The following is a 41,313-nucleotide window of genomic DNA, read 5'->3' on the forward strand; positions in this document are numbered from 1 at the left end:
GGGCGTTTTGACGCGGCATTGGTCGTCATGCCGCGCGCGCGCGCCTTGGCACGGGCGCGCTTGGCACAAGCCAGCCAGCTGTTGCCTGCCGGTGCCACGCTTTGGATTGATGGCCTCAAGACCGACGGGATCGATTCGATCCTGCGCGAGTTGCGTGCGCTGTTGCCGATTGACGAGGTGCATTCGCGCGCCCATGGCAAGATCTTTCGCGTGACGATCCCTGAGGGGCGCTGGTTCCCCGATGATTGGATCGCCGCCCCGACCGAGGTCGCCCCCGGCATGATTACAATGCCCGGCGTTTTTTCCGCAGATGGTCCCGATCCGGCATCTGTTGCCCTTGCCGCCCAATTGCCCGAGCGTATGCCAACGCGCGTGGTTGATCTTGGCGCAGGTTGGGGCTGGCTTTCGGCGCAAATTCTGGCGCGGCCCGGTGTCGAAACACTGCATCTGGTCGAGGCGGATGCCGATGCGCTTGATTGCGCACGCCGCAATATCACCGATCCGCGTGCGCAGTTTCACTGGGCCGATGCCTTGTCTTTCAAACTGGCCGAGCCGGTCAACGCGGTCGTCATGAACCCACCCTTTCATCAGGGTCGGCGCGCGGACCCGTCCTTGGGGGTGGGCTTTATTCAATCTGCCGCCCGGCTTTTGACGGGCGCGGGCAAACTGTGGATGGTCGCAAACCGTCATTTGCCCTACGAGGCCACGCTGCGCGCCTCGTTTGGCGATGTCTCCGAGGTTTGGGGGGATTCGCGCTTTAAAGTGCTGGTCGCCACGGGCTCGGGACGGGGAAGTGCAGCCGTAAAGGGACGCCGCAAGTGAACCTGTCGATCCAAGGCAAAACCGCTATCGTCACCGGCGCAGGCAAGGGAATTGGCCTGGCCGTCGCCCGCCATTTTCGCGAAGCGGGTGCCAATGTCGTCTTTGCCGACAGTGATGAAAGCGCACTAGAGGCCGAACTGGGTGCCGATCTGTATGGTCAGGGACAGGTTCGCGGTTTTGCCGGGGATCTTGGACAAAAGCTGACGCTTGCCAATCTGGTTTCCGCCACGATCGACAGCTATGAGCGTGTTGATATCTTGGTCAATGCGCATCGCAATGTGCAGTTTTGCGATCCGATGTCACCCGATGACGAATTGCTGGGCAATATGTTGCGCGACAATATGAGCTCTGCGCTGAAGCTGTCGCAGATGGTGGCCAAGCGCATGGCGGCCCAGTCCGAGCTAGACCCGCCGGCCGTACAGGCTGGCGCAATCGTCAACATCACCTCGCTGGCTGCTGATCGTCCCCAACCGCAGATGTTGGCCTATTCGATTGCAAGTGCGGCGCAGGCGCAGGCCTCGCGCTCTTTGGCGATGGCGCTTGCGCCCAAAAAGATCCGCGTGAATGCCATCGCTTTTGCCAGCATCATGTCGGATGTCTTGCAAACGGGCCTTCGTGCCGAACCCGGACTGCGCGAGCGGCTGATTGCGGCAACGCCGCTGGGGCGGATTGCTGGCGCGGATGAACTGGGCGCTGCGGCACAGTTTCTGGCCAGTGAGGCCTCGGGCTTTATCACCGGCCAGATCCTGCGTGTCGATGGTGGGCGCAGCCTTGCAGATGGGCTGACACCGTCCATTTTCTAAGATGATGGCCTAGCCAACTGAATTATCGGCCACTTTATCCCTTAGTGCTTTTCCTCGGGATAGGCGGCACGGCAGGCGGCGACCGAGGCATTGGCCTGTTTGGCCAATGCGTTTCGACGCGCAATCAGATTGTCGCGTTTGCGCGCTTCGGCCGCAGGGTCGATCGGTACGCGGTAGCGCTCGGTGTCGGTGACATCGCGCAGACAGGGACGCGCCACAATCACCCTTTCTCCATTTTTGTTGCGCATCACAGCCGGACAGTCATCCCATTCGGTCCTGACAACGTTGCGTTCCTGCCAGGCGTAGCCGCGCGCCAGATTGCCCTCGACCTCTGCCAGCAGGCGCGAGACCGCGCGAAACTCGGAAGTATTGCGTGAAATGCACTGCTCTTGCGGTGTTGCGCAGGCCGCCAGCACCAGTAACGGCAAGATCGCGATCGGCAGGTTGCGGGGCATGGGAGTGACCTATAATGGTTGGCGCTTGTTCAATGTCGCTCTATTGAGCAACCAATTCAAGATGCGTGGAGACGGACCGATGAGCATGATAGATGAGCGCCAAGAGGCGGCAGGCTGGTTTCATGAGCTGCGCGACCGCATCGTTGCAGCCTTTGAAGATCTTGAGGCACGTGCCACGGGCGAGGCACCTGCCGGGAAATTCGAGGTGACGCCGACCAGCCGGCCCAATAATGGTGGCGGTGGCGTGATGTCCGTCATGCGCGGCGGTCGCGTCTTTGAGAAGGTTGGCGTGAACTGGTCAGAGGTCCACGGCGTTCTCGCACCCGAAGCCCAGGCGGCAATGACCGCACGTGGCGTTCCGGGTGTGGCCGAGGATCCGCGGTTTTGGGCAAGTGGCATCAGCTTGGTTGCACATATGCAAAACCCCCATGCGCCCGCGGTTCATATGAATACGCGCATGTTCTGGACCCCCTCGGCCTGGTGGTTTGGTGGGGGCAGCGACTTGAACCCTTGCCTGGAATATGCCGAGGATACTGCGCATTTCCATCAGGTGCTGCGCGAGGCCTGTGATCCCCATGACCCGGATTACTATGCCCGTTTCAAGGGCTGGGCAGACGACTATTTCTTTATTCCCCATCGCGGTCGCGCGCGCGGGGTAGGCGGCATCTTTTATGACGATCTGAACACCGGCGATTGGGGCAAGGACTATGCCTTTACCCGCGCGGTCGGTGAGGCATTCTTGCCCGCATTTCTGCCGCTGGCCGAAGCGCGATCCAAGTCGGACTGGGATCAGCAAGATCGCGAGGCCCAGCTAGTTCACCGTGGTCTTTATGCGGAATATAACCTCGTCTATGATCGCGGAACGAAGTTCGGCCTGGCCACGGGCCATGATGCAAATGCCGTTTTGATGAGCCTGCCGCCCTTGGCGAAATGGATTTGAGGGTGCGGCAGGGGCGCGATTGCGCGACCCTTTGACGCAGTGCAGAAAGAATTTGGATGGGCGGCGCAAACCAATGCGCTGCCCATTTTGTTTTTCTATGCTGAAAGGGCTGTAAAGTGTGATAAGTTAAATGAATAAATAGACGTAGTTAATTGAATATAATCAAAATTATTGATTAATATTTTTCTGTCACGTCTTTCATTCACACGACGATCTCTGAATTTTCGATATATGAAACCTATCAAAAATTCATATTCAATCTATTTTACAATCAATCCCAGACGTCCTAGATGAGTGCCAACGCAATCAGAAAGGGATCCGATCATGGCTCTGATCAATACGAAAATTCGTCCGTTCAAGGCTCAGGCTTTCAAGCAGGGCAAATTCATTGAAGTGACGAACGCCGATCTTGAGGGCAAATGGGCGGTCTTCTTCTTCTATCCGGCTGACTTCACCTTTGTTTGCCCGACCGAACTGGGCGATGTAGCAGATCACTACGAAGAATTGCAGAAAATGGGCGTCGAAGTGTTCTCGGTTTCGACCGATACGCATTTCACCCACAAGGCCTGGCATGACAGCTCGGAGACGATTAACAAGATCCAATATGCAATGATCGGCGACCCGGTCGGCATCATCACGCGCAACTTTGACGCCATGCGTGAAGCCGAAGGTCTTGCGGATCGCGCGACCTTTATCGTCGATCCGGATGGCATCATCCAGGCGATGGAAATCACCGCCGAAGGCATTGGCCGTGACGCGACTGATCTGGTGCGCAAAATCAAAGCTGCACAATATGTCCGCGCGCATCCCGGTGAGGTTTGCCCGGCAAAATGGAAAGAAGGCGAAGAGACCCTGGCGCCTTCGCTGGATCTGGTCGGCAAGATCTGATCACACGACCCATTCGGGTATCTGAGTGATGAAGAATGGCTCTCCGGCACCGGCCGGGGGGCTTTATGCCTGCGACATTGTGAGGACGACATGCTTGACGCCAATCTGAAGACTCAGCTCAAGGCCTATCTGGAGCGGGTGACGCGCCCGGTCGAGATCACTGCTTTTGCAGATGATGGCGCCAAATCGCGCGAGATGCTGGCTCTGCTCGATCAGATCCGCGAGCTGTCTGACAAAATCACCGTGACGCGGGGCGATGATGCCACGCGGGTGCCGTCTTTTGCGCTGACCTCGCCGGGGGAAGATATCAGCCTGACCTTTGCTGGCCTGCCGATGGGGCATGAGTTTACCTCGTTGGTTCTGGCGCTGTTGCAGGTCGGGGGGTATCCGCCCAAGCTTGAACAGGCGGTTCTTGATCAGATCCGCGGCCTGGAGGGCACGTTCAAATTCGAGACCTATTTCTCGTTATCCTGTCAGAATTGCCCGGATGTGGTGCAGGCGCTGAACCTGATGGCGGTTCTCAATCCCGGGATTGAACATGTGGCGATCGATGGGGCGCTATTTCAGCCTGAAGTCGAGGCGCGTCAGATCATGTCAGTGCCCACGGTGTTTTTGAATGGTCAGCCATTTGCCTCGGGGCGCATGAGCGCAGAAGAGATCCTGGCCAAAATCGACACGGGGGCGGCCAATCGCAGCGCGGATGCGGTCAATGCGCAGGCGCCTTTTGATGTGCTGGTCATTGGCGGCGGTCCCGCAGGTGCGGCTGCAGCCGTTTATGCCGCCCGCAAGGGAATTCGCACCGGCGTTGTCGCCGAGCGTTTTGGCGGGCAGGTTCTAGATACGATGGCGATCGAGAACTTCATCTCGGTTCCCCATACCGAGGGGCCGAAGCTGGCGATGGCACTTGAGACCCATGTTCGGGAATATGATGTCGAGATCATGAACCTGCAGAGCGCAACCAAGCTTGAGCGGGTCGATGAGGGCTTTCGTGTCACCATGGCATCGGGCGCGGCCTTGACGGCGGGGGCGGTCATTTTGTCGACCGGCGCGCGCTGGCGCAAACTGGGCGTTCCGGGCGAGGAAGATTACCTGAACAAAGGCGTGGCCTTTTGCCCCCATTGTGATGGGCCTTTGTTCAAGGGCAAGAGAATTGCGGTCGTTGGCGGCGGCAACTCGGGCGTTGAGGCGGCGATTGATCTGGCCGGGCTGGTGGCCCATGTCACCTTGATCGAATATGATAGCCAGCTGCGTGCCGATGATGTTTTGCAGCGCAAATTGCGCAGCTTGAAAAACGTCACCATTCTCACTTCGGCCAGAACCACCGAGGTCAAGGGCGATGGCCGTCGTGTTACCGGGCTGGTCTATGAGGACCGCAGCAGCAATGACATCCGTGAGCTGACGCTGGAGGGGATCTTTGTCCAGATTGGCCTGATGCCCAATACCGATTGGCTGAAGGGGACGCTGGATCTAAGCCCGCGCGGCGAGATCAAGGTTGATGCCTATGGCGCGACCTCGCTGGCGGGCGTCTTTGCGGCAGGCGACTGCACGACGACGCCTTACAAGCAGATCGTGATCGCCATGGGCGAGGGTGCCAAGGCCTCGCTTGCGGCCTTTGATCACCTGATCCGCATCTCGGCACCCGAAGAAGAAGCGGCGTAACGGCCTATGAACCTGCGTGAGCTGGAATATCTTGTGGCCTTGGCGGATCAACGCAACTTCCGCCGTGCCGCCGAGATCTGCGGGGTCAGCCAGCCCACCTTGTCGACCCAGCTGCGCAAGCTGGAAGAAGAGCTGGGCGCGACCTTGATCGAGCGCGCGCCCCGCAATGTCATCTTGACCGCTGCCGGTCAGGAGGCCTTGGCGCGGGCCCGCCGCATTCTGGACGAGGTGGCCCAGATGCGCGACGAGGCCGCCCGTCACAGCCCCCATGGCTCGACCCGTCTGCGTCTGGGGGTATTTCCGACGCTTGGGCCATATTTGCTGCCCCATCTCGTGCCGCGGCTGGTTGCCGAATTCCCCGAGGTCGAGCTGTTGCTTTCCGAAGAGAAAAGTGAGGTTCTGATCAGGCGGTTGGTCGATGGCCAGATCGATGCCGCGTTGCTGGCGCTGCCTGTGCAAGATCCGCATTTGACCGGCCGCAACCTGTTCAAAGAGCCCTTTTTGCTGGCGGTGCCGCCGGGTCACAAGCTGGCGGGACAGGCGCAAGTTGGCGCCGAGGCGCTTTCGGATCAAAGCCTGATGTTGCTGGAAGAGGGCCATTGCCTGCGCGATCAGGCATTGGATGTCTGCAGGCTTTCAGGCGCGGTCGAGCGATCGGGATTTCAGGGGACCAGCCTTGAAACACTGCGCCAGATGGTGGTGGCAGGGGTGGGGATCACGCTCTTACCCGCACTTGCCGCAGGGTCTGGGCAGGCAAGCGGGCAAAATCCGGTTCTGGTGTCGTTCTCTGATCCGACCATTTGCCGCCACATCGGCATATTTTGGCGCAGGACCACCTCGATGACCCGCATGATGGAGGCTTTTGCCCAGCTGATCAGCGCGGTGGCCTGCGAAAGGCTAAGCGAAACCTTGGGCGATCGCGCGCGCTGAGCGCGCGCAGATCCGGGCCGCGTCGGTCAAAAGTTTCAGGTGACAGCTGCGCGGACCGAAAACCGCGGGTCTTGCCATTCCCCGGTTTCAAGGATCTCGGCCAGGGTTTCGACCGCGTTCCAGACGTCTTCATGGCTCAGATAAAGTGGCGTAAAGCCAAAACGCATCACGTCCGGGGCGCGAAAATCTCCGATAACCTGGCGTGCGATCAAGGCTTGCATGATCGGATAGGCATGTGGGTGTGACAAAGCGATCTGAGAGCCGCGCAAGGCGTGATCGCGCGGCGTTTCCAGCCTCAGGCCGCTTTGGCCGCAGCGCGCCTTGATGCGCGCGATGAAAAGATCGGTGAGGCTTAGGCTTTTGGCGCGAAGCATCGCCAGATCGACATTTTGCCAGACCGCCAATGCGCCTTTCAGCGCGCGCAGCGACAAGATCGCCTGCGAGCCGCATAGGAATTTTGCAATGCCCTTGCCCCCTTCATATTGCCGTTCAAAGGCAAAGGGGCGGGCATGGCCCCACCAGCCCGAAAGCGGCTGGCGCAGCGCATCCAGATGGCGGGTTGCGGCGTAGATAAAGCCCGCAGCGCCCGGCCCGCCATTGAGATATTTATAGGTGCAGCCAACCGCGAAATCGGCCTGTGCCTGATCCAGCAGGATCGGCAAAGCCCCGGCGCTGTGGCAGAGATCCCAAATCACCAGCGCCCCGGCAGCGTGGATGCGCCGCGTCAGTGCCGCCATGTCGCGCAATGCGCCGCTGCGATAATCGACATGGTTCAGCAAGACGACGGCAACATCATCGGACAAAAGGTCCTCGATCCTTTCGGCGTCGACCCCTTCAAGCGCAAGCTTCATGCCCGGCTGCGAGGCCACAAGCCCCTGTGCGATGTAAAGATCGGTCGGAAAGCTAGAGGCCTCGGCAAGGACGGTCTTGCGATCGGGCCGCAGCGAAATGGCCGCACTCAGCGTCTTGAAAATATTGACCGACGTGCTGTCGCTGACGACCGTCTGACCTGGGGCAGCACCGATCAGAGGGGCGATCATCTCGCCCAGTTCCATCGGCAGCTGGAACCAGCCTGCGTCATTCCAGCTGCGGATCAGATCCTGCGCCCATTCCTGATGCGCGGCTTGATCGATCGCCGCCAGCGCCGCCTTGGGGGCGGGGCCAAGTGAGTTGCCGTCGAAATAAATCAGGCCCTCGGGCAGGATGAACTCTTGGCGGAACCGCGCCAGCGGATCTTTCGCATCTAGGTTGCGGATATCGTCAAGCGTCAGCGTCGATGTCATGATGTTCAACTGCACTAGGGGCGGCCACCAGCGGCCGGAATGAACACAGCTTGCCCGTGATATAGGCCCTGTGTAAAGGCGCGCGGTCGCGGCTGCCTTCCCCCTCGACACCGACGGCCAATTCTGGGAAACCGCGTCGAACCCGGTCTTGGTTCCGGGCAAGGCAGGCACAACGGCGGAGCAAGACTATGGCAGCAATGAAACAGCAAGCGACCCTGAGCCGGGAAACGCCCATGGCTCAAGATCTGGCCCTCCTTTTCGAGCGCCACACCGCTGATATGCATGCCGATACCCCGCCAGAATCGATCCATATGATGCCCCGCGAGACCTTGGACGACCCCGCTATCGGCTTTTTCGTTCTGCGTGATGAAGGGCGCCCGGTCGCCATGGGGGCGGTCAAGCGGCTCTCTCCATCTCATGGTGAGATCAAATCGATGCATGTCCTGAGTGAAGATCGCGGTCGTGGCCTTTCGCGGCAAATGCTTGAGGGGCTGATCGCTTATGCCCGCGCTCAGGGCTTTGCCCGGCTGAGCCTTGAAACCGGCATCCAGCCGACCTTTATCGCCGCACGCAGGCTGTATGAGCGCGCGGGATTTATCGAATGCCCCCCGTTTGAGGGCTATGACGAAGATCCCAACAGCCTGTTCATGACCCTGTCTTTGGCCTAAGGCCGCGCCGCCCAGTTTTACGCCGCGCTGGCGCATGACATGCAATTTAAAGGCCTTGGGTTTCGATCCGTCCAGTCCGGCAAAGTCTTTGCTGGGGTGAGGGGCGAGCTGCCCGGTGCCATCATCTATCGCAGTGAGCTTTTCCTTGGCAGGGAAGGGCGTTGATGCCTCATCTCCCAAAAGCTGCTGTCGGCATCAGACTGGCAGGATATGGAAAACTTTTTTAGAACAGGGTGGCAGGGTCGGCCAAGCGGCGCGTAACGATCCCGGCTCTTAACTGCGAAGCTGGTCTTGCTTTTACCCTTTGCCGGGGTCAGGCCTTTCTCAGCGGGCTGTCGGCCAAGCCCACGTTATTGGCTATCGACAAAGCCCGGAAAATATGGGAATTCCCACCCGAGCTTCTGCATAATTGCCAGATAGCACGCCCTGTTTGACGCTTTGGCTTTGCTGATGAAAAGCAAAAGTAAACAACATGGTAGGAAAGAGGCAGGCCTTGTGCGCCTCTTTCTGGGTGGCTATCATCTGGTGCACGGCCCCGTAGCTCAACTGGATAGAGCACCTGACTTCTAATCAGGTTGTTGGGCGTTCGAGTCGTCCCGGGGTCGCCAATTCTTCTTTTCCAACTGTCCGCTAAGCATCGCGAGCCGGGGTGATCATCTGGCCCAGCTCAGGCGCGTATTCACCTTGGCAAAGTCTAACGCGGTTTCACTGTGTTGCGGATCGATGTGCGGGGGCTGGATATGAGCGTCGGCCTCGCCGCATCGGGCACGAAGGTTTCGTTTCGCACAAATCCAGTGCGCCGAAACACTGCCGCCCAACTGTCATCTGGCACCTTTAACACAAGTATTTGAGATGCGCTGAGAAGCAGCCCAACAAATCTGCGAACGCAAGATAGATGACTGGGATATGGCGAAAGGATGTCAGGGGGTGCTGACGCCTATCTATGATTGTTTTGATGATAGGTTTTTATTTAAATCAAACCGTTGCCTGATTTAAAGTGGCGGAGAGGGTGGGATTCGAACCCACGGAACCCTTGCAGGCTCAACGGTTTTCGAGACCGCCCCGTTCGACCACTCCGGCACCTCTCCGCGCTTTTCTTGGTGTGGTGAGGGGCATTTAGCTGGGTGGGGGTTGAAGCGCAAGAGGGGTTCAGCCAGAAAATCATGAAAAGCGAAAAGAAAGGGCCTCCCGCATGAAGAAAGTCGCAAAAGCCGTGCTGATATCGACGCTGCTCGCGCTTTCAGGGGGGATCGTCGTTGGCGCCGAAGAGATCACCCAGCCCGCTATTAGCCAAAGCGATCAGATCCTTGCGCTGGAAATTCGCCGACTTCTTTCTTTGGATGAGGTGGTCGAGGTCATGTCGCAAGAGGCGGTGATCAGCGCAGGCGATGGCGCCGAGGGGCTGACGCCCGAACAACAAGAAAGCTGGCGCCAAGGGATCGCGCGCATCAACCGCTCTGAGCATTTGCAGCAACTGATGCGCGACGGGCTGGAAAACGCGCTGATCGACCGTGATCCCACCCAATTGCGCAAGGCGCTGTTGTTTTACCAAAGCAACTTGGGCCGTCAGCTTGTCCAGCTCGAGCTGTCCGCGCGCAGGGCGATGGTTGATCCAGAGGGAAAAGAGGCCGCAATCGCCGCCGCTGCTGACGCCAACACCAACGGCACTGCACGGCTGGCGATGATTGATCGCCTGATGTCGGCCTCAAACGTGGTGGATATCAATGTCGCAGGCAGCCTGAATGCGATGATGGCTGTCAATCGTGGGTTTGCGGCCGCCCTGCAAGAAGATCTTGGACCGATCGATACAACCGCGGATGCTTGGCAAGAAGAGCCAGCGATTCGCGCAGATATTCAGGAATGGGTTCAGGCCTTGCTCTATCTGGCCTATAGCCCGCTCGACGATCGCAGTTTAGATGAGGTCATCCATTTTGTGGCCTCGGATGAGGGGCAAGAGCTGGCCGATGTGCTTAGTCTGGCCTTTGATGGAATGTTTACCCGAATCGCCTATGAAACCGGGATGATGTCGGGCGCTATTCAGCTGGGAGAAGAGCTATGATCTTGCTGGTGGGACCATTGGCCCATCCGGCCATGCTGCGTGCCTTGCAGGTCAAGGGCGATGTGCAAACCATTCCGGGACGCCTGTTGGGCGGCTCGCGGGCAGGGATTGATCTGGATGGCTGGCCAGTCATTCAGAACAAAAGCGACGGGGATGAAGGGGCCAGAATTCCTGCCGTTGCCACCGAATGGACGCCGCGCTTGCGCCGCTATGCAGAAATCACCGGACTTGAGCCTGCCTATCTGGGTGGCCAACAGCTGCTGGGCCTACAAGATCACGGCGCGGGCTCTGACGCATCCCAGCTGTTTTCAACTGATCAATGGCCCGCGGATTTTGCCGCAGCGATTGCGATCTGGGTGCTGGATCAGTTGGCCGGGCATACACCCGCGCAGATCCGGCAGCGTTGGCCACGGATTGGGGATTGGGTGGGTGCCCAACAGCGCGCGGCACAAAACACCGCCTCTCAGAAGGGGCAGGGCGCCGAACTTGGCCCCGAAGGTGACGAGCGTTTCGAAATCCTGTTGCGGCGCGAGGCCTATGCCAATTTCTTTGCCGTCGAAGAGCTAAGCCTGCGTCATCGCCTTTATGGGGGCGGTTGGTCCAAGCCATTGCTGCGCGCGGCCTTTGTCTCGGGCGATGCAACGGTTGTCTTGCCGTGGGATCCGATCCGTGACCGGGTCTTGCTGATCGATCAGTTCCGCGCAGGCCCGGCTGCGCGCGGTGACCATCAGCCCTGGCTTTTCGAGGCCGTGGCTGGGCGTATTGATCAGGATGAGGATCCGCAGGATGCTGCGCGACGCGAGGCGCGCGAAGAGGCGGGGGTCGAGCTGCGCGATCTGATCGCCGGGCCGCATCATTATCCCAGCTCTGGGGCCACTGCCGAATTCATCTATCTGTATATCGGCATTGCCGATCTGCCCGATGGCATCACGGGAATCGGCGGGCTTGAAGACGAGGATGAGGATATCCGCTCGCATCTGATCTCGCGCCAGGCTTTGCTGGAGATGGTGCGCAACGGCGAAATCCGTAACGGTCCGCTGCTGGTTCTGGCGCTGTGGCTGGACCGCGAAGCCGAGGGGTTAAGGTCTAAATACACGCCTGTATAAGTCGTGTATTTAGGCGCCCGCCCTTGCCGCGCGTTCTGGCTGGCGTATAAACGGTGCATCCGTTTTACGCGAAAGGCCCTGCTTATGCGAATTTGCCCTGATCTCGCTGCTTCCATCGGAAATACCCCGCTGATCAAATTGCGCCGCGCCTCGGAATTGACGGGCTGTACCATTCTGGGCAAGGCCGAGTTCATGAACCCGGGCCAGTCGATCAAGGATCGTGCGGCATTGTTCATCATTCGCGACGCGATCGCGCGTGGTGCACTGCAGCCGGGTGGCACGATCGTCGAGGGAACAGCAGGCAATACCGGCATTGGCCTTGCGCTGGTCGGGGCCTCGATGGGCTTTCGCTCGGTCATCGTGATCCCTGAAACGCAAAGCCAGGAAAAAAAGGATATGCTTCGCCTTGCCGGGGCAGAGCTTGTGCAGATCCCGGCGGCACCTTACCGCGATCCCAATAACTATGTGCGCTACTCGGGCCGTCTGGCCGAGGCTTTGGCCAAAACCGAACCGCATGGCGCGATCTGGGCCGATCAATTCGACAATACTGCCAACCGCCAGGCCCATCTCGAGACCACTGGCCCCGAGATCTGGGAGCAAACCGGTGGCAAGGTCGATGGCTTTATCTGCTCGGTCGGTTCGGGTGGAACGCTGGCAGGGGTCGCGATGGCGCTCCAGCCCAAAGGGGTGAAAATCGGTCTGGCCGATCCGGATGGCGCGGCGCTTTATTCCTATTACACGACCGGAAAGCTGGACAGCCCCGGCAGCTCGATCACCGAAGGCATCGGCCAGGGGCGCATCACGCGTAACCTTGAGGGCTTCACCCCGGATATGAGCTACCGCATCCCCGATGCCGAGGCGCTGACCGTCATTTTCGATCTTCTCGAGCATGAGGGCCTTTGCCTTGGCGGTTCCTCGGGGATCAACGTCGCGGGTGCCATGCGCATGGCGCGCGAAATGGGGCCAGGACATACGATCGTTACCGCGCTTTGCGATTCCGGTACACGCTATCAAAGCAAGCTGTTCAATCCCGAGTTCCTGCGCGCGCGCAATCTGCCGGTGCCCGAATGGCTTGACCGTCAGCCGGCTGATCTGCCCGCCGTCTTTGAAGACTAAGGATGATGATGCGTTTTCTTGTCGCGCTGACGCTTTCGATCTTTTTGGCCTTTACCCAGATCGGGGCGGCGCAGGATGCTGCGCAACCCGACTATCTGGCCTGGGAAAAGCTTGCGAGCCAAACCGAACAGATCCTGCAATCAGGTCAGGCCAATGCGGCCCGGCTTGAGGCGATCCGCGCCGAGGTGGTCAAATGGCGCGACCGCTTTCGAGGCGCCGAGGGCACCAATGCGACACGCATTTCTACGCTGAAGGATCAGATCGCGGCGCTGGGCCCGGTTCCGGGCGAGGGGCAAACGGAATCCGAGGATATTGCCGCGCGCCGCAAGGAATTGAACGCACAGCTATCCGAGCTGCAGGCACCCGGCCTGGCCGCAGTCGAGGCATTCGGTCGCGCCGACGGGATCGTGCAGCAGATCGACAAGGCGCAGCGAGACAACCAGACCAACGCGATTTTGCGATTGGCACCCACGCCGCTGAACCCGGCCAATTGGGCACCAGCGTTCCAAGATGGCTATAAGCTGGTGGCGGGGATTGCGGGCGAGTTTTTGTCGCGCTTTGAAGCCAAGGGCGGCTGGGCAGGGGCGCGCGACTGGGCGCCCAAGGTCATTTTTGTTCTGCTGGCCGCGCTTTTGCTGCTGACCAAAGGCCGACAGTGGATCGATTCACTGCCCTCGCGCCTGTCAGAGCGCGCAAGTGAGCGCACGCGCGCGACGCTGAATTTTGCCGTCTCATTGGGACAGATCGCGGTGCCGTTGATGGGGGTGATCCTTCTGGTCATCGCCATGCTGGTCTCGGATCTTTTCGGGCAATGGGGCAAGCCGCTTATCCTGACACTGCCCGGGGCGGGCCTTGCGCTATTTGGCGGGGTGTGGCTGACGCGGCGGCTGTTCTCGCCGGCCAGTTTTGGCAATACGCCATCCTCGCTGCCTTTGCCGGAAAGGGCTCAGGGGCAGGCGCGGGTCAGTGCCGCGCTTTTGTCTGCGGCCGTGGCGCTGCACCAGATCTTTGGTGCAGCCGTATTGCCGCTTTCGGGCTTTCTTAGCCGACCTGATCCGGCAGGGCGGATTCCGCTGCAGATTTCGGATGCATCGGCCGCAGTCTGGCATCTGCCCATCATTTTGCTGGGGGCATTGTTTCTGTTCCGCCTGTGCAATGTGTTGCGGCATCTGACCCAATACGACACTTCGGAAAATCCTGCTTATCGGCTGCGCATTCTGGCGACCTTCGGCTCGATCGGACGGCTGGTGGCGATTGCTGCGGTGGTGCTTGCGGCAATTGGATATGTCGCAGCCGCCAATGCCTTGCTTTGGCCGATGTCGATGACACTGGCCCTGGTGGGGCTGTTGATTCTGCTGCAAGATTTCATCGCCGATCTTTATGCAATGGCCAAAGGCGGGGGCACAGCCGCACGCGATTCACTGATGCCCGTTCTGGTCGGCTTTGCACTGGTGCTGGCCTCGGTGCCGCTATTTGCCCTGATCTGGGGCGCACGCAGCACCGAGCTAAGCGAGTTCTGGACCAAAATGCGCGATGGCATAGCCATTGGCGGCATTCGGCTGTCACCGACCGGAATTCTGGCCTTTCTGATCATCTTTACCATCGGCTATTCGGTCACGCGCTTTTTCCAAGGTGCCTTGCGCACGACAATCCTGCCCAAGACCAAAATCGACGCTGGCGGACAGAATGCGATCGTCTCGGGGCTGGGATATGTCGGTATCACGCTTGCGGTGATGATGGCTGTCAGCAGCGCGGGGATTGACCTGAGCTCACTCGCCTTTGTGGCTGGTGCCTTGTCGGTCGGTATCGGTTTTGGCCTGCAAAACATCGTCTCGAACTTTGTTTCGGGCATTATCTTGCTGGTCGAGCGCCCGATTACCGTCGGTGACTGGATCGAGGTCGGGGGCAAACAGGGCATCGTCAAAAGGATTTCGGTACGATCAACCCATATCCAGACCTTTGACCGCACCGAAGTCATCGTTCCGAACTCGGATTTCGTAAGCCAGTCCGTGACCAACTGGACGCGCAACAACCTGTCGGGCCGGGTGATCGTTCCGGTGGGCGTGGCCTATGGCACCGACACACGCAAGGTCGAGCGCGTCTTGCGCGAGATTGCCGAGGACCAGCCGACCGTGCTGATCACGCCGCCTCCTGCGATTATTTTCAAAGGGTTCGCGGCGGATAGCATGAGCTTTGAAATCAGGGCGATCGTGTCGGATGTGAACGGGGGAACGGGGGTGATCTCTGAGATCAATCACCAGATCGCGCGTCGCTTCGCCGAAGAGGACATCGAGATGCCCTTCCCACAGCGCGATCTGTGGCTACGCAATCCCGAAGTTTTGCACGAAAACCTGCCAAAGCCACGCCGCAGTGTCGTATCAGAGCCCGACCCGGGCCCACAGTAGCCCCCGATGGACCCAAGGACCATCGGATTGCGCCCCATGGATGACGATATCCCTCATCGTCCCGGACGCCAGGATGATGACGGTGATGGTGATGGCGACGACGATGGCGGTGATGGCCCCTCGGGCTATGGCGCACAGTTCGAACGAAACTAGCGCCTCACCCCTCAAGCCGTTCAAAAGCCCCGCCGTTGCGGGGCTTTTTTCTGTCCATGATCCCATTCACCTGAAGCCACAGGCGATCAGATCAATGTTGAGAGTTTTGCAATTGGCTTGCCAGCGTCGCGGGGCTTTGCGCGGCGGGGGCTGCGGGCTCGGTGCCCTGTGGCGGGATCTGGCTCGGGGCAGGGACGTAACCTTCGCCCAGATTATCATCGGCAAAGCCTTCGCGCGAAAGCAGGATCGCAACCGGGCGCAGCCAAGGAATATGGGCGCAAATGATCATGATCGCGGCCATGATCGGCACCGATAGAAACATCCCCGGAAGGCCCCAAACCGCGCCCCAGACTGCCAGCGACAGCACAATGCCAAAGGACGACATGCGCAGCGTCTGCCCCAGCAACATTGGGTCCAAAATATTGCCGATCAGGAAATGGACGCAAGTACAGGCAATGCCAATCACGACGGTTTCCGGAACTCCGCCCGTCTGGGCCAAGGCCAAAAGCACTGCGACCACCGTCGCAATGATCGAACCGATGGTCGGAATAAAGTTCAAGATAAAGGTGATCATGGCAATCGGCCCGGCCAGATCCAGACCCGCCACCCAGAAAATCACCCAGACCAGGCCAGCGGTCAATGCGCTGACCAGCGCCTTGATCACCAGATAGCGGTTCACACTGCGCATGATCGAGGAAATGATCGCGCGCACCTTATCGGCTTTCTCCGGATCTCCGGTCAGCCGTTCGATCTTGATGGGAAACCAGACCCGCTCGGTGAACATGAAGCCCACATAAAGCAAGATCATCACCACGCCTGAAAACAGGTTCGACGCCTGCGCAGCGACCTGCCGGATCCAGCCGGTAAAGTTAAAGCTCTGAATAAAGCTCTCGACCGCAGATTGGGCATTTGGCCCCATCCATTCGGTCAGCTCAGGCAGAAGGCTTTGGGCCTTTTCCGCATAAGCAATCGAGGTCGAGACGATCTCATTGACCTGGGCCGCGATCATCGTCGTGATCCACAACAGGCCAAATGCGATCACGACCAGCGCAAGTGTCGTTGCAAACCAGGTCGGAACCTTCAGCTTGGCAAAAGCATAAATCGCATCCGAGGTCAGCGAGAAGATGATGACCGCGATCGATAAAGTGATCAGCAGAAACTTGGCCTGCACCAGCAGGAAAAGCAAAAGGGCGAAGGCGACAATCCCTAGAAAACCTGTCTGCAACCGCTCGCGCAGCACCGATTCTCCTGAAACCACCCGTCGCCCTCGCTCTGATCCAAATACCTATGCGGCGTTACGCCTCGACCTCATCCTCGCCGTTTTCCGCGATCCGGGCAACCGAAACCACTTCCTCACCGGCGGCTGTGTTGAACACGCGTACCCCCCCGGCCGAGCGCGAGCGGAAGCTGATCCCCTCGACCGGGACACGGATCGATTGGCCAGTCGAGGTTGCCAGCATGATCTGATCGTCACGTTCGACCGGGAACGAGGCCACCAAAGGTCCGCCACGCATGGCTTTGTCCATGGCCATAACGCCTTGGCCACCGCGCCCGCGCACCGGATAATCGTGGCTGGACGAGATCTTGCCCTGACCACGCGCAGTGATCGTCAAAATCGCATCTTCAGCCGCCGACATTTCGGCATAGCGCTCTTGCGAGATTGCGGCTTCGGCGATGTTTTCCTCGTCTTCGTCGACCTCGGCACCATCATCCAGCGCACCTTCGACGGCGCGGCGCATTTTCAGATAGGCTGCGCGCTCGGCGGGATCTGCTTCAAAATGGCGGATGACCGACATTGAAACGACCTTGTCGCCATCAGACAGCCGGATGCCGCGCACGCCGGTGGAATCGCGCCCTTTGAACACACGCACATCCGTCGTCTGGAAGCGGATTGCGCGGCCAAGTGCGGTGACCAGCATGACATCATCTGCCTCGGTGGCCATGCGCACGCCAATCAGTTCGACCCCATCGGGCAGCTTCATGGCGATCTTACCATTCGATTTCACATTGGTGAAATCGGACAAAGCGTTCCGGCGCACGTCACCTTCAGAGGTGGCGAAAATGGTCTGATAGTTGTCCCATTCGGCCTCGGGGGCATCCACCGGCATCAAAGCCGCGATCGATACGCCCGGCTCGATCGGAAGGATATTGACGATGGCCTTGCCCTTGGCAGTACGCCCACCCAGCGGAAGCCGCCAGGTTTTCATGCGATAGACCATGCCGTCGGTTGTGAAGAACAACAGCTCGGTATGGGTATTGGCCACGAACAGGGTGGTTACGACATCGTCTTCTTTGGTGGCCATGCCCGACAGGCCCTTGCCGCCGCGACGCTGCGCGCGGAACTCGGCCAAGGCGGTGCGCTTGATATAGCCGCCCGAGGTGATGGTCACGACCATATCCTCGCGCTCGATCAGATCCTCGTCATCCATATCGCCGGACCAATCGGTGATCTCGGTACGACGCGGAATGGCAAAGAGCTCTTTTACCTCACGCAGCTCATTCGAGATGATCTCCATGATCCGCTCACGCGAGGCAAGAATGGCCAGGAATTCGCGAATGGAATCCGCCAACGTTTTCAGCTCGTCGGTGACTTCCTTGACCCCAAGCTGGGTCAGGCGCTGCAGACGCAGCTCAAGGATGGCACGGGCCTGGGTTTCAGAGAGGTTATAGGTGCCGTCGTCATTGACCGGATGTTTCGGATCATCGATCAGCTTGAGATATTCAACGATCTCATGGGCTGGCCAGCGCCGTTCCATCAGCTTTTCGCGCGCTTCAGCCGCATCAGCCGAGGCGCGGATCGTGGCCACAACCTCGTCAACGTTGGAAACTGCCACGGCCAGACCGCACAGGATATGGCTGCGTTCGCGGGCCTTGCGCAGCTCAAAGGCCGTGCGGCGTGCAACAACTTCTTCGCGGAAGCTGATGAAATGGGTCAGAAAATCGCGCAGCGTCAGCTGCTCGGGGCGGCCACCGTTCAGCGCCAGCATGTTGCAACCAAAGCTGGTCTGCATCGGCGTGAAGCGGAACAGCTGGTTCAGAACCACCTCGGCCGTGGCATCACGTTTCAGATCGACGACGACGCGCACGCCAATGCGGTCGGATTCGTCTTGAACATGGGCGATGCCCTCGATCTTTTTCTCTTTGGCAAGCTCGGCGATCTTTTCGATCATCGTCGCCTTGTTCACCTGATAGGGGATCTCGTCGATAACGATCGACTCGCGGCCGTTGCGGCCCTGTTCGATCCGGGTTTTCGCCCGCAAAATGACCGAGCCTCGCCCCTCGAGATAGGCTTTGCGCACACCCGAGCGGCCCAGAATGATGCCTCCCGTCGGGAAGTCCGGGCCGGGCACGATTTCCATCAACGCCTCGGTCGGCAGATCCGGGTTTTCAATCAGGGCAAGCGTTGCGTCGCAGACTTCGCCAAGGTTATGGGGCGGAATATTGGTCGCCATACCGACGGCGATACCGCCCGCGCCATTGACCAGCATGTTGGGGAAACGCGCGGGCAGGACCGTCGGTTCGCGGTCCTTGCCATCGTAGTTGTCCTGGAAAACGACTGTGTCTTTTTCGATATCGGCCAGCAGGAAGGCTGCGGGCTTGTCCATGCGCACTTCGGTGTAACGCATGGCCGCGGCACTGTCGCCGTCCATCGAGCCAAAGTTGCCCTGACCGTCAAGCAGCGGCAGCGACATCGAGAAATCCTGCGCCATGCGCACCAGCGCATCATAGATCGCAGCATCGCCATGGGGGTGATATTTACCCATGACATCGCCGACCGGGCGCGCCGATTTGCGATAGGCCTTGTCGTGGGTGTTACCCGTTTCATGCATCGCAAACAGGATGCGCCGATGGACCGGCTTCAGCCCGTCGCGCAGATCGGGGATCGCGCGGCTGACGATGACGGACATAGCATAGTCAAGATAGGCCGTGCGCATCTCATCCGAGATGTTCACCACCGGCCCGTCATGCGGCATCACCGCCCGTTCGCTGGTTTCCTGCGTCGCAGCAGCGTTGTCGGTGTTGTCGTCGTGGTCGTTTTCCGGAGTGTCTGACACGGGATCGCCTCAAGATATTGTTGTAGGACGGTATACCGCCCACTGGCCTTGGACGCAATCACGCAGGGCCCGGATCAGGGGAAATGCCAAGAAAATATGAAGAAAATCACAAAGTTTCGCGGCTTTTCACGCCTCAGGCGCGGCGAAGGGCCGAAGCGGCCCAAACCAGCGACAAGGTCGCCGAGCAGATCGCGTTCCAGCCTGCCATCGAGATGCCAAGCAGGCTCCAGGCGGCCTCATCGCAGCGCACCACGGGGGCGGCTTGAAGCTGCGCCATCAGATCGGTGGTCGAGAGCTGCGTCATATGCGAAATGCCACCCGAGCAATGCGCAGGGCCGGCCCAGAATTTCAGCTCGACGCCAGTATGGAAAATCGCGAATGCCGTCGCCACAAGCGCGGCCAGCAGCCCCAAAATGGCCAAGGCGCGGTGCCAGCCAAAGGCCCAGATGGCAAGGCCAATCACGGCCGCCGCCAGATGTGGCCAGCGCTGCAGGATGCACAATTCGCACGGGGCATAGCCGAAATACTGAAATGTCAGCGCCGCCAAAAGCAATGCAGCTGAGCCAAGTCCGGCCAATCCGGCAAGCGATCTGTTGGTCAATTCGTTCATGGCTCGGAGATACTTTCCTGCACTGCGGCTGGCAAATGCCAATTGAGTGAAATCAGCGCGGCTTCCACGTGAATACGCGGTAAAGATAGATGACGACAACCAGAACCACGATCACTTTCGACAACGGATCGACCCAATCGGCCACCAGCGCATATTGGCTTTGCAGCAAATAGCCCGAAATGGTCAGCAAGCTGGTCCAAAGCGCGCTTCCGATCGTGGTATAGACCAAGAACCGCCACAAAGGCATGCGCACAAAGCCCGCCGGGACCGAAATCAGCGTCCGGATCGTCGGCAGCATCCGCCCCAGCAGCACCGCCAGAACGCCATATTGGTCAAACCAGCGGTGGGCTGTGTCGATGTCGCTTGGCGATACGGTCATCAAGCGGCCATGACGTGCGGCCCAACGCTTGATGCGCGCCTCGCCGATCCACAGACCGATGTAATACCACATGGTCGTGCCCAGCACCGATCCCGCCGTTCCGGCGAGAATGGTCAACCACAGGTTCAGCTTGCCCGAACCCGCCAAAAAACCAGCCAGCGGCATGATCAGCTCGGATGGGATCGGCGGAAAGACATTCTCGGCGACCATCAGGAAGAAGATCCCCGGATAACCCCAGTGATCGATCGTCGAAACAATCCAGTCGAACATTCATTCCTCCGGCTTTCCTTGGTGCTTTGCTGCTGTGCAGGGGCGGAACTGTCAAGTCTCTGAGTGCGTTGTGAAACCGCCCGGATCACGTCAGATCTGACGCGACTGTAAATTCCGGCACTAAGAGGGAGTGAGATTGCATGGAATGGCGTGGACGCCGCGGAAGCCGCAATGTCGAAGATCGACGTGGGATAGGCTCAGCAGGGGCAGGCGGAATCGGGGTTGTCGGCCTTTTGGTCGTTCTGGCCGTCGGCTATTTTTTCAACATCGATATCTCGCCCATCGTGGGCTCGATGGATCAGGGAACACAATCGGGTGAGCCCCGCGAGCTGACCGATCAGGAAAAGGAAATCGGGCAATTCGTCTCGGTCGTTCTGGCCGATACCGAAGAGGTCTGGACGCGGGTTCTGCCCGAGCAGGCGAATGTGCAATACAAAGACCCCAAGCTTGTGCTGTTCTCGGGGGCGGTGCAATCGGCCTGCGGCGGCGCATCCGCAGCCATGGGCCCCTTTTATTGCCCCAATGATCAGAAGCTGTACCTAGACACCGACTTCTTCCAGATCATGCAAAGCAAGATGAATGCAGGCGGCGATTTTGCCTATGCCTATGTCATTGCCCATGAGGTCGGCCACCACGTGCAAAACCTGATCGGGGTTCTCAGCAAGGTGAACCAGATGCGTTCGCAGTCCAGCCAAACGGATACCAATGCGCTGTCGGTGCTGACCGAACTTCAGGCGGATTGTTTCGCGGGGATCTGGGCTCGTCAGGCCAGCGAGCAGTTTGGCACGATCGACGAGGGTGATATCCGCGAAGCAATCACTGCGGCGGGCGCGGTCGGTGATGATGTGCTGATGAAACAGGCCGGGCGCGTGCCGATGCCCGACAGCTTCACCCACGGCTCGGCAGCTGATCGTCAGACCTGGTTCACCCGCGGCTTCAAGAGCGGCGAAATGGCGCAATGCAACACCTTTGCTAAGGCGGGCCTTTGACAGGCCCAAGGACTTTGGTGATCTAGCGCACCAGATGCATGCCGCGTGGGCGATCCAGTGTCGCCCATGCGGGCCAAAGACCGAAATGCTCAAGCGCGACCAGCGCAAGGCATATTGCGATCACCGATAGCACCAGAATGACACGCCCCTCGCTTGGTGGGTGCCGCACCCATCGCGCCGCACGAATTAACCAGTTGAGGTTGTTCATTCCCATCTTCCCCTGATAGGTGTCGCCCAAGATCGACGATAGCGACGGACAAGCGCCTTGCCCCATCACAGCGACAGCCGCATTTTGCCTTACACAGCCAGCCAGATGTATGATCTGGTCGCCGATGTCGAAAGCTATCCGAAATTTCTGCCCTGGAACAGCGCCGCGCGTATTCGTTCGCGCAAGCCTGGGGTCGAAGGCTCCGAGGTTATCGAGGCGGATCTGGTGATTTCCTTCAAGGTTCTTCGCGAGCGTTTTGGCAGCCGCGTGACCCTGTGGCCGCAAGAAAAGCGCATTGATACCGAATATCTCGACGGCCCGTTTCGCTATCTGCGCAGCGGCTGGACCTTTGATGATCTGCCCGAGGGGGGATGCAAGGTCGAGTTCTTCGTCGATTTTGAATTCAAGAACGTGATTCTGGGCAAGGTGATCGGCGTCGTCTTTGGCGAGGCGATGTCACGCATCGTGCGCGCCTTCGAGGACCGTGCCAAGGTTCTTTACGGCTGAGCGTCAGGCAAAACGGCGACCCAATGGATCGCCGCTGCTGGTGCTTGGCCTGCGCGCGGCCTGCTGGGCCCATTAACCCCGGCTTGCCTCGACCGCGTCCTCAAAGGTGCGGATGCCGGTATGGGGTGATTGTACCAGCACCGCCATATTGCCGGGCTTGTGCTCATTATTCAGCATTTTCAGATGCGCTTGCGGAATTTCGGCCCAGGGGAAGACCTCGGACATGCAGGGGTCTATCCGACGTTCCAGCATCAGCTTATTGGCGGCCGATGCCTGTTTGAGATGGGCGAAATGGCTGCCTTGCAGGCGCTTTTGATGCATCCACATATAGCGCACGTCAAAGGTACAGTTGAACCCCGAGGTGCCGGCGCAGATAACAACCATACCGCCTTTTTTGCACACGAAGGTCGAGACCGGAAAGGTCGCCTCGCCGGGGTGTTCAAAGACAATATCGACGTTGTTGCCCTTGCCGATGATGTCCCAGATCGCTTTGCCGAATTTGCGGACCTCGTTGAACCATTCCTTATACTCTGGGGTGTTGACGGTCGGCAGCTGACCCCAGCATTTGAAATCCTTGCGGTTGATGACGCCGCGCGCGCCAAGGCTCATCACGAAGTCGCGTTTGTCCTCATCGCTGATCACACCGACCGCATTTGCGCCCGCGGCATTGATCAGCTGGATCGCGAAAGAGCCAAGCCCGCCAGATGCCCCCCAGACCAGGACATTCATCCCCGGCTTCAGCTCATGCGGTTCGTGTCCGAACAGCATCCGATAGGCTGTCGCCAGCGTCAGCGTATAGCAGGCCGATTCCTCCCAGGTCAGATGCTGCGGGCGGCGCATCAGCTGCTGGGCCTGAACCCGCGTAAACTGCGCGAATGAACCGTCTGGCGTTTCATATCCCCAGATGCGCTGGCTGGGCGAATACATCGGATCGCCGCCGTTGCATTCCTCATCATTGCCATCATCTTGATTGCAATGGATCACGACCTGATCGCCAACTTTCCAGTTCTTGACCTTGTCACCCACCGCCCAGATCACGCCCGAGGCGTCGGAACCTGCGATGTGATAGGGCTGTCCGTGGCCATCAAAGGGGCTGATCGGCACGCCCAGACCTGCCCAGATCCCATTATAGTTCACCCCGGCGGCCATCACCATGACCAGAACCTCGTTGCTGTCGATGGCGGGGGTATCGACCACCTCGACCAGCATGGCCTTGTCAGGGTTGCCGTGACGCTCGCGCCGGATCGCCCAAGCGTACATCGACTTGGGAACATGGCCGAGCGGCGGCATCTCACCAATCTCGTACAGGTCCTTTTGCGGCGCGTCATAGGCCGCGATCGGGGTGGGTTGATCTAGTGCCATCTCAATCTCCTTGCCGCGTTGCAGAATCGGCGTCACGCCTCAGGATTACGATTCCGAAAGCAATAATGCAACAACATGATTATCATTATTGAAAGAATATAACCCTAAGGATTTATGGAACATATGACGAAAAGTAGCCTTTAGGCAGGGAAATCCAGCTGAACCCGATCTCACGACGGCCAGATTTTGTCGAAAATTCAGTAAGCAGCGACCACGCCGAGTGGCTTAGAAACTTCTGCACTGCGGCGAATTGACAGGGTCAGATTGTTTCCATATCAATTCAATCAAAGCAATATTGTTGCGAAAGGATTTTGCGATGGCCGCAAAGGACAAGCCCTGGCTCTTCCGCACCTATGCCGGTCACTCCACGGCCAGCAAATCGAACGCATTATACCGCATGAACCTTGCCAAGGGGCAGACCGGGCTATCGGTTGCGTTCGATTTGCCCACGCAGACCGGATATGACAGCGATCACGTTCTGGCGCGTGGCGAGGTCGGCAAGGTCGGGGTGCCGATTTGCCATCTGGGCGATATGCGCACGCTGTTCGATCAGATCCCGCTCGAGCAGATGAATACCTCGATGACGATCAATGCGACTGCGCCATGGCTGCTCGCGCTCTATATTGCCGCGGCGCAAGAGCAGGGGGCGGATATTTCGCAGCTGCAAGGCACGGTCCAAAACGATCTGGTCAAGGAATACCTGTCGCGCGGCACATATATCTGCCCGCCCAAACCCTCACTTGCGATGATCACGGATGTGGCGGCTTACACCGCAAAGCATCTGCCCAAATGGAACCCGATGAACGTCTGCTCCTACCACCTGCAAGAGGCCGGAGCCACACCCGAGCAAGAGCTGGCCTATGCATTGGCCACCGCGATTGCCGTGCTGGACGATCTGCGTGCGAAGGTTCCCGCCAATGAATTTCCCGCCATGGTCGGCCGCATCTCATTCTTCGTCAATGCAGGCATCAGATTCGTGACCGAATTGTGCAAAATGCGGGCCTTTACCGAATTGTGGGATGAAATCACCCTGAACCGATACGGTATCAGCGAAGAAAGATATCGCCGTTTTCGTTATGGCGTTCAGGTCAACTCCCTTGGCCTGACCGAGCAGCAACCCGAAAATAACGTCTATCGCATACTTCTCGAGATGCTGGCGGTGACGTTGTCGAAAAACGCGCGCGCCCGGGCCGTTCAATTGCCCGCTTGGAACGAGGCGCTGGGCCTGCCGCGGCCATGGGATCAGCAATGGTCGCTCAGAATGCAGCAGATCCTGGCTTATGAAACGGATCTGCTCGAATATGGCGATCTTTTCGACGGTAATCCGGTCATTGCAGCCAAGGTCGAGGCATTGAAAGCGGGGACTCGAGCCGAGCTTGATCTTCTTGACAGCATGGGCGGGGCGATTGCGGCAATAGATTACATGAAGGCGCGCTTGGTTGAATCCAATGCGACCCGAATTGCGAAAATCGAATCAAGCGATACGATCGTGGTCGGCGTCAATCGCTGGCAACATGCCGAGCCTTCTCCGTTAACCGCGGGCGAGGGGGGGATCATGACGGTGGATCCGGGCGTCGAGGCCGAACAGATCGCGCGCCTTGATGCATGGCGGGACCAGCGCAACGAGATGGCCGTGCGTCATGCGCTGGCCGAACTGCAAGAGGTCGCCCAAAAGGGGGCCAATATCATGCCCGCCTCGATCGCTGCGGCCAAGGCCGGCGCCACAACCGGCGAATGGGCCGGGGTCATGCGCAAGGTCCATGGCGAATACCGTGGTCCCACCGGTGTTGCGACCAGCCCCTCGAACCAGACCGAAGGGCTAGAGCCCATTCGCGAGGCCGTCGATGCCGTCAGCCGCCGCCTTGGCCGCAGGCTCAAATTCATTCTCGGCAAGCCGGGCTTGGACGGCCATTCGAATGGCGCGGAACAAATCGCCTTTCGCGCGCGCGATTGCGGCATGGATATTACCTATGACGGCATCCGCCTCACCCCTGAACAGATCGTGGCAAGCGTGCGCGACAATCGTGCAGATGTCGTCGGGCTTTCAATCCTGTCCGGCTCTCATCTGCCGCTTATCCAGGACACGATGGCGCGCCTTGGACAGGAAGGTCTCGGTCATATCCCGGTGGTGGTCGGCGGAATTATTCCCGAAGAAGACGCGGCAATCTTGCAGGATATGGGCGTGGCACGGGTCTATACGCCCAAGGATTTTGAGCTCAACCGCATCATGATGGATATCGTGACGCTCGTCGAACAGCGCATCGAGACCAACTAGCTTTTTGCGGGCACTCTCGTAGAGCCATCAAAATCTTCCATGCGGAAAATATCCCCGCCGGAGGCTTAGTCGCGCAGCAAAAGGCCAAGCGCGGTCACAGTGGCCAAAAGGCCCGGCACAACAACGATGCCGGGCAGGCCTTGGCCTAGAATGGCCTCCAGGCCAATGACCCATGCCGGTGTCAGATAGGTATAGGCCATGACCTTTGCCGAGGGCAGGCGCAAGGTTGCAAATTGCACCAGCACAAAGCTCACCCCTGTCGCAAAAATCGCTGTATAAAGCACCGTTGCCCATACGATGACCGGCAGATGCAGCCAATCGGTCGCGCCGATCGCACGCCATTCCCAGATCACCAGAACGATCAACCCGCCCAGCAGCGCCCCGAAACTAAAGACGACCGCACTTTCGCCACGGTTCAGCTTGCGAACCAAAGGGGTATAGAGGGCGTGAAAGGCGCAGCCCAGCAGATAGATCGCCTCGCCGCGACCCAGCTGAAGGCGCATGAGCTGATGTAGATCTCCGCGAAAAATGACCCAAAGCGCGCCACATCCGCCCAAAAGCAGCGCCGTCGCGATTTGAAAACTCATCTTTTGACGCAGCAACAACCAGGCGAAACCTGCTGACATGACGGGCGTCAGCGTAAAAACCGCCGCTGCCGAAACCGCATCAGCCGTTTTCAGCCCCTCGAACATCAAGACGAAATAGGCGGCGAAAATGGCGCCTAAAACGGGATAGCGCCAGGGCGCACGCCAGGCAAAGCGCGGAATCCCGCCAGGTCGCGCCGCAGCAAAGCCACCAATAACCCCCGCAGCAATAGCGAAACGAGCTGCGGTGATCGCCCCCGGATCGATCAGATTGGCCGAGCGCACACCAAAGGAAAACGAACCCGCAACCAGCAGCGAGAACAGCAACATGGCTGCATGCCCCTGAAGCGCCTCGCGGCTTGCGGGAAGAAATCGATTGGTCATGCTTGTCACCTTTGCAAAGCGGCGCGGATGCATGACAACAGGGCGCATCGCGGCTTGGCCGCATTTGGCGCAGGTGGCCTGCCATTGACCAGAGGCATTCTTGGGCCAACGACCCTAAAGCCACCTAACCCCAGACCTTGAACAACCTTTCGCCGATCTTTTCAGCGGCCTGGGCAAGGCAGGGAAAGCGAAGCGCTTCGCGGTCCACCACCATCCACATCGGGGCCTCCCATCCCTCAAGCGAGGTGGGAACCTCGACCAGATCAGAATAATGTAAAAGCGCAGAAGCAGGCAAAAAGCCCAGACACAGGCCAGAGTGCACAGCGATGCGATGGGCAATTTCGCAATCCGTGCGCAGGTAGTAATGGGCCTCGGGGATGGTGCTGCGCAGCCATTTCTCCCATGGGGCGCGATCGCGTTGCCGGTCATGGGCGATAAAGGCAAAGCGCTTCAAATCCCCTAGATCCGCAGGTTCGCCCATGCGATCCAGATAGGCTTGAGAGCCGAACAGGCCAAAACGCAACCTGCCAAGTGAACGTATCACCGCATTTTCTGCCTGAGGTTCTGGGCCGCCGCGTATATGAATGACTGGGGCGCCAGGGATGACGGGTGTCACATCCATATCTGCGTTATAATAGAGTGTGGATTGCATCTCACTATTCATGCCCCACAGCAGGGGAATGAGGTAATCAGCCACCATCGGGACCGATTTCACAATGATTTCACGGCAAGCGCCGCTGGGCAGCATCATCTCTGGGCCTGATCACTTCTGGCAGATGTCGGATCGTCGATATATGGTCGATATATGAATGGCACATGACCCGTGAACATCGGGTTAAGAGATGGCTTAGCGCGGGGCCCGGTGTCGCGATTTGGCTGCGTGATGGGTCCGCCAGACAAGGCGTCTTGACTTTTTCCACGGATTTGTCTTAGTCCTTACCGTAATTTCCCGGAAGGCTGTCCTTCCGGTCCCCGGTTGCCGGGGATCGCCCCCCGTCAGCGCGTTGCGCCCACGGGGGCGTCATTGCTTTGGGCTACAGGAGGGCTGCTGATGTTTGAAAACCTGTCCGATCGCCTTGGCGGCGTCTTTGACCGGCTGACCAAGCAGGGTGCGCTTTCCGAGGATGACGTCACCGCCGCGATGCGTGAAGTGCGCGTTGCGCTGCTTGAGGCTGACGTTTCGCTGCCGGTTGCGCGCAATTTCGTCAAGACCGTTACGGCCAAGGCTACGGGTGCGTCGGTTACCAAATCGGTGACCCCGGGCCAGCAGGTCGTGAAAATCGTCCATGACGAGCTGATCAAGGTCTTGCAGGGCGAGGGCGAACCCGATGCTTTGCGCATCGATAACCCGCCAGCCCCGATCCTTATGGTCGGTCTGCAAGGTTCGGGTAAGACGACGACCACCGCGAAACTCGCAAAGCGTCTTAAGGACCGCGAGAAAAAGCGCGTGCTTCTGGCGTCGCTCGACACGAACCGCCCAGCTGCAATGGAGCAGTTGGCCATTCTTGGCACGCAGATCGGCGTCGATACGCTTCCGATCATTGCCGGCGAGAATGCCGTTCAGATCGCCAAACGCGCCAAACAGCAGGCGACGCTTGGCGGCTATGATATTTACATTCTCGATACCGCAGGCCGCCTGCATATCGACGAAGTCCTGATGGACGAAGTGCAAGCCGTGCGCGATGTCGCCAACCCGCGCGAGACGCTGTTGGTGGTCGACGGCTTGACCGGCCAGGATGCAGTCAACGTCGCCACCGAATTCGACGGCAAAGTCGGAATTACCGGGGTTGTTCTGACCCGGATGGACGGTGATGGCCGTGGCGGTGCGGCGCTGTCGATGCGCGCGGTTACCGGCAAGCCGATCCGCTTTGTCGGTCTGGGCGAAAAGCTGGATGCGATCGAAACCTTTGATGCTCATCGCGTTGCGGGCCGCATTCTGGGGATGGGCGATATTGTCGCCTTGGTCGAGAAGGCCCAAGAGGTTCTTGAGGTCGAGCAGGCCGAGCGCATGATGAAGCGCTTCCAGAAGGGGTTGTTCAATATGAACGACCTTCGCAACCAGCTGGAACAGATGATGAAGATGGGCGGCATGCAGTCCATCATGGGCATGATGCCGGGCATGGGCAAAATGGCCAAGCAGGCCGAGGCGGCAGGCTTTGACGATAAGGCCATCCGCCAGCAGATCGCCCTGATCAACTCGATGACCAAGAAAGAGCGTGCCAATCCTGACATGCTGCAAGCGAGCCGCAAAAAGCGGATCGCCGCAGGTGCGGGTATGGAGGTATCCGAGCTGAACAAGCTTCTGAAGATGCAGAAGCAAATGGCTGATACCATGAAGAAACTTGGAAAGATGGGCAAAGGCGGGATGCTGAAGCAGGCCATGCGCGCTATGGCGGGCAAGGGCGGCGGTTTGCCCGATATGGCCAATGTCGATCCCGAGAAAATGGCCGAGGCCACCAAGATGCTGCAAGACCCCAAAGGGTTGGGCGGTCAGCTTGGCGGCATGGGCTTGCCAAGCGGTCTTTCGGGCCTCTTTGGCAAGAAGAAGTAACGCATGGCCGATTTGCGCGTCACTGTTCCGGTGCTGGAAACCGAAAGGCTGCTTTTGCGCGAGCCGCGCCTGAGCGATCTTGACGCCATCACGGCTTTCGGCGCCTCAGAGCGGTCGCGCTTTGTCGGCGGCCCGATGGATGATGTCGGCTCGTGGAACGCCTTGATGATCCTGATGGGGCATTGGGTGGCGCGCGGATTTGGCTGGTGGATGCTTGAGGAAAAGGCAACCGGAGCGGTCGCGGGGCGGGTCGGTGTCGGACACCATATCGATTGGCCCGAACCCGAGCTTGGCTGGCATCTTTACGAGGGCTTCGAGGGGCGCGGTCTGGCGCTTGAGGCAGCCATTGCCGCGCGCAGCCATGCCCAGAACCAGATGGGTCTGGGTCCGTTGATCTCGCTGATCCATCCCGACAACCACGGCTCTCGTCGTCTGGCTGAACGTCTGGGTGCTGTGATCGAGCGCGAGGATTTCCTTCTGCGCTCTGAGCCCTGCATGATTTATCGTCACCCCAAGGACATCGCATGACCGACGCCGTCTCACGTGCCGCTGAATTGCTGAAAGAGCATCGCAACTCCATCGATCGTTTGGATGCGATTTTGGTTTACACGCTGGCCGAACGGTTCAAGCACACTCAATCTGTCGGCCGCCTTAAGGCCGAACACGATCTTCCGCCGTCCGATCCCGCCCGTGAGGCGAGCCAGATCGAGCGGTTGGAACGCCTCGCGCGCGAGGCCGACCTCGACCCGGAATTCGCGCGCAAATTCCTGAACTTCGTGATCTCGGAAGTCATCCGGCATCACGTTCAACACCAGAAGTAAGGCGGCACGGGTTCGCATCGAACCTCCGCCAAACCCGCCATTTTACAAGGAGAACTCCAATGGCAATGAAGATCCGTCTGGCCCGTGGTGGCTCGAAAAAGCGCCCGCACTATGCAATCGTCGCGACCGATTCGCGCATGCCGCGTGACGGCCGCTTCCTCGAGAAGCTGGGCACCTACAACCCGCTGCTGGCAAAAGACAGCGAAGAGCGCGTGAAGATGGACATCGAGCGCGTTCAGTACTGGCTGAGCAAAGGCGCGCAGCCGACCGACCGCGTTGCACGCTTCCTGGAAGTGGCAGGCGTCAAAGCGAAAACCGAGCGTTCGAACCTGAAAAAAGGCGAGCCGGGCAAAGCTGCTAAAGAGCGCGCAGAAAAGCGTGCAGCACGTGAAGCAGCTGCCAACGCTCCGGCCGAAGAAGCGGCTTCGGAATAATCATGTCAGAGCGGGTATGTGTAGGCGCGATTGCCGGCGCCTTTGGCGTGCAAGGAGAGGTGCGGCTGAAAAGCTTTTGCACCATCCCCGAGGATATCGCGACCTATGGCCCGCTTTGGACGGAAAATGGCGGACAGAGTTTCTCTGTCCGCCTGACCCGCCCGGTGACTGGCGGGCTAGGAGCCCGGATCGTGGGGGTTGAGACCCGCGAGGATGCCGAGGCTTTGAAAGGGGTGACGCTTTGGGTCGATCGGACCGCTTTGCCGTCGCTGCCTGATGATGAATTTTACCATGCCGATCTGATCGGCCTTGAGGTCTATGATGGCAGCGGCGTCCTTTTGGGGCGGGTGCGGGCGATCTATGACCATGGCGCAGGCGATATCCTAGAGATCGCCGGACCTCATCCGATGATGTTGCCGTTCACGCGGGCCTTTGTGCCCACCGTCGATCTGGCCGCAGGCCGCATGATTGCGGACCCGCCTGAATCCGAGGACGAATAGATGCGGCGTTGCCTGACCGCGGCAGGAATTCTGCTGATGCTTCTGGGGCCGCTGCTTCAGGGGCTTTCGGGGGCAAGTGATCCTTATGCATATGTTTTCGCCCCGGTCATGCTGGCGGGTGCGATTCCGCGCATTGCTTTGCGTGGATTTCAACCAGACCCGATCCGCATGGGAATCGGCGTGCTGATTGCGGGTGGATTGTCGATGGGGCTGTGGTGGCTGGGCAAAGAGCTTGTCGGCGCGCAGCCTTGGAGTGTCGCGCCCTGGGTGCCGCTTGGGGCGGTGATCCTGGGCGTTTTGATGACTGTGGCGGGCAGCTTGCTGCGCCATCCAGATAAGTTGTGATCCGCTGATATGTCCGAGCCGACCCCGAAATCCCACGGCCGCATGAGCGTGCGCCTATCGTCCAAGCCGCGCGACCTGATGGCCGAGCGCGAGGTCGAGGGTGCATGGACCGCCCAGATCATCACCTTGTTCCCCGAAGCCTTTCCCGGAATTCTGGGAATGTCGCTGACAGGGCGCGCGCTAAGCGAGGGGCTGTGGAACCTGCGCACCATTCCCTTGCGTGAGTTTGGCGAAGGGCGCCATCGCAACGTCGATGACACCCCTGCCGGTGGTGGGGCTGGGATGGTGATCCGCGCCGATGTCATGGCGCGTGCGCTGGACGCTGCGCGTGCCGATGCGCAAGGGAATGCCCTGCCGGTGGTCTATATGTCACCGCGTGGCAAGCCGCTGACGCAGGCGCGTGCGCGCGCCTTGGCGCAGGGGCCGGGCATCACGCTGATCTGCGGGCGTTTTGAGGGCGTCGACGAGCGTGTCCTTGAAGCTTATGGCATCGAAGAGATCAGTATTGGCGATTATGTCCTGACCGGCGGAGAACTTGCTGCTCAGGTCTTGATCGACGCGACGGTTCGACTTATACCGCGCGTGCTGGGGAATCAGGAATCGCTGGCCGAGGAATCCTTTTCCGACGGTCTTCTTGAACATCCTCAGTATACGAAGCCCGCCCAATGGGAAGGCCGCGCGATCCCCGAAGTTCTTCTATCGGGAAATCACGCGGCTATTGCCAATTGGCGGAGCGAAGAAGCCGCAAGGCTGACAAAGGAACGCCGCCCCGACCTGTGGCGGGCATATCAGGACCGCAAGGCTGATATGGACCCGACAAAGGACCGACAGCTCTCGGGCGCATCAGACCAATCGCGGGGCTACCGCGAGAACAAAGAGGATTGATTGCGATGAACCTGATCGCCCAACTCGAAGCCGAGCAGATCTCTGCGCTCGGCAAAGAAATTCCCGACTTTAAAGCCGGCGACACTGTTCGCATCGGTTATAAAGTGACCGAAGGCTCGCGCTCGCGCGTTCAGATGTACGAAGGCGTTTGCATCTCGCGCAAAGGCGGCGGCATCGGCGCTTCGTTCACCGTGCGCAAGATCTCGTTCGGTGAAGGCGTGGAACGTGTGTTCCCGCTCTATTCGACCAACGTCGACTCGATCACCGTTGTACGTCGTGGCCGCGTGCGTCGCGCCAAGCTGTACTACCTGCGTGATCGTCGCGGTAAGTCGGCCCGTATCGCTGAAATCAGCAACTACAAGCCCAAAGCTGCAGCTAAGGCCTGAGGAATCGCGTTATGAAAAATGAAATTCACCCCGCATACCACACGATCAACGTCAAAATGACGGATGGTACCGTGTTCCAGACCCGCACCACCTGGGGCAAAGAAGGCGACACCATGTCGCTGGACATCGACCCGACTTCGCACCCGGCATGGACCGGTGGCTCGTCGCGCCTGATGGATACCGGCGGTCGCGTCTCGAAGTTCAAAAACAAATACGCTGGCCTTGGCTTCTAAGTCTAAGCTCAGTTGCATTTGGAAACGCCGCCCCAAGGGGCGGCGTTTTTCATTTCGGGGTCTTGCTGTTGGGGGCGATGGTTCACGATGGGCACAAGGCAGGCTTCAACTGCGGGAAGGGGCGCCGATTTGGCGCCCCTTCCACTTGCGCCCTTGGGCCTGTTCAGGTCGGGCGGCCCGTAACTTCGCCGCGCCCCGAGTCGATTACGACGCGACCATCCCGCAATTGCCGCAGGATCGGCCCCTGAACGCTTTGATGACGCGAGAGGGCAATGGTGGCGTAAAGCGAGCGGCTGCGGTCATGCTCGGCCATAGCCAGTCCCAGTTGAGCCCCCCCAAGGCCAAGGCTGAGGGCGCGATCGGCAAGGGCGGAAAGCTGATGTCGCAAGGTCATGGCGTGCTCCTGTCTGAGAGGGTTGGGCACTGCTGCCCATATATCTATATTACGACAGAGATTGTCGTGTATTGCAAGAATAAAATCGATCTAACAGGTCGTGATAAAACCTGACGTATTCTCCGTGACTTGCGGCAATCCTTGCTGGGTAATTCAGGTGCATATTCGCGCCGATCTGGGCACCAACACTGGCATTCGCGGCTTTTCTTCCGGCGGGTCAAACCCTATGGTCCGTCAAAGAACTGGCCGCAGCAGGAGGATTCGTGGCGCATATTATCGTCGTCGGGAATGAAAAGGGCGGCTCGGGAAAATCGACGACATCGATGCATGTGGCGACAGCCTTGTCCCGCATGGGCCATCGCGTTGGCGCGCTTGATCTGGATGTCCGTCAGCGCAGCTTTGGCCGCTATTTGGAAAACCGCACTGCCTTCATGGCGCGTGAGGGGGTCGAGCTGCCGACACCCAGCTATATGCGGCTGGAATTTGATCCCAATGCGGATGCCGATCCGATTTCGCAGGCGGTGACCGAGTTAGAGCCAAATTGCGATTTTATTTTGCTTGATTGCCCGGGCTCGCATACGCGGCTGTCGCAGATCGCCCATACTTTGGCAGATACTTTGATCACGCCGATGAACGACAGTTTCATCGATTTCGATCTTTTGGCGCGTCTGTCACCCGAGGGTAAGGTTCTGGGGCCTTCGATCTATGCCGAGATGGTGTGGACCGCGCGCCAGATGCGCGGACAGGCGGGGGCAGGGCCGATCGACTGGCTGGTTCTGCGCAACCGTCTGGGCACCCAGCAGATGCACAACAAACGCAAGGTTGGCGGGGCGCTGGACACCTTGTCCAAACGCATCGGTTTTCGCGTGGCCCCCGGGTTTTCCGAGCGCGTTATTTTCCGCGAGCTTTTCCCGCGCGGGCTGACGCTTTTGGATCTCAAAGACATCGGAACCGAGCAGCTGAGCATGTCCAATATCGCCGCTCGCCAAGAGTTGCGCGATCTTATCTCTGAGTTGCAATTGCCCGGCGTGACGGTTTCGTTCTAATCTCTCGGATCAAAGTTCCGGCGCAAAATGTCGGAACATCCGACCCTTAAACAGGTTAAGGGTTGCGGGATTGACGAGGACCATGATGCGCAGAGTTACCCCTTGCTTGGGTCGGGCCATGAATGTTGCTTTGGTCCTGACGGCCAGCGCTGGGGTGATGTTCGCGCCATCGTTTTCCGTTCAGGCCGAAGCCGCGCAACAAGAGGCGGCCCCGCCCACGGCGACTTTGCCGGTGGTCAGTGTGGCACCTGCTCAGCTGACACGCATGGTGACGCGAGTACCGGTTTCAGGCTCGTTGGTCGCGCGTCAAGAGGTGATGATTTATCCCAACGTGACGGGTTATGCGATTACCCAGATCATGGCCGAAGTCGGCGACGAGGTCAGCGCCGGCCAAGAGCTTGCTCGTTTGCAAGACCGTACCCTTCAGGCGCAGCTTGCGCAGGCCGATGCCGATTATCAGCGCGCCGAAGCCGGGGTGAAACAGGCGCAAAGCCAGATCCTAAGCGCCGATGCCGCCTTGACCGAGGCCCGCTCGACGCTGGAGCGCGCCCGCAAGCTGCGCCAGTCCGGCAGCGGTTCGCAGGCGACATTGGATCAAGCCGTGGCGGCCGAGGCAGCAGCCAGCGCCAGCTCGGCCTCGGCGCATGATGGCCTGAGCGTTGCCCAAGCGGCGCTGGCCCTGGCAGATGCCTCGCGCGATATTGCCCGGTTGAACCTGGACTATACCCGCATCCTTTCGCCGGTTGCGGGCAAGGTCGTGGCGCGCAATGCCGAATTGGGCGCGCTATCGGGTAGTGCTGCCGCGCCTCTTTTCACGGTGATCGCAGGGGGCGAGATCGAACTGGCAGCCGATATCGTCGAAACCGCCATTCCGGCTTTGCAGGTTGGCGCGCCGGTGGCGGTCACGATCTCGGGGCTGGGAGAGGTTCAGGGCAGGGTGCGTCTTACCCCTGCCGCTGTTGACCCCGAGACGCGGCTGGGCCTTGTCCGTATCGCGCTGGATGAGGATGCCAAGCTCAGGATCGGCCTGTTCGCTTCGGGTTGGATCATCTTGCAAGACCATGAAGCGCTGAGTGTTCCGGCCACGGCCGTGGTTGCCGATGAAACTGGCGATCACGTACAGGTCGTCAAGGACGGCCAAGTTGAAACCCGTTTGGTCAAGGCAGGTGTAATCTGGCAGGGACGTCGAGAAATCCTGCAAGGTCTTGAACCGAATGAAAACGTCATCGCCCGGGCGGGGGCTTTTTTCCGCAGCGGTGACCGAATTACGCCGGTGGCCTTGTCAGAACCCGACGTGGGATCACCGCCTATGAAGGATGCGGCACCCGACAAGGCGAAGGCCGACGCTGCGGGCCCGAACCCTGCGGTTACGCCCGCGCCCGTGGATGCCCCCCAGCCCGCCCCCGATGATATGCCCGCATCGGATCGCGCCCCCCTTTCCGTCACTTCGGAGCCTGCCCGATGAATATGTCGACCTGGTCGATACGGCATCCGGTTCCGCCGATTGCGGTCTTTGTGGTTCTGGTGCTGATCGGACTTTTCAGCTTTCGCCAGATTCCCGTCACGGCGATGCCCAATATCGATTTGCCGCTGGTTTCGGTGACGGTTTCTCAGCCCGGCGCTGCCCCATCCGAGCTGATCCGGCAGGTGATCCAACCGATTGAAGATTCGATCGCCAGCGTAAACGGGGTGCGCCACATTACATCGACCGCCAGCGATAGCTCTGCCAGCATCATGGTCGAGTTCGAGCTGGAAACCGACACCGACCGCGCCGTCAACGATATCAAGGATGCCGTCGCCAAGGTCCGCTCGGATCTGCCCGATTCCATCATCGAGCCTTTGGTCAAACGGATCGATATCGAGGGCATGCCGATCCTGACCTATGCGGTCGGCGATCCCACCCAAACCATCGAAGAGCTGTCGGATTTCGTCGATGACGTGATTGGGCGTCAGCTGTCGACCGTCAAGGACGTGGCCAGCACGTCGCGCATCGGTGGGGCAGATCGGCAGATCAATGTCGAGCTGGATGCCCAGAAAGTTCAGGCCATGGGGCTGACCGCAGCCGAGGTCTCTAACCAGCTGCGCGCGCGAAACATCGACCTTGGGGGTGGGCGCGGCGATCTGTCGGCCACCGAATATTCGATCCGCGCCCTTGGAGCGGCAGATAGCGTGGCGCGGCTGGCGGCAACCCCGGTCTCACTGCCCTCGGGCAAGACAGTACGGCTGGATCAGCTGGGAGAGGTCAGTGATGGCGGTAGCGAAGAGCGCGGGTTTGCCTTGCTTGACGGCAAGCCGGTTGTGGCTTTCGGGGTCTACCGCGCCAGCGGGAAATCTGACCTGACCGCCGGAGACGGCGCCAAAGCGCGGCTTGCGCAGATCGCCAAATCCTATCCGAACCTGACCTTTTCGCTGATTGACGATGCGACCACGCATACGCTGAACAGCTATCATTCGGCCATGGATACCCTTTATGAGGGTGCGGTCCTGGCCGTAATCGTGGTGCTGCTCTTTTTGCGCAACTGGCGTGCAACCTTGATTGCAGCGGTCGCATTGCCCCTGTCGATCATTCCCACCTTTTTCGTGATGAGCTGGCTTGGCTTCACGCTGAACGGTGTCAGCCTGCTTGCGATCACCCTGGTGACAGGGATTCTGGTCGATGACGCCATCGTCGAAATCGAAAACATCGACCGCCATATTCACATGGGCGTTCCCCCTTACGAAGCCAGCGTCGAGGCAGCCAATGAAATCGGCCTGACCGTGATCGCCATCAGCTTTTCCATCGTCGCGGTTTTCGCGCCTGTTGGATTCATGGGCGGGATTCCGGGGCAATATTTCAAGCAATTTGGCCTGACAGTCGCAGTCTCGGTCCTGTTTTCACTGCTGGTGGCGCGGATCATCACGCCGATGCTGGGCGCCTATCTGATGCGCGGCACCTCGCATGTCGAGCCCAAGCAAGACGGCTTTTTCCTGCGTCATCTGATGTCGGTCCTTGGTTGGACGCTGCGCCATCGCGGCCTGACGATGCTGATGGGCCTGGCCGTTTTCGCAGGCTCGATCTATTCGGCGACGCTGCTTCCCACGGAATTCATTCCGGCCTCGGATGTGGGGCGCAGCCAGATCCGTGTGGAACTGCCCCCCGGTGCGACCATCAAGGAATCCGAGGATGCGACGCGGATGATCAGCCAGCGCATTCTGAACACCCCCGAAGTGCGCTCGGTTTTCGTGATCGGCGGGGACGGGGATGTCAACGAATCCCGGCTGATGGTCAATTACGGCAAGAAAGAGGACCGCAGCCGCACCAGCTTTGAAATTGAGGATGGGCTGAAGGCCGAGCTGGCCGATATTGCCGATATGCGCATCAACTTTCAAAACGAGCAGGGCCAGAACGATTTCAACATCACCGTTTTGGGACATACGCAGCAATCTGCGGCCGAGGCTTCAGAGATGTTGGTGAATGCGATGCGCAGCCTGCCCAGCCTCGAGGGGGTGACCTCGTCGGCAAGCATGTTGAGGCCGGAGTTGCAAATCCATCCCAAGCCCGAAATTGCAGCCCAACTTGGCGTCAGCGCAACCGCACTTGCCACGACTTTGCGCATTGCGACCCTTGGCGACAGCGAGGCCAATCTGGCCAAATACAACGCCGGCGATAAGCAGATCCCGATCGTGGTTCGCTTGGACAAAGCGACGCGCACCGATCTTGACCGGCTACAAACTCTGCGCCTGCCCGGATCAAAGGGGCCGGTGCCCCTTTTGGCGGTGGCGGATCTGCACTACGGCGCGGGCGCCTCGCAGATCGGACGTTATGACCGGCAGTTCAGTACCACCGTTTCGGCCAATCTGGTCGAGGGGCAGCTGCTGGGGCCTGTCAATGCCGAGGTCCTGCGCCTGCAAGCCGCCCTAGAACTGCCTGCGGGAACCGAAATCAAACCAGCTGGCGACGCCGAAATCATGGCCGAGGTCTTTTCCTCTTTTGCCATTGCCATGGGGTCGGGGGTCTTGCTGGTCTATGTGGTTCTGGTCCTGCTTTTCCACAACTTCATCACCCCTGTCAGCATTGTCATGTCGCTTCCGCTGGCCATTGGCGGGGCGATCCTTGCGCTTTATCTGACGGGCAATTCGATCTCGATGTCCGTGGTCATCGGCTTTTTGATGCTGATGGGGATCGTGACCAAGAATGCGATCATGCTGGTCGAATTTGCCCTGACATCGATGCAGGCAGGTGTCGCCAAAAGCGAGGCGATCCTAGATGCCGTGCACAAACGCGCGCGTCCGATCATCATGACCACGATCGCCATGACTGCGGGTATGATCCCCTCGGCGATGGCCACCAGCGAGGGCAGCGAGTTTTCCAGCCCCATGGCGATTGCGGTGATCGGGGGGCTGCTGCTGTCGACACTTCTGTCGATGCTTTTCGTGCCGTCGCTTTTTTCGCTGATCCACGGCCTTCAAACCCGCATTGGCGGCGTGTTGGGGCGTTGGATCGGCATCAACCAGCCGCGCGATGCCACGGCGGAATAGGAATGAACGATGTTAAAGGTCATTGCCGAGGATTTTATCAAACCCGAGGCCATCGATTTGGTTTTGCCGCTATATCGAGAGCTGGTCGCCCTGACCCAGGCCGAGCCTTTATGCATCGCCTATGATCTGTTCATAGATGACAAGGACCCCGGCCATTTCATCTTTATCGAAGAATGGCCAGATCAGGCTGCGTTGGACCTGCATTGCGCAAGTGAGCATTTCACGCGGCTTGTTCCGCAAATCAACGCCCATCAACGCGCCCCGTGCCGCTTTACCTTGATGGGTACCCAGCTTCTGCCCAGCTAAAAAAGCGGAAACATGACCAATGAAAAAGGGGCCGCGAGGGCCCCTTTTTTGTCGGTTTCAGCCGGATCTTAGGCCAGCATTGCCACCGGGTTTTCCAGGTTCTTGACGATCGCATCCAAAAGCTGCGCGCCCAAAGCCCCGTCGATGACACGGTGATCAACCGAAAGCGTCATCGACATGACGTTGCGGATGACGATCTCGCCATTTTCGACAACCGGGGTCTGGATGCCAGCCCCAACCGCCAGAATGGCGCCATGGGGCGGGTTGATGACCGCGTCAAAGTTCTCGATCCCGAACATGCCCAGGTTCGAAATGGCAAAGCTGCCGCCCTGATATTCATGGGGCGCAAGCTTCTTGGTTTTGGCGCGGTTGGCCAGATCCTTCATCTCGGCAGATAGGGCAGACAGCGATTTTTGCTGCGCATCCTTCAGCACCGGGGTGAACAGACCGCCTTCGATGGCAACGGCAACCGCAACATCGGAAGGCTTCAGCTTGACGATCCGATCACCTGCCCAGATCGCATTCGCATCCGGAACCTGCTGCAATGCATTGGCGCAGGCTTTGATGATGAAATCGTTGACCGACAGCTTCACGCCGCGATCTTCCAGCTGCTTGTTCAGCGTTGCGCGGAACTTCATCAGCTCATCAAGCTTGGCCGATTTGCGCAGATAGAAGTGCGGAATGGTCTGCTTGGCCTCGGTCAGGCGGGCCGCAATCGTGCGACGCATGCCGTCCAGCGGAACCTCGGTGGTCTCGCGGTCGGCATACATCTTCAGGATCGTGGCCGCCGAAGGTCCAGCCGCAGCTGCAACTGGGGTCGCCGCAGGGGCAGGGGCCGCCGAGGTGGCGGATGCCGCTGCTGCCGCAGGTTTGGCCGCGCCGGGTTTGGCGTCTTGGACATCGGCCAAGACAATGCGACCATGAGGGCCAGAGCCCGCAACTGCAGCCAGATCGATACCTTTTTCCTTGGCGATACGACGCGCCAAGGGCGAGGCAAAGACACGGCCTGCCTTGTCAGCAGCCGATGATGCGGCAGGGGCAGCTGCCACCGGGGCAGAAGCTGCAGGTGCCGCCGCAGCCGGTGCGGTCGCCGCAGGCGCAGCAGCCGCAGGGGCTGCCGCTTTGCCAATGTCAGCCGCGCTTTCGCCATCCTCAAGCAGGACCGCGATCGCGACGTTGACTTTGACCCCCGAGGTTCCCTCGGCAACAAGGATCTTGCCGATGACGCCTTCGTCGACGGCTTCGAATTCCATCGTTGCCTTATCGGTTTCGATCTCGGCCAGAATATCGCCAGATTTGACGGTATCGCCTTCTTTGACCAGCCATTTCGCCAGCGTGCCTTCCTCCATCGTCGGAGACAGCGCGGGCATCAGAATTTCTGTAGGCATCTCGCTATTCCCTTAACGGTAGGTGACTTTCTTGGCGGCTTCCACGATTTCCGGAACGGTAATCAAGGCGTGCTTTTCGAGGTTGGCCGCATAGGGCATGGGCACGTCTTTGCCGGTGCAGTTGATCACCGGAGCATCCAGATAATCAAAGGCGTTTTCCATGATATAGGCCGACAGGTGGTTGCCGATCGAACCCACAGGGAAACCTTCTTCGACGGTGATGCAGCGGTTGGTCCGCTTGACCGATTCCAGAACGGTTGCGTAATCGATCGGGCGCAGGGTGCGCAGATCGATGACCTCGGCCTCGATGCCGTCTTCTGCCAGCTTCTCTGCCGCGTCCAAAGCATGGGCAACGCCGATGCTGAAGGTCACGATGGTCAGATCACGGCCCGGACGCACGATTTTCGCTTTTCCGAAAGGAATGGTGAAATCAGGCAGATCCGGCACTTCGAACGAGCGGCCGTAAAGGATCTCGTTTTCAAGGAAGATGACGGGGTTGTTGTCGCGGATTGCGGTTTTCAGCAGACCTTTGGCATCGGCTGCCGAATAGGGCATCACGACCTTCAGACCCGGAATGGCGGCATACCATGCGGCAT

At 59.3% G+C, this 41,313-nt stretch carries 40 protein-coding genes and 2 tRNA genes; 28 read left to right on the forward strand and 14 right to left on the reverse strand.

Translation table 11 applies throughout. The features are described 5' to 3' along the window. Both RTS12_RS07430 and RTS12_RS07435 read left to right on the forward strand, forming a co-directional pair. The coding region (locus tag RTS12_RS07430; protein WP_312526998.1) for a class I SAM-dependent methyltransferase at window positions 1-822 on the forward strand (822 nt) is incomplete at its 5' end. Next, window positions 819-1,625 carry an SDR family oxidoreductase gene (locus tag RTS12_RS07435; RefSeq protein WP_312526999.1) on the forward strand — a complete coding sequence of 269 codons (807 nt, stop codon included), beginning with the start codon at window positions 819-821 and terminating at the stop codon, window positions 1,623-1,625. The genes RTS12_RS07430 and RTS12_RS07435, both read left to right, overlap by 4 nt. A 41-nt stretch (window positions 1,626-1,666) precedes the next feature. Here RTS12_RS07435 and RTS12_RS07440 read toward each other — a convergent pair whose 3' ends face one another. Continuing rightward, complete coding sequence (locus tag RTS12_RS07440) at window positions 1,667-2,080, reverse strand: hypothetical protein (protein WP_312527000.1); 414 nt, start codon at window positions 2,078-2,080, stop codon at window positions 1,667-1,669. A gap of 79 nt (window positions 2,081-2,159) precedes the next feature. Here RTS12_RS07440 and hemF point away from each other — a divergent pair, with 79 nt between their 5' ends. From hemF to RTS12_RS07460, 4 genes are all read left to right on the forward strand, one after another. Next, window positions 2,160-3,020 carry an oxygen-dependent coproporphyrinogen oxidase gene (gene hemF, locus RTS12_RS07445; RefSeq protein ID WP_312527002.1) on the forward strand — a complete coding sequence of 287 codons (861 nt, stop codon included), beginning with the start codon at window positions 2,160-2,162 and terminating at the stop codon, window positions 3,018-3,020. Window positions 3,021-3,344: 324 nt separating this feature from the next. Then, window positions 3,345-3,908, forward strand: coding sequence for an alkyl hydroperoxide reductase subunit C (gene ahpC, locus RTS12_RS07450; RefSeq protein ID WP_312527005.1), 564 nt, complete (start codon window positions 3,345-3,347; stop codon window positions 3,906-3,908). A gap of 90 nt (window positions 3,909-3,998) precedes the next feature. Then, entirely contained in the window at window positions 3,999-5,567 is a 1,569-nt protein-coding gene (ahpF, locus tag RTS12_RS07455; protein ID WP_312527007.1) for an alkyl hydroperoxide reductase subunit F, read from the forward strand. Window positions 5,568-5,573: 6 nt separating this feature from the next. Further along, complete coding sequence (locus RTS12_RS07460; RefSeq protein WP_312527009.1) at window positions 5,574-6,497, forward strand: LysR substrate-binding domain-containing protein; 924 nt, start codon at window positions 5,574-5,576, stop codon at window positions 6,495-6,497. Between the two features lie 35 nt (window positions 6,498-6,532). On the opposite strand, the gene kynU is transcribed toward RTS12_RS07460, so the two are convergent. Then, entirely contained in the window at window positions 6,533-7,795 is a 1,263-nt protein-coding gene (gene kynU / locus RTS12_RS07465) for a kynureninase (RefSeq protein WP_312527011.1), read from the reverse strand. A gap of 218 nt (window positions 7,796-8,013) precedes the next feature. Between kynU and RTS12_RS07470 the strand changes: the two genes are divergently transcribed. Both RTS12_RS07470 and RTS12_RS07475 read left to right on the forward strand, forming a co-directional pair. Next, window positions 8,014-8,448, forward strand: a complete 435-nt coding sequence (locus RTS12_RS07470) for a GNAT family N-acetyltransferase (RefSeq protein ID WP_312527013.1) — start codon at window positions 8,014-8,016, stop codon at window positions 8,446-8,448. A 531-nt stretch (window positions 8,449-8,979) separates the two neighbouring features. Next, a tRNA-Arg gene (locus tag RTS12_RS07475) sits at window positions 8,980-9,056 on the forward strand. A 390-nt stretch (window positions 9,057-9,446) separates the two neighbouring features. On the opposite strand, the gene RTS12_RS07480 is transcribed toward RTS12_RS07475, so the two are convergent. Next, window positions 9,447-9,536 (reverse strand) — tRNA-Ser (locus RTS12_RS07480). A 104-nt stretch (window positions 9,537-9,640) separates the two neighbouring features. Between RTS12_RS07480 and RTS12_RS07485 the strand changes: the two genes are divergently transcribed. The 4 genes from RTS12_RS07485 to RTS12_RS07500 all read left to right on the forward strand — a co-directional run bounded on the left by RTS12_RS07485 (window position 9,641) and on the right by RTS12_RS07500 (window position 15,134). Continuing rightward, window positions 9,641-10,507, forward strand: coding sequence for a DUF2059 domain-containing protein (locus tag RTS12_RS07485; protein ID WP_312527015.1), 867 nt, complete (start codon window positions 9,641-9,643; stop codon window positions 10,505-10,507). After that, window positions 10,504-11,613, forward strand: a complete 1,110-nt coding sequence (locus tag RTS12_RS07490) for an NUDIX domain-containing protein (protein WP_312527017.1) — start codon at window positions 10,504-10,506, stop codon at window positions 11,611-11,613. The genes RTS12_RS07485 and RTS12_RS07490 overlap by 4 nt, the downstream gene beginning before the upstream one ends. Before the next feature lie 84 nt (window positions 11,614-11,697). Further along, entirely contained in the window at window positions 11,698-12,729 is a 1,032-nt protein-coding gene (locus RTS12_RS07495; RefSeq protein WP_312527019.1) for a cysteine synthase A, read from the forward strand. 8 nt (window positions 12,730-12,737) lie between these two features. Next, window positions 12,738-15,134 (forward strand): DUF3772 domain-containing protein, encoded by a 2,397-nt coding sequence (locus RTS12_RS07500; protein ID WP_312527021.1) that lies wholly within the window; start codon window positions 12,738-12,740, stop codon window positions 15,132-15,134. 244 nt (window positions 15,135-15,378) lie between these two features. Here the strand turns inward: RTS12_RS07500 and RTS12_RS07505 are convergent, their stop codons facing one another. From RTS12_RS07505 to RTS12_RS07520, 4 genes are all read right to left on the reverse strand, one after another. Then, a complete protein-coding gene (locus RTS12_RS07505) occupies window positions 15,379-16,545 on the reverse strand; it encodes an AI-2E family transporter (protein ID WP_312527023.1) in 1,167 nt (388 codons plus the stop codon). 37 nt (window positions 16,546-16,582) lie between these two features. Next, window positions 16,583-19,342 (reverse strand): DNA gyrase subunit A, encoded by a 2,760-nt coding sequence (gene gyrA, locus RTS12_RS07510; RefSeq protein WP_409455673.1) that lies wholly within the window; start codon window positions 19,340-19,342, stop codon window positions 16,583-16,585. 133 nt (window positions 19,343-19,475) lie between these two features. Next, window positions 19,476-19,952, reverse strand: coding sequence for a disulfide bond formation protein B (locus RTS12_RS07515; protein ID WP_312527025.1), 477 nt, complete (start codon window positions 19,950-19,952; stop codon window positions 19,476-19,478). A 52-nt stretch (window positions 19,953-20,004) separates the two neighbouring features. Next, entirely contained in the window at window positions 20,005-20,601 is a 597-nt protein-coding gene (locus tag RTS12_RS07520) for a DedA family protein (RefSeq protein WP_312527026.1), read from the reverse strand. A 140-nt stretch (window positions 20,602-20,741) separates the two neighbouring features. Between RTS12_RS07520 and RTS12_RS07525 the strand changes: the two genes are divergently transcribed. Continuing rightward, window positions 20,742-21,590 (forward strand): neutral zinc metallopeptidase, encoded by an 849-nt coding sequence (locus RTS12_RS07525; protein WP_312527028.1) that lies wholly within the window; start codon window positions 20,742-20,744, stop codon window positions 21,588-21,590. A 22-nt stretch (window positions 21,591-21,612) separates the two neighbouring features. Here the strand turns inward: RTS12_RS07525 and RTS12_RS07530 are convergent, their stop codons facing one another. Next, the gene (locus RTS12_RS07530; protein ID WP_312527029.1) at window positions 21,613-21,798 is read right to left on the reverse strand and encodes a hypothetical protein; all 186 of its coding nucleotides are present in this window, start codon (window positions 21,796-21,798) and stop codon (window positions 21,613-21,615) included. A 57-nt stretch (window positions 21,799-21,855) separates the two neighbouring features. Between RTS12_RS07530 and RTS12_RS07535 the strand changes: the two genes are divergently transcribed. After that, window positions 21,856-22,305: a type II toxin-antitoxin system RatA family toxin gene (locus RTS12_RS07535; RefSeq protein WP_312527032.1), complete on the forward strand. Its 450-nt coding sequence runs from the start codon at window positions 21,856-21,858 to the stop codon at window positions 22,303-22,305. A gap of 72 nt (window positions 22,306-22,377) precedes the next feature. Here the strand turns inward: RTS12_RS07535 and ccrA are convergent, their stop codons facing one another. Continuing rightward, entirely contained in the window at window positions 22,378-23,667 is a 1,290-nt protein-coding gene (ccrA, locus tag RTS12_RS07540) for a crotonyl-CoA carboxylase/reductase (RefSeq protein WP_312527034.1), read from the reverse strand. Window positions 23,668-23,983: 316 nt separating this feature from the next. Here ccrA and RTS12_RS07545 point away from each other — a divergent pair, with 316 nt between their 5' ends. Next, window positions 23,984-25,942: a protein meaA gene (locus RTS12_RS07545; RefSeq protein ID WP_312527036.1), complete on the forward strand. Its 1,959-nt coding sequence runs from the start codon at window positions 23,984-23,986 to the stop codon at window positions 25,940-25,942. A 65-nt stretch (window positions 25,943-26,007) separates the two neighbouring features. Here the strand turns inward: RTS12_RS07545 and RTS12_RS07550 are convergent, their stop codons facing one another. Both RTS12_RS07550 and RTS12_RS07555 read right to left on the reverse strand, forming a co-directional pair. Then, entirely contained in the window at window positions 26,008-26,910 is a 903-nt protein-coding gene (locus tag RTS12_RS07550) for a DMT family transporter (protein WP_312527038.1), read from the reverse strand. Between the two features lie 124 nt (window positions 26,911-27,034). After that, window positions 27,035-27,661 carry a LysR substrate-binding domain-containing protein gene (locus RTS12_RS07555; protein WP_312527040.1) on the reverse strand — a complete coding sequence of 209 codons (627 nt, stop codon included), beginning with the start codon at window positions 27,659-27,661 and terminating at the stop codon, window positions 27,035-27,037. Between the two features lie 300 nt (window positions 27,662-27,961). Here RTS12_RS07555 and ffh point away from each other — a divergent pair, with 300 nt between their 5' ends. Genes ffh through rpmE form a run of 9 tightly spaced genes read left to right on the forward strand, consistent with a single transcriptional unit; the run spans window position 27,962 to window position 33,065 of the window. Beyond that, window positions 27,962-29,461, forward strand: coding sequence for a signal recognition particle protein (ffh, locus tag RTS12_RS07560; protein WP_312527042.1), 1,500 nt, complete (start codon window positions 27,962-27,964; stop codon window positions 29,459-29,461). A 3-nt stretch (window positions 29,462-29,464) separates the two neighbouring features. Beyond that, entirely contained in the window at window positions 29,465-29,989 is a 525-nt protein-coding gene (locus RTS12_RS07565) for a GNAT family N-acetyltransferase (protein WP_312527044.1), read from the forward strand. Next, window positions 29,986-30,282, forward strand: a complete 297-nt coding sequence (locus tag RTS12_RS07570) for a chorismate mutase (RefSeq protein WP_312527045.1) — start codon at window positions 29,986-29,988, stop codon at window positions 30,280-30,282. The genes RTS12_RS07565 and RTS12_RS07570 overlap by 4 nt, the downstream gene beginning before the upstream one ends. A gap of 59 nt (window positions 30,283-30,341) precedes the next feature. Continuing rightward, a complete protein-coding gene (gene rpsP / locus RTS12_RS07575; protein WP_312527048.1) occupies window positions 30,342-30,716 on the forward strand; it encodes a 30S ribosomal protein S16 in 375 nt (124 codons plus the stop codon). 2 nt (window positions 30,717-30,718) lie between these two features. Continuing rightward, a complete protein-coding gene (gene rimM / locus RTS12_RS07580) occupies window positions 30,719-31,216 on the forward strand; it encodes a ribosome maturation factor RimM (protein WP_409455674.1) in 498 nt (165 codons plus the stop codon). Next, window positions 31,217-31,561: a hypothetical protein gene (locus tag RTS12_RS07585; RefSeq protein ID WP_312527050.1), complete on the forward strand. Its 345-nt coding sequence runs from the start codon at window positions 31,217-31,219 to the stop codon at window positions 31,559-31,561. A 9-nt stretch (window positions 31,562-31,570) separates the two neighbouring features. Next, window positions 31,571-32,446, forward strand: a complete 876-nt coding sequence (gene trmD / locus RTS12_RS07590) for a tRNA (guanosine(37)-N1)-methyltransferase TrmD (RefSeq protein ID WP_312527052.1) — start codon at window positions 31,571-31,573, stop codon at window positions 32,444-32,446. Window positions 32,447-32,451: 5 nt separating this feature from the next. Continuing rightward, on the forward strand, window positions 32,452-32,832 hold the full coding sequence (gene rplS / locus RTS12_RS07595; RefSeq protein WP_312527054.1) for a 50S ribosomal protein L19: 381 nt from the start codon (window positions 32,452-32,454) through the stop codon (window positions 32,830-32,832). 11 nt (window positions 32,833-32,843) lie between these two features. Beyond that, entirely contained in the window at window positions 32,844-33,065 is a 222-nt protein-coding gene (gene rpmE / locus RTS12_RS07600; RefSeq protein WP_312527056.1) for a 50S ribosomal protein L31, read from the forward strand. Between the two features lie 163 nt (window positions 33,066-33,228). Here rpmE and RTS12_RS07605 read toward each other — a convergent pair whose 3' ends face one another. Beyond that, the gene (locus tag RTS12_RS07605) at window positions 33,229-33,459 is read right to left on the reverse strand and encodes a hypothetical protein (protein ID WP_312527057.1); all 231 of its coding nucleotides are present in this window, start codon (window positions 33,457-33,459) and stop codon (window positions 33,229-33,231) included. A 263-nt stretch (window positions 33,460-33,722) separates the two neighbouring features. On the opposite strand from RTS12_RS07605, the gene RTS12_RS07610 reads away from it, so the two are divergent. From RTS12_RS07610 to RTS12_RS07625, 4 genes are all read left to right on the forward strand, one after another. Further along, the gene (locus RTS12_RS07610) at window positions 33,723-34,505 is read left to right on the forward strand and encodes a division plane positioning ATPase MipZ (RefSeq protein ID WP_312527059.1); all 783 of its coding nucleotides are present in this window, start codon (window positions 33,723-33,725) and stop codon (window positions 34,503-34,505) included. Between the two features lie 118 nt (window positions 34,506-34,623). After that, the gene (locus tag RTS12_RS07615; protein ID WP_312527060.1) at window positions 34,624-35,970 is read left to right on the forward strand and encodes an efflux RND transporter periplasmic adaptor subunit; all 1,347 of its coding nucleotides are present in this window, start codon (window positions 34,624-34,626) and stop codon (window positions 35,968-35,970) included. After that, window positions 35,967-39,023 (forward strand): efflux RND transporter permease subunit, encoded by a 3,057-nt coding sequence (locus RTS12_RS07620; protein WP_312527063.1) that lies wholly within the window; start codon window positions 35,967-35,969, stop codon window positions 39,021-39,023. The genes RTS12_RS07615 and RTS12_RS07620 overlap by 4 nt, the downstream gene beginning before the upstream one ends. A gap of 9 nt (window positions 39,024-39,032) precedes the next feature. Further along, complete coding sequence (locus tag RTS12_RS07625) at window positions 39,033-39,329, forward strand: putative quinol monooxygenase (RefSeq protein ID WP_312527065.1); 297 nt, start codon at window positions 39,033-39,035, stop codon at window positions 39,327-39,329. Window positions 39,330-39,397: 68 nt separating this feature from the next. Here the strand turns inward: RTS12_RS07625 and RTS12_RS07630 are convergent, their stop codons facing one another. Next, a complete protein-coding gene (locus tag RTS12_RS07630; RefSeq protein WP_312527067.1) occupies window positions 39,398-40,717 on the reverse strand; it encodes a pyruvate dehydrogenase complex dihydrolipoamide acetyltransferase in 1,320 nt (439 codons plus the stop codon). Window positions 40,718-40,729: 12 nt separating this feature from the next. Beyond that, the coding region (locus RTS12_RS07635) for a transketolase C-terminal domain-containing protein (RefSeq protein WP_312527069.1) at window positions 40,730-41,313 on the reverse strand (584 nt) is incomplete at its 5' end.

Origin of the sequence: Paracoccus sp. (in: a-proteobacteria) (assembly GCF_032007265.1) — a bacterium.
Lineage (GTDB): Bacteria > Pseudomonadota > Alphaproteobacteria > Rhodobacterales > Rhodobacteraceae > Paracoccus.

Excerpts from the sequence above, each read along its gene's own strand:
- RTS12_RS07440 (WP_312527000.1), bottom strand. The coding sequence starts at position 2,080 with ATGCCCCGCAACCTGCCGATCGCGATCTTGCCGTTACTGGTGCTGGCG.
- hemF (WP_312527002.1), top strand. The coding sequence starts at position 2,160 with ATGAGCATGATAGATGAGCGCCAAGAGGCGGCAGGCTGGTTTCATGAG.
- ahpC (WP_312527005.1), top strand. The coding sequence starts at position 3,345 with ATGGCTCTGATCAATACGAAAATTCGTCCGTTCAAGGCTCAGGCTTTC.
- ahpF (WP_312527007.1), top strand. The coding sequence starts at position 3,999 with ATGCTTGACGCCAATCTGAAGACTCAGCTCAAGGCCTATCTGGAGCGG.
- RTS12_RS07460 (WP_312527009.1), top strand. The coding sequence starts at position 5,574 with ATGAACCTGCGTGAGCTGGAATATCTTGTGGCCTTGGCGGATCAACGC.
- RTS12_RS07470 (WP_312527013.1), top strand. The coding sequence starts at position 8,014 with ATGGCTCAAGATCTGGCCCTCCTTTTCGAGCGCCACACCGCTGATATG.
- RTS12_RS07485 (WP_312527015.1), top strand. The coding sequence starts at position 9,641 with ATGAAGAAAGTCGCAAAAGCCGTGCTGATATCGACGCTGCTCGCGCTT.
- RTS12_RS07490 (WP_312527017.1), top strand. The coding sequence starts at position 10,504 with ATGATCTTGCTGGTGGGACCATTGGCCCATCCGGCCATGCTGCGTGCC.
- RTS12_RS07495 (WP_312527019.1), top strand. The coding sequence starts at position 11,698 with ATGCGAATTTGCCCTGATCTCGCTGCTTCCATCGGAAATACCCCGCTG.
- RTS12_RS07500 (WP_312527021.1), top strand. The coding sequence starts at position 12,738 with ATGCGTTTTCTTGTCGCGCTGACGCTTTCGATCTTTTTGGCCTTTACC.
- RTS12_RS07515 (WP_312527025.1), bottom strand. The coding sequence starts at position 19,952 with ATGAACGAATTGACCAACAGATCGCTTGCCGGATTGGCCGGACTTGGC.
- RTS12_RS07520 (WP_312527026.1), bottom strand. The coding sequence starts at position 20,601 with ATGTTCGACTGGATTGTTTCGACGATCGATCACTGGGGTTATCCGGGG.
- RTS12_RS07525 (WP_312527028.1), top strand. The coding sequence starts at position 20,742 with ATGGAATGGCGTGGACGCCGCGGAAGCCGCAATGTCGAAGATCGACGT.
- RTS12_RS07530 (WP_312527029.1), bottom strand. The coding sequence starts at position 21,798 with ATGAACAACCTCAACTGGTTAATTCGTGCGGCGCGATGGGTGCGGCAC.
- ccrA (WP_312527034.1), bottom strand. The coding sequence starts at position 23,667 with ATGGCACTAGATCAACCCACCCCGATCGCGGCCTATGACGCGCCGCAA.
- RTS12_RS07545 (WP_312527036.1), top strand. The coding sequence starts at position 23,984 with ATGGCCGCAAAGGACAAGCCCTGGCTCTTCCGCACCTATGCCGGTCAC.
- RTS12_RS07550 (WP_312527038.1), bottom strand. The coding sequence starts at position 26,910 with ATGACCAATCGATTTCTTCCCGCAAGCCGCGAGGCGCTTCAGGGGCAT.
- RTS12_RS07555 (WP_312527040.1), bottom strand. The coding sequence starts at position 27,661 with ATGATGCTGCCCAGCGGCGCTTGCCGTGAAATCATTGTGAAATCGGTC.
- ffh (WP_312527042.1), top strand. The coding sequence starts at position 27,962 with ATGTTTGAAAACCTGTCCGATCGCCTTGGCGGCGTCTTTGACCGGCTG.
- RTS12_RS07565 (WP_312527044.1), top strand. The coding sequence starts at position 29,465 with ATGGCCGATTTGCGCGTCACTGTTCCGGTGCTGGAAACCGAAAGGCTG.
- RTS12_RS07570 (WP_312527045.1), top strand. The coding sequence starts at position 29,986 with ATGACCGACGCCGTCTCACGTGCCGCTGAATTGCTGAAAGAGCATCGC.
- rpsP (WP_312527048.1), top strand. The coding sequence starts at position 30,342 with ATGGCAATGAAGATCCGTCTGGCCCGTGGTGGCTCGAAAAAGCGCCCG.
- rimM (WP_409455674.1), top strand. The coding sequence starts at position 30,719 with ATGTCAGAGCGGGTATGTGTAGGCGCGATTGCCGGCGCCTTTGGCGTG.
- RTS12_RS07585 (WP_312527050.1), top strand. The coding sequence starts at position 31,217 with ATGCGGCGTTGCCTGACCGCGGCAGGAATTCTGCTGATGCTTCTGGGG.
- trmD (WP_312527052.1), top strand. The coding sequence starts at position 31,571 with ATGTCCGAGCCGACCCCGAAATCCCACGGCCGCATGAGCGTGCGCCTA.
- rplS (WP_312527054.1), top strand. The coding sequence starts at position 32,452 with ATGAACCTGATCGCCCAACTCGAAGCCGAGCAGATCTCTGCGCTCGGC.
- rpmE (WP_312527056.1), top strand. The coding sequence starts at position 32,844 with ATGAAAAATGAAATTCACCCCGCATACCACACGATCAACGTCAAAATG.
- RTS12_RS07605 (WP_312527057.1), bottom strand. The coding sequence starts at position 33,459 with ATGACCTTGCGACATCAGCTTTCCGCCCTTGCCGATCGCGCCCTCAGC.
- RTS12_RS07615 (WP_312527060.1), top strand. The coding sequence starts at position 34,624 with ATGAATGTTGCTTTGGTCCTGACGGCCAGCGCTGGGGTGATGTTCGCG.
- RTS12_RS07620 (WP_312527063.1), top strand. The coding sequence starts at position 35,967 with ATGAATATGTCGACCTGGTCGATACGGCATCCGGTTCCGCCGATTGCG.
- RTS12_RS07625 (WP_312527065.1), top strand. The coding sequence starts at position 39,033 with ATGTTAAAGGTCATTGCCGAGGATTTTATCAAACCCGAGGCCATCGAT.
- RTS12_RS07630 (WP_312527067.1), bottom strand. The coding sequence starts at position 40,717 with ATGCCTACAGAAATTCTGATGCCCGCGCTGTCTCCGACGATGGAGGAA.